Below are 57671 nucleotides of genomic sequence, written 5' to 3' on the forward strand. Positions count from 1 at the left end.
TACATGATAGTTGGTAAGATTGATGGCCTCTTTTGAAAATGCATCAATAGCCCGTGTTTTAATAATCGGATTTCCCGTATGTCCTAAATCCCCATAACCCTGATCATCTGTCATAATTAGGATTACATTGGGTTTACTTACTGATTTTTGTAGACTTTTAGAAGTACAGCCATTAAATAGAAATAATGCTATGGCAGATATAATATAAATTGATTTGAGTATATTCATTTTTATAACTATTGAATTGGTTTTATGACAATCGACTTTAAACTGGAAGTTTCTGAGCTACCTTCTACAAGAGATACTGTGATGGTATGTTTACCTGCTGTTTTAAACTCGATAATGCCCATTGAATAGCATTGGTATACTTCAGTAGCTGCCTGCTGGTTTTGCACAATTACACCTTCATCCGTTTCAGTTTTCCAAACCAAACGATCCTCTCCTTTATAATTCAAATCTAAATAGTAATAACCTGGTTTCTGAACATTAACTGTCCACACCGCTTTACCATTTTCTACCCAATGAGCTACCTGAGTTGTTCTTTTCCATTCACCAAATTTTTCCATCCAACGAATCGATTCTTGCTTCGCCCCGGATACTTTAGAAAATTCGGTTAATAGTTCAGTTTTAATGTTAGGATAGATACCAAATAATGTGTCCGCTTTTGCTTTTTTAGCTTCTGTATCTAATTTTAATTCAATCACTGACACAGGTGAGTCTGTAGGCGCACCAGGAACATCAATTACAACCCAGTCATTGTGTTTACTAAAATTAATAGCCTTTGATTTATCATCTCCATTAAGTAAATGTGCAGAAACAATTTTACTTTTCATTCCAGGCAAATATAGTTTTCCATCTTGTGGCCAGTCAAAAACAGAAAGGAATAGTGAATTTCCTTTGGTGGTTACATCACCCCATGCTTGCGCATGTCCCCATGGAGAACTACCTGCATTGTAAATGACCTGAGGATATCTACTAATCCATTTTCCGGCTTCAATAAGGAACTTTTCGCCGATATCTGGTACTTTTCCTGTTCCATCAGGTCCAATATTGAACAGGTAAGTGCCTCCACGTCCAACCGTTGAAATCAGTCGATGTAATATTTCTTTAGGTCCTTTAAAATTGTTATCATACCAAGCGTACGACCACGAATCATTATTGGTATCACAGCTTTCCCATAAAATATCTAAATTACGCGATGGCACTTCCATGTCACCATGCGTTACATAATCTCCTAATCCAAACCCAATTCGGCTACATAACATGGCTTCGGGTTGAAGCTCCCTTACTAAATCAGCCAATTCAACTACAAGTTCTTTTTTCATGCCACCCGGTGTATCAAACCAAATAAAATCAATTTTGCCATAATTGGAGCATATTTCCTTTACCTGAGGCTTACACTTTCTGTAAAAATAGTCATCGAAAGTAGCTGGTGTTCCATCAGCATTTGTTGTTGGACCGCTGGTTCCTCCAGGAGCTGTCCAATCCTGATTGTGTGAATAATAAAATCCAAAACCTAATCCTATTTCATGGCAGGCATCGGAAAGTTCTTTCATAGGGTCACGTCCAAAAGGACTCGCATCAACGATATTAAAATCGTCGACTTTTGAATCGAACATTGCAAACCCTTCGTGGTGTTTACTGGTAATAATAATGTATTTCATTCCGGCATTTTTAGCCAGCTGAGCGATAGCCTTGGCATTAAATTCCGAAGGATTAAATTCGTCAGCAATCTTTTTGTACTCTTCAGGTGGAATTCCTGCTACTCTTGGACTCATGATCCATTCGCCAATGCCATAATAGGTTTTTCCATTCCACTTGCCTCCTAAATGCGAAAACAAGCCCCAGTGAATAAACATTCCGAAATTACTTTCATCGAACAATTTTCCACGACCCGACTTTAAAGCATCAACAGCAACGGTGGCTTCACCCCACATTTCATCCATACTTTCATTCTTCTCTTTGCCACTACGGTTCTGCGCCTGCAGTATACTTACACAGCAAATCAGTATTATAAATGCAACTATCTTTTTCATTTTAAAATAAGTAAGTTTGTCAATCAATCATTGAAACCCGATACTGTCATCAATAATTGGCTACAATGATGATTCATTGATAATTACCAACCATAATTCATTCAGCTTTGAGAACAAAGGGAAGAAAAAAAGCGCATAAGAAAATCACACGCTTTTAATCTAACTTAATCATCATCTATGTCAGGCATTTTTCAATGCTTACATTTATTTTTTCAGTATTTTATTCCAACATCCATTTAATCAACCCATAAAGGATTTTGAACCAATGCCCCGCCAATAGCTTCACTTTGTAATATTTCGGCAAGTGGTATTGGATATTGTGTGTACCTCCCAGTAGGAGCATTTGTAATAATATCCGCCTCGGCTTGCGCACGAGCTATAGACTCGTTAGTAGCCCCTGCAGCCGTTTCGGCAGCCGGCAACCCAAGGATGGTAGAATCTAATATTCCCCAACGAATAAGATCTCTTTTTCTGCCCCAATAACCTTCTCCAACCAACTCCCAAGCACGTTCATTGCGAATGTCTTCAATTGTTATAGAAGTATATAACGGTAAGCTTGTTCTTAATCTTACTGCGTTGATGGCATCAAGTGCGGCTTGTGAAGATCCATCAATCATAAACTCAGCTTCAGCAAGTAATAAATAGGCATCGGCCAATAAAAATATGCGGGAAGGTTGACTTGAATTATTTTTAGCTTCTTCTTCCTTAAATAAAGGATCACTTACAGGTACTGGTCCAGCCATTAGTTTTGGCACATAGGTCCAAGCGAACTGAGTAGGTACTGTATTTCCTTCTAATGTATAATTATCCCACACATTATAAATTTTTCTTGCATCATTATCATCATAAGTTTTAGCAAAACTCTTTCTTAAGGTAACGGCTGCTGATCCATTGGTGACACCTACTTCTGCAAAAGATTTCTTTGCTTTTGCATCACCAGCAAAATTAGGACGTGCTACAGTATTAATAGTACTTAATATATCTTGCAAGTATTGCTTGCCAAAAATAATCTCTGAATGAACTTCATTGCCTTCTCTGTACTTATCTGCATAATCACTATGTAATTTATGCGGAGAATTAGTAGTCACTTCAATAAGTTCAGTACGAGCTTCAGTCCATTCTTTCAGCCAAATATGAGCATGCGCTTTTAACATACGTGCAGCCCAAACTGTAGGCCTTCCATCATTATCACCCCAAGTATCCGTCGATAAAAATCCAGATTTAATAGCTTGATCTAAATCAGCAATCATGTCTGAAATAATTTCAGTACCATCTGTTGTCCCGTATAAGGAAACTGCTTCAATATTAGTTAACTCTTCTATTATATATGGAACATCTCCATAAGTGGTAGCAAGGTTTATATATTGAAATGCTCTAAAGAAAAGAGCCTGAGCTGTTACCATTCCTTTTACTTCATCAGATAAAGACGACCTTTCAATACTGGCCAAGGCTAAATTAGCATCCCGAATAACTGTATATTGACTATTCCAATTAAGTCGACTATTATTGGTATCGTAATCGTAAGCACCAAACTTGTGTGCGGCCGCTAAACTAATTCTACCTGAAACCCCTAAATCGGTTCCTAAAAAGAAAAGAAACCCTGCACTTTCTACTTCCTCATTTAGCTTATTTAAGGCTAAAATGGCCTCAGACTCATTTTTGAAGAATGTATCGGGGGTTAATAACCCTCTTGCATCTTCATCTAAATAATCATTACAACTGATGAAAATACCCATTAAGGCAATCATCAAAACTTTGGTTATATATTTATTTTTCATTTTTAATGTTTTAAAGTTAAAATTAGGATTAGAATTAGAAGCTAACATCAATTCCAATAAGAATCGACCTACTTTGTGGGTATGCTATGGCATCAAAACCCCGTTGTAATTTGCCAGTAGCACCTGTGTTTGCATCGGGATCAAAACCTACATAATCTTTGGATTTAACTAAGAATAAGTTGTTACCCGTAAAACTAACTCTAATTTTATCAATCCCTTTAATCAAACGATTTGGTAAATTATACCCCAATTGTAAGGTGCTTAATCTTAAATAACTTGCATCCTGTACATATAAACTACTAGAGAGGTCATAATTAGAACTGTTAAATGCAGGGTACTTCGCATTGGTAGTATTATTTACAGAGTACATACCCTCACGGATGGAAGCAATGCTATTAACTGCTATTTCATTTACTCGAAAAAATTCTTCACTATAGTTTTCATTGCCCACACTAAAGGTTAAGAATGCCCCCAAATCGAAATTTTTATATTTAACATTGGTTTGCAGCCCTCCAAAAAAATCAGGATTGGCATTTCCTATAATTTGATCATCGTAATCTCCACTATATACACCATCAGGCACTCCATCTGGACCACTTATGTCTTCAAAAATAGCATCTCCTGTCTCAGGGTCAAAGCCTAAATATTTAGCTCCCCAAAATACTCCAACAGGCTGACCAACAATCAATCTACTACTTTCATCACTAGCTGGAGCAGTTAGATTCTTAACAGAAAGAAAACTGCTCTGTCCTAAATCCAATATTTTATTTTTAAATGTAGAGATATTCAGGGATGCATCCCATTGTAAATCATCTGTTAGAAGTATTATACCTTTTAAGTTAAAATCAATACCCTTGTTCTCAACTTCACCAATATTTGTTAGTATTGTTTCATAACCTGTAAAATCAAGTGAGTTCTCATTCAATAATAAGTCTGATGTTCTTTTATAGTAAACATCAATCTCCCCAGAAAGTCTTCTGTTAAATAAAGAAAATTCAAGACCCGCATCATATTGATCTGTAATTTCCCATCCAAGATCTGGTTTTGCAATCTGTCCTTGAGTTACACCAGGAACTGCTACTCCGTCTACAAGAATTGTATTGTTATCAATGCTATAGTTTGCGATTGTAACAAATGGACTTACTCCAGAATTTCCGGTCCTACCATAATTCACCCTTAATTTAAGGTCACTAATAACATCTACATTTTTCAAAAAAGATTCTTTCTTTATTTTCCATGCAAAAGATGCAGACGGAAAGTTCTCATACTTATGATTAATTCCTAAACTTGACTTACCGTCCCTTCTAAGCGATGCATTGAAGACATATTTGTCTTTATAGATGTAGCCTACTCTACCAAAAACACCAAGCTGATGAGTTTCACTATAACCAGAGGTTATTGCTACACTTTCTGCAGGTGCTAGCTGAATGGCATTTACACCTACACCATCACTTGGTATATCGGCAGCGGATATCTGAACACTTTCGCTATTCTGAGTTTGGAACGAAGCCCCTGCTAAAATATTTATGGAATGGTCGCCAAACGTTTCAGAATAATTAAGGGTGTTTTCGTTTAAGTATTCTTCATTATTAGATCTGTTAATTACAGCCTTAGACAATTGGTTATCATTCATAATATAACTAGGATTTGTCGAAGGTGTAAAACGGTGACGTTTATTGTAAACAAAGTCTCCTCCAAAAGTAGATTTCCAAATTAGCTTATTATTAAAGAGACCTGCTTGAACATACGTATTGACAAAAATTTTATCCAAAACGGTATTATCATCATTTAATAACGCATCTGCTAACGCATGGTCCGTTAGGCTCCCAAGAATAGGATTAGTACCTATATAATAATTTCCATCTTCATCATAAACCGGTTTTGATGGATCTTCTCTAAGCAACTGTGTAAAACCTACAGTATTATTTTCTTTGTCAGTTCTTGAAAGAGATAAATTAACACCCGACTTAAAAATATTTGATAACTTAAAATCAATGTTAGAACGTAAACTGTACCTATTAAAACCAGATCCTTTTACAATACCCTCTTGGGTAAGATAGCCTCCAGAAACATAATATTTTACAGCTTCACTACCTCCAGTGACAGACATCTGATAATCTGATATAACAGCTGGCCTTATCAACTCTTTTTGCCAATTGGTGTTGGTTTCCGGAAGATCATTAAGATCAAAAGGCAAATTGTCTTGGTCTGGAGAAATATCGTTATACCATGATGCTAATTCATAAGTTGATTGAACATCAATCTCATCTGGTAAAGTTTGAATACCTGTAGAAGCCCTAAGGTTTACAACAGGCTTACCTACTTTTCCTTTTTTTGTTGTAATGATGATTACACCATTTGTTCCCCTAGCACCGTATATTGCAGTTGAAGATGCATCTTTTAATACTTGCATGGATTCAATATCATTAGGATTCAATGAAGATATATTATCGGCTCCTACAAACCCATCAATTACATATAAAGGGGAATTACCTCCTGTAATTGAGTTACCTCCGCGTATTATTATTTCTGGCGCACCACCTGGTTCCCCGCTGGAAGAAGTGACTTGAACACCCGCAGCTCTTCCTTGAAGAGCATTTTGTGGGTTAGCCGCTGGTGCTAAAAAGGCCTTTTTAGTATCTACTGTTGATACTGAACCTGTCAAATCTTTTTTACTGACAGTTCCATAACCGATAACCACCACTTCATCCAGCCCAACTAAATCTGAAGTTAAAGTTACATCAATAACTGTTTGTCCATTTACTAGTACTTCGGTGGAGGTATAACCTATAAATGAAAAAACCAATGTGCTTTTGTCAGTTACATTTAATAATTCGTAATTACCATCAACATCACTAATTGTACCTATTGAAGTACCCTTAACAAGTACTGTACCCCCGGGAATAGGCTCGCCCGTAGAGTCGATTATTCTACCGGTAATGTTTCGCTCTTGGGCAGAAACAGCAACGACCATTAATATTAGAATAAAAGTTAAGATTTTTTTCATAAGATTTAATTTTATAGAGAATTAATATTTATAGCACAAGACTACATTTATGATTTTGTATTGCTAATTTAATTGAAAGTATTTTAACGCTATTTCTCAAAAAATAAAATTACTTGCTCTATTCCAACATAGGAATAGAGAAAGGCTTAGTTGTTGAATATCAGCACACATAAGAGTATTATTGCTCAGATCAATCATAATTAATTAAATGTATTTTCTTTATAATATTCGATCGAAACAGTATATATAGACATCTGTTTCATTGATAGAATGGTATTATTTGGACTTCTTATACTATCAATAAGCTACAATCAGATTATATGGTAGAAAATATAAATAGAAGTATTCCAATTATTTTTTCAGATTCAATCAAGGAATATTTAACGACAGAAATTACTTTTTGAGTATCAGTGTATATATTTTAACTCAATTCAATTGGTTAAACCCGTATAATGCGTTAGGGTTTTAGACCAAATTGCAACTTATTTATAAACAGTTTCTAATGTATTGTGTTAAAAACTGTGTAACCAATAAGGTTTAACACAAACTACAGTATTACTCTAATATTCAATGCTTTTTGAAAGTATTCATTTTCTAACGCATAGATTGGGTTAAAAGAGATGCAATAATTAAAGATCTAACTATTTTTTTGGAATTCAGAAGGAGAAACCCCGTGCAATTTCTTGAATGAAGTAGAGAAATATGATGGTGATTCCATTCCAATCTCATACATCACTTCTACAGCGTTTAAACTTTTGTTCGTTTTTAATAATTCGGCAGCCTTTTGTAATCTGAAGTTTCGCAAATAAGAATTCGGCACTTGTCCTGTTAACTGTTTTAATCTTCTGTATAGATGGGCAGAACTCATCCCAGCTGATTTTGCTAATTCTTCAACTCCAAAAGTTGAATCGGACATGTTCTTTTCAATTGAAGTAATAATGCTCTGCAAGAAACGACGATCTCTTTCCGGCATTCCAAGATCTTCTTCAGGTATAACACGACTTTTTGAAAAATATTCAATTATCCGTTGCTTATTTTCAATGAGTCTCTTTACACGAATCTCCAAATGTTTTATTGAAAATGGTTTTCGTATAAAATCATCAGCTCCTAATTCTAGTCCTTCCATCATCTTGGTATCATCATCAAGCGCAGTAAGCAAAATAACTGGGATATGGCAGGTTTCGGGATCTGATTTTAATTTTTCACAAAACTCAAAACCATTTAGTTTTGGCATCATCACGTCAGCAATCACCAATAGTGGTTGACATTCGCTTAGTTTTTTCAATCCGTCTTCTCCATCAACTGCCAAGGTAACTTTATAAGTCTCGCTAAATGCTTCCTGTAAGAATGAACGAACATCTTGTTCATCATCAACTATCAAGACGGAAGGAAGTGAATTATCAACAACTCTTTCTTGAGAATTGCCCAACTCAGATGGCAACCAATCCGTAGCAATTTTCCTTTTGGGGGTTAAATCCTCAATAACATCTGCTTTTACCGCAACATCACATGGCAACTCAATTTTAAAAACAGTTTTCTTGCCAGGGGTACTCTCTACTAAAATATTACCCTTCATAAGTTCAATAAGCGATTTGCACAAAGCCAGACCAATTCCAGTACCGCTCCAACTACCACGATCATCAACACCGCGATAAAAGCGATCAAAAATCTTATCAATTTTTTCTTTCTGAATACCTATACCATTATCGCTCACTTCTAAGTACAGTATTTCCTTCCCATTAACTTCACGAAAACCTGCTTCAATGCTCACTTCTCCATTTTGCTTTGTATATTTAACTGCATTTGAAAACAGATTTAACAATATGCGTTCGGTATTATCAATATCTATTGTAATGAGACGGTTAGGCTCATTTACCTTATAATAAAAGTTAATGTTTGACCGTTTTGAATTTTCCTCAAAAGCCTCCATCAAAGGATAAATAAAACTTCCCAGTGTTGTTTCTGAATACTTTAATTCAAGATGACCTGTTTCTGCTTTCCTGTATGATATTAGCTGATCAATTAGTCGTTGAAGTCTTGAGATATTATTTTGAATTATTGAAAAGTACTTTTGGTTATCCTTGCGTTTGTGTTTTTCTTCAATTTTCTCCAGTGGCCCAATAATTAACGATAATGGTGTTTTGAAATCATGTGTAATATTGGTAAAAAATCGCAATTTAGCCTGATCCATTTCATGTATTCGTTCTTTGTCTAACTGCTCAAAATTCAATTTCTGTTTGAGTTTTTCTAAATTAATCAGATATCTAAACACCACATATATTAGCAACAATATTATTGTACCCCAGATAGCCAAACTCCACCAACGCATATACCAGGGAGCTAGTATTCTGACAAATAGCTCCCCAGATTTCTCGGTCCAAATACCATCACAATTGGCTCCTTTATATAAAAATCGGTAGGTACCAGCATTTAAATTCGTATAGGTTGCAGTCGCTTTTCCTCCATCTACTTCAATCCAATCTTTGTTAACACCTTCCAAAATATACGATATCGTATTTTTCTGTGGAGCCGAATAATGCTGAACAACAATATCTAACGAAATATTTCTATTGTGATGATCTAATATCAATTTTTTGGTATTGGAAATTGAATTATCAAGGAGAATTTTATTGTGATATTTTTTACCCGCAATAATAAGTTGATCATTTATTTTTAACCTTGAAATTAAAACCTTAGGTGATATCTTGTTTTTTGTTATTTGTTCAGGATTAAAAACAGTTAATCCATTTAAGCCTCCCATCAACATCATCCCTTTTTCTGTTTTATAACAAGATGCCTGTCGGAAATTATAATTCAAAATTCCATCGTTAACATCAAAAACCTCAAATTTTTCAACTAGGGGATCAAAACAACATATCCCCATATCGGTGCTCATCCAAAGTTTTCCATCAGCATCTTCTAAAATTCCATAAATCACTTCATCGGGAAGGCCATCTTTCTCATGGTAAGTTTTTATCTTCTCCGGTTCTCCAGCAGGGTTTAACTGAATTTTCATTAAGCCACCACCAAAAGATCCTACCCAAATATTTCTATTGCGGCTTTTATGAATACAAAATATTTGGTTATGACTGAGCTGAAGGTTTTCATTAGCGCTATTGGTATTCAGGTGATCTTTTAAAACAAACTCATTATCTTGTTTTTGAATACGAAAAATACCATTCTGCGATCCAAACCATAAATTGCCCAGTCCATCTTCTTTAAAATCATTCACAGAATTGCCTTTTTCTATGTCAAACAAAGCAGAATTTACAGGGATAGGTTCATTACTAATTATCCATCTCCAGGGATCATCGAGCAAAAAAACCTGACGTCCCCCTATTATAATTTTGTTTGGACTAACATGTGTAATGACCCTGTTACCTATAGGTGAGAATATCTGACCACTAGTTTTTACTAAGACCTGACTAAGCCTTTCCTTTTTATCATCAAAAAAATACAAACCTTCCTGAGTACCAATCCACCAATACCCTTTAAAGTCCTGATATAGCTTTACAACTATTTTGTTTTTTAAAACGTCAAGTTGATGTTCGAGTCTTTTAAATTTTAGTTTATGCCCTCCACTTATATCTTCTTCATTTGTTGTACGGCATATCACATCATCAAAAAACGAAATCCAGATATGCCCCGCTTTATCTTCTACTATATTAGTAATTAAATTGCTTGATAGAGATTGACTATCATATGGATTATGGGAATAATTTTGAAATGATTTTTGATATTTATCTAGTTTATTTAACCCTCCTTGAGCAGTACCAATCCAAATTACTCCAAATTCATCTTCATAAAAACAGTTGATGCGGTTACTGGTTAATCCAAAAATGTGTTTTGAATCAAATTCGTACGAAATAAAATTCTCGCTTTTACTATCATATTTTAGTATTCCATCGTGTTTTGTTCCAATCCACAAATTCTTCTCCTTATCGGAAAATAAAGTCAGAACATCAATTGAATTAACATGTTCTTGAATAGTTGAGTAAAAAAAACGACGTATTGTAGTGAGCCTGGTTTCTTCAAGCAAGGCCTGATATAATCCATTTTCTGTACCTATCCAAACGGTATTATCTCTTTTAATTATTTTGTTTATGCCATTTCCCTCATAATCAAATAAAAGCTTTTGAACAGCATAGGTAAAAGCTTTAGTTCCGCTATAAGTAACTTTATATATGGCTGAAGGTGTATTTAATAACAACACTGAATCTTCGAGAAACTCAATATCTAAAATCTCTCCACCGCCCAATTCTTCCTTAAGATTAATTCTTACATCAGGATTTTGTGTTTCCAATGCTAGGGTTTTTGTATTAAAAACATGTATACTTGAGCCTTTACCTACCCAAATTTTTTTCTGAGCATCTTCCTTTATAAACGCAACATTTTTCACATCGTAATTAATCGGAATAAATTGCTCTTTATCAACAAGGTAAATACAAAGCCCCTGATCTGTTCCAATCCAAAGTTTTCCCTCGGAATCATTCAGTAGATTTTTAATTTTGTTACCTGGGATAGATGCGGAATTACGAGAATCGTGGTAAAAATATTCAAAGGAATAACCATCGTACCGAACCAATCCATTAGGTGTGGCAATCCATAAGTAACCGAGTTTATCGGATACAATTGCAGAGATAGTATTCTGGAAGAAACCCTGTTCGTTTAAAAACTTTTCTATTCGTTTATTTCCTGATATTACATTGTTGGACAAAACACTGTTTATTCCAACATAGAGAAGTATTACAATTAGAAAGCTCTTTTTCTTCATTTTGCCTTTCATAAAGTTGAGAATGTGCAAAAAAGCAATTTTGAGCTTTAGACATATCAACAGACTCAACTTTTGCTTAAATATATCGCTTAAATATAGCACTATTCATTTAATGTATAACAACTGCTTTATAAGGTACATCTTGATCCTATATGATGCTTTAAAATTTACAATACTACCGCTTAGTAATTATACTCCCCATTAGCAGCCAGCGCTCCATATTTGGCTGATTGATGTTGCAGCCAAGCTACACAACATTCAATAGCGCGATAAATACTATATTTTACACCCTTAGCTATTGTTCGGTAAAAACTATTCTTTGATTGATATATGTAGCTTTGTCTCAGACCGTCGGACATTCAAGATAACTCCGTATGTTTCATCAATAAAATAAGCAGCCAATTCTACCCATGCTGTTCTCAAGGAATTTTATTTTATATAACGATGCAAAACAATAATACCTATCCAATAATAATTACTTAGTATTTGATATCCATATAATTAACTATCGTTATCTTTTTGTATGTATATCCAAAAAAATTGTCAAAGAACAGGTTAAACCTCAATAATCTCCATTCATAAAGTTGTAAATCTCTTTGTCAAAAATTTCAGATAAAATTCTTTTATTGGATTTCAGTGAACATATAGGTGACAATACTTCGTTAAACTTTTAAGCGGCAATAGTTCCGTAATGTAATAGTTCCCTTGCCTTCTTTTTATTTTTAGGCAAGTGTGGGTTAATACCGAACTTGTCAAAAAACAAATTCAACTGTAAGGCATTGTGGTTTATTGTTTTGATGTCTGTCATCGAAAATGATTTTCTAAGCTCTTTGGGTATGCTCAACCAGTGGGCGACCTTGGCAAGGTTAATGGCTGTCAGCGAAGCGTTAAAGTGAAAATCCAATTTGTTTCTGCTTCTGGCTTGACAATCATTTAAGCCTGTATGCTGTTTTCCGTCCCGGTAAAGAAACTCGATTTGGAAACGGCTTTGATAAAACTTCAGGATATCGGAAGCAGCCATATTGATATCTGTTGAGAAATAAAGTTAATAAACCTGCTTGCCCTTTTCGTTGCAATAAAAAGCATGCACAACCTTTATGCTGCGTTTTAAGGATATGGAATATACAATGGCACTATGGATTACAGCCCGCTGGTCTTTTGACACAAGCTCAAAGTGTCTCAAGTCGATATTGCTGTTATCGACTTTCCCGTCATATTTTTTGGGTCTTCCACGCTTGCCCGTTGGCTCACCCTGATGCAGGTACCGCAAATGGGCATCGTCCCTTAGCCTGCTAATTAAGTGCATATCGGCATTTGTTACCTGGTCAACAAACGTACGTTTTGCAAACCATGCATCGGCCACCAGGTATGAAGATAGCCCAAGCAGCTGTGTTTTGCGCCTGGTAATAATATCGGCATACCAGTCCGAAAGCGACTGTTCTTTACCGGCCATCGTCTGGACAGCCTCTAAATGAAAGGCCGTATGGTTGTCAATGTCAATTGCGGCCAAACCTCCAATTTCAAGCCCCCATTTGGCACGATTGGCGCACCCGGACCAAAAATAGCCGGCACCAGGTGTGTGTTTGCCTGATTTGCTAATATATGAAGGATCAAAAGCAATGACATACCGGCCGCTTCCGTGAGAAAGCGTTAATTCTTTGTTGAAAGTTAGAAAGTCGAATGGTTTTTCAAATTGTTGTCGGTATCTTTGCTCCTTATGCTTACCAAAGCGCCCCAACTGCAGAAAGTTAAAGCGCCCTTTTATGCATAAAAATAGGATAAGGGTCTCTGTTACAAACTCTTTCCTCCAATTGTTGATATTTGGCATTTTTGATAACACGCTCTCTATGTGTGTTTTATAAATATTATTTCCCTTGATAGTCATCCTTAATGATGTTGTCAGAATTCACCATTAAGATACTGATTATCAAGGGTTTAAACAAGTAAATTAGCTACTTACTTTGCTGATATTCAGCATTTTATACGATACTTTAACGAACTGTTGTAGAGGTAAAGTACTACGTTTCCCACGGCGGCAAAAGCCCTTGTGCTTCCGATAAAGCTATAGCGACACGAGGACGGTGAGCTGCACGGATGGCTACAACTCTATAACTTGAAACCTCTACGCTCTCCTTTAGCCGGAGAGGCTTTTACATTTTTTTCTGCAGCCAAAAAAGTAAACAAAAAAGTCCGCCGACTGCACCACTCGCTTACCCAATAATGTCTCGACGATGGGACAGAAAGAACTTGCTGCGCTCAAACAGCTTTCTGTCCTTTCATCGTTTTCAACAAGTGGATTCCAAGCTGCGTTGCTGATGTCGCAGTCCGTACTTGGAGGATACCGTAAAGATGCTCGCCTGCAAAAAAAATAATTCAAATTATCGTTAACATATTGGCGTTAGTTGCTTTTTAACAGCCTAACTGAACCGAATCAACTTCAATCTCGAATAGTAAATCATCGCGACAAACATCGGCAATAAATATGGCTATCGGAGAGTGATTTATTTTATGACCCTCACAATACTTAATGAAATACGGCACATAGTCACCATGTTTAAAATAAGCGATTCCGCGCTTAACATCTCTCCAATTCATATTGGCGACATTAAGCATTTCAGTAACAACTTCCATCGTCATCTTAATCTGTTTTTCGGCATCATCTAAAAACAATGTTTCTCCGGCCTTATCGATACTCGCTGTCCCAGAAATATACAATGTATTACAACCTGGCAACTTTATTTCAACACCCCGACTAAACGAACTTTTATAGTCCATTGCCGATCCTTGTAACGGTGATTTAGCCCTTTCTATTATAAGTTCATCAGATTTAGGTAATACCGCAATCAGATCTCCAATAATTTCTGCTCCACAATGGTTTGCCGTTCCTATTCCGGTACTTGCAGGAACTAGACCATCGAAAACCTTTTCTCGATGAAAAAAGTGGGTACGCCACACATTAAAATCACCGTACCATTCTAGCAAGTCGTCTAAGTAAAACCAAGTTCTTATCACATGCTGAAAAGTCATTCCTTGCTCTACCAAACAATCTCTCATATTATTAAGTAGTGATAATGTCTGATTCTCGCGATTCTCAGAAAGGTCATCAGGTAACAAACCAACCAAACGAATATACCTGGCATAATCGTCTTCATAGCAATTACCAACAATTTGACCCTTGAAAGATATTGGCTTTAAAGAAATATCCTGAACTGCTGTAAGTTGAGAGAAAATAATCCCCTTTGAATCATTTCTATTCCCAGTTAACCATGTTAAAGGCTGAGCTTGTTTTGAACTTTCTTTAGAAGTAGATGAAGAAGAAGTACCTATTCCTAAAATAAAATGATTGATGGGTGATAGATTGAACTCTTCAATAGTTCTTTTTGTGCCATCATTTAAGGACATAGCAGAATCAGCACTTGCGTTGACATAAAATTCTGTTCTACCTGCTAGTTTAATCTTTGATATATCTATTTTACAATTCGTATCCATTCCATAATAAACTAGTATCCAGATAATATCACCTAGATACAATGTTGCTTTACAATATAATAATCCGGAAAATTCACAAATTTCCTGCTTTCATGCCATTCCAACAAATCCGGCAACAAGGGTCAGCATAGATGATGAAAGCGAAATAAGATATTTAACCCGCAATATGCATTAGAAATTCTATGACACATTGAAATTACTTTAAAACAAGGCACTTCGTTGCATCACTTCAACTCACCAGAACGATGCTCCCGAAAGTAATCAGGACAAGTGATGCCTCGTTTCAGTAATGCCTTGTTTTATGGCACTTGCAATGCTCATGACGAACCTCCAATACATAATCCGGGTTTAACCGGCACTTTAAATCCGAGCTGCTAAATATAAACAAAAAGGTTACAAAGCCTACGGTAACGCCGATGCAGCATGGGGTATCTGTGTAAAATAGGCAGCCGGAAAACCACCTGCTATTACAGGAATAAGTAGCATAATTGGTTCGGATTGATAATGAACCCAACAACCCGAATCAGAAGGAAACCATCTATTTTTCTTTGATGCCGCTTTCCCAAAAATCCCTGCTTGCTGTAAAAGCAACCAATAGTTCAACCATGTCAAATACCATCTCACAGTTTTAAACCGTTAAGAACATCGCCAACTTCCGACAGATAATCAGATAGTTGTTTATAAACAGGCAGGATTTTTTCGTATTTTTTGTTATCCTGTACTTGAGGCACTTCAACACTTTCTGTTTGATGAATTTTATCAATGATAGAAAAATCGCTCCAGATCCCGGTACCTACAGCCGCTAAAGCTGCGGCACCCAACGCTGCTGCCTGTTGGTCGATATTGGTTTTTATAATCTTTGCGTTATAAATATCAGCATATAATTGTCGCCAAAAATCACTTTTACTCCCACCTCCAACTACCGTAATTTCATTATCAATAGAGATTAGGTTGCGTAACTCATCTAACGCCACTCGAAGCCCCATGGCAACTCCTTCCATAACGGCTCTAATAATATCGCTCTTTTTATGCGACTGATCAATACCAACAATAGCACCTTTAATATGGGCACTTTTATCCATCATTGTCCCCCCGGCTAAGCTAGGATTAAAGAGTAATTTATTGGAACCAACAGGCGCACTTTCTGCAAGATCGGTCATCATTTTCCATGACTCACCTTCATGCTTCATAAATTCATCGCATATATTATTCCGCAACCATTTGAAACTGGTGCCGGCTGCAAATATTGCCGTGGCAGAAGCAAACATACCGGGCACTACATGGGCAAAAACATACGGGCGGCATTGTGGATTTAACAGCGGCTTTTGTGAACTTACGGCTAACCATGCTGACGATCCTAATGAATTGTACGTACGTCCTTCTTTAAAACATCGCGCACCCAATGCCATACATGAGTTATCCACACCTCCTGCGACGACTTTTACACCTGCATGTAAACCTAACTCATCAGCGACTTCTTGCGAAAGTTGACCTAAAACATCCGTAGAAGCTACCGGTTTCGGAAAAATAGTTGCGGGTAAACCACTAGCCGCTATTAAACGATTAGAATATTTCCAGTTAATAAGATCAAACACGCCTGATCCTGAGGCATAAGAGTAATCTGTGGAAGCAACACCCGTCATTTTATAATTGATGTAATCTTTTGTTCCAACAACGGTATGTATTTTACTGCAAAGTTCAGGCTGATTATTTTTTAACCACATTAGCTTAAAAACGGTGTACAAAGCCGGAGGGAACCCATTTCCGGTAATCATGTACCACTCTTCTTCAGGTATTTTAGAAAAAAATGCTTCCAGCTCCTTTTCGGTCGGTCGGGAATCCGACCATATAGGGACACTTGAAGCCAGTAATTTTCCTTCTTTATCCAACGGAACAAGTCCCAGGCTATGACCGGAAATACCAATGGCTGAAATGTTGCCTACAGAAACGTTACACTTTGCGAGAATTACTTTTGTTGATTGTACAACAGCACTCCACCAATCCTTGGGTTTTTGCTCGTGCCATCCTTGTTGGGGATAGTGTGTCTCGCATGTTATAAACGAGTCAGCCATACAATTTCCGGAGGCATCGTATAAGGATGCTTTGCACCCACTGGTGCCAAGGTCGTAGGCAATTATGTTTGTTTCCATGCTGAAGTTATAGGCCATCAGTTATTAGTCATACTTGTTTTATCTTCATCCATGTTTTCGAAAATGGATTTTGCAGTTCGAATGCCAATACCAAAACGAGTAGTTCCCAATTTGTTCATGGCAAGTAATGTTTCTATATCTCTAACGCCACCGGCTGCTTTTACTTCACATGCTTCACCCACAGTATCTTTCATTAGTTTAACATTTTCGAGTGTGGCTCCTGTAGGCGCCCATCCTGTTCCGGTTTTCACAAAGGATACCCCTGCTTCAACCGCCAGGTTACATGCTGTAACAATTTCATCCTTGTTTAAATGATGACACTCCAAAATAACCTTAACCGGAGTACCTTTGGCTGCCTCTACAACAGAACGAATATCATTTTTTACTAAACCATACTTCCCACTTTTTAACCAGGCAATATTAATGACCATATCCAACTCATCCACCCCCATCCCTAAAAGCTCTTTGGCTTCCAACACCTTTATTTTTGTAGTAGAACCTCCAGCCGGAAAGCCAACAACACCGCCAACTTTAATATCCGGATAATCAGAAAGTGCATCTATCAACAATGGCGTATGAGCAGGTAATGCAAACGTACAAATGCAATTGTATTTAATAGCAAAGCTTGCTACTTCCTTAATTTCCTCTATAGAGCTGTTTGCTTGAACGCAACTCAGGTCTATCATTTTTGCTAGTGTATGAATATCCATTTTATCCCTTATAATTACAATGCTGTTTCCAGAACCTGCATAACATCTTGCTTACTTAATGGCGGATTACAAGCTAATATCCCATCATTACCAAAGCTAACCTTAACTACGCCATCCAAAATATCTTGTAAATTATCTTTTGTAATATTAGCTTGTCTCAATGAAGTTGGGACATCGATCTTTTTAAGGAATGACTTAAACTCTTTTACTCCCTCTTGTATTATTTGGGATTGAGTTTTTCCATCCACTTTTACTTGCATTACATTCGTTGCAAAGCGGTAATATTGATTTTCCTTTTTAGTGCTCATTACCTCCATCCATGCAGGCATTAAAATAGATAAGGACGCTCCGTGCTGAACTTTAAAAAGTGATGTCAGCACATGCCCTACCTGATGAATCGGTGTCCATGCATCACCGGGAGAAGCCCACCCGTTAATGGCGCAGGTTGCAGCCCATTGCAAATGTGAACGGGCGGATATATTTTGAGGATCATCCAGTACTTTCTCAACATTATCTATCACCGTACGCATCACACCCTCTTGAAAATAATGTTGTACATCACTGTCTTCTTCTCCGTTCAGGTAAATTTCGAGTACATGCGAGATAGTGTCGGCAGCAGCACAAGCCGTTTGATAGGCAGGTAAACTTAATGTTAGTTCCGGATCAATAATGGATACTTGAGGGTAAATACATGGACTCCATATATACGATTTTTCCTTTAGTGCCTTATTGCTAACTACTGCACACTGGTTCATTTCACTGCCTGTTGCAGGAAGCGTTGGAACCATAATTGTAGGAAGCGCACTTTCCGGAGGTACAGCTTTAACATCATCATGACGACTATAAACCAAATTCCACAAATCACCTTCGTAATATGCGCCTGCAGCAATGGCTTTAGCAGCGTCCATAGCACTCCCGCCTCCTACTCCTATAATCAGATCGATATTTCCTGTCTTACATAGGTCTGCTCCTTGTTCAATAATTGAAACTTCTGGGTTCTCTTCTATTTCGAAAAACGATACAATTTCTAATCCTTCTCCAATGAGCATTTCTTCTATTTTTTTAAGAATAGATGATAACAGGCCTAACTTTTTATAGGAAACCAGGCATACTTTATTTCCGATTTTTTTTGCTTCAGCACCAATCTTATTAATCTCTCCAGCTCCAAAAATAACCCGTACAGGATTATAATATTCAAAATTATTCATTCTATAGGATTTTAATATTTTATAATTCTTATTTTATCATGCTCAGTTTGTTATGTTTATTATGCCAATTCCTGAACTAGTGGATTTAAGCACGCTGTATTCCAAAACCTTTCATTCATATAGCACCTGAATATTGGTACAACTATAGGTTTGCTGTGCATTGGTATACTTCCAAAGAATTTCCTTATTCATATTTATCTTAAATACAGGAATTCCTTTTTTGTACGGAGAGTGTCCAAGCCAATTACAAATAATTATTTCATCGTTGGGTAAAACCTGGAAACCCGTTAAGTGATTTACCCCAAGTTCCGGATATTCTCTGGCATCAAATTCCCATACCATCTTTCCTTTTTTATCGTAAATAGAGAGACAATATACATCAGAAATCATCGTACTACCGTTGCTTAACCTTTGGGCAGCATAAACATTAAAGGGGCGTACTATTTCTTTCACTACATCACCATTCTTATTATATTCCCTTACCGTTTTGTCAGCATGGTGACTCACCAAATAATGTCCGTTTTTAATTTTGCGGGCTCCCCTAAAACATCCATGTCCCCCTTTTTTATAGGTTAATGGAATTTCTTTAAGTATCTCACCGGTAGAACTTATTTCTATCAATCGCCCTTTGGAACATTCACCCACTAGCATTTTATTTTTACCTAAAGGTTGGCATGCAAAAATTTCGCTTTTGCTTTTATAATTCCATATGATTTCATCTGCAGGAGTGATAAGCCTTACGCCCCGATGACAAGCATAAAGTATATTACCATTTTTTAACTTCCATGCATCATAGGTATTATTGGCCTCTATTTTTCTTACTATCTCATTCTTATCATTTAACACCAACACCTTATCTAATTCCGAAGCCGTAATTACATAGCCTTTTATATTTTTTATCTTCTCACTTTTGAGCCAGTTGGCTGCAGCAGCATTCGAAAACATAGCTATAGCACAAAGAATTAATATGATTTTCAACTGTTTAAGTCTTTTCATTTCTTAGTTTTTAAATTGAGTTAATTTTAAAAAGAAGTGCACCTTCTCCAATAAAACCATTTCACACCTGGGTTTTCAGTTACCTTCTATTATACCCTTCCCCGATTTAATGACTTAGGCAAAACGCTATCAAATCATCCAGCTCACGGGAAGTTAAATCAGATGTATTTCCGTGTTTTTGGTTTTTGTTGTACTTTGTAAATACCTCTCTTAAATCCTTCGCCTTGCCATTATATAAGTAAGGAGCCGTTCTCCAAATCTCAACAAGTGAAGGCGTATCGAATTTCCTCCCCTCTTCGAGACCGGTTCCTATTCCCACGTCATATTTCTGGAGATTTGTTAAATGTGGACCGGAATGACAAGAATTGCAGTTGGCTTTCTCGTACACAAGCTGACCTCGTTTTGCCGATTCACTGAGTTTACCATCTACCAAATAAGGACTTGGAACAGGAGTTAGTGCCGAAAGATAAGTATCCATAGCGACCGCTATCTCTTCGGGCTGGTTTGTAAAAAATATGTGTGCGATGCCGGCACGAACTGCCATCTCCGCATTTGCTCTAATTCCGGTAATCATTGAAGGAGCAGTAGAATGAGCCAAAAGCATGCTTTTAGTATTCTTGGGATTCCCCAGTCCATCGTTAAGGTTATCCCAGTTTAGTCCGTCTACCCTGGCATTGCCGGGATGGCAACTGGCACAACTCTGCCAATGTTGTTTGCACAGGGTTGCATCATTGAAATATATTTCACCTAACCTTTCTTGTGTTGGAAGTGGTTGTTTTCCTAAACCAATTATCGCCGGAGATGACATATCTGCCAAATTAATTTCCACAACCGTACCCGAATAATACATCGATACATATACCCTGTTATCATGCAATGCTATCCCCTTAGCCCCTTTCCCTTCAAGTGTAATTCTGGTTCTGATATCTTGCAGAAGACTCAAATCATTTTGAATATCCACTAAAGCGCTGGCATATAACGTTGGCGTAGATCCTGTATTAACTTGAGAAATACGCTTGTGTAATGCTTCTCTATCGATAACGCTTAACTCGCTGGTTCCTGAATGTGACACAAATAGTTTGGATCCATCCTGGCTGCATTTTACATCAAAAGGGTTGGCCGCCCCAAGATCTAAATCATCGAGTAAAACCGTGCATAGATAATTGTCATTTTTGAGTTCGATAATACTCAGTGCATTCGTGTTTATCCACCCACGCTCTACCTGATTGGTTGGTACATTGTAACGAGCAAGGATATGTGTAACATATAGGTACTTGTTATCTGGTGAAAAACTAATCTTATTCAGTGCATTTGATCCGTTAGGCAATGAAATCTCCTTGATTACTTTCATACTTTGCGTTTCTACAACTGATACTTTTGAGGAATGATAAGCACTGGTTGCACTTCCACTAGGAAGGTGATTAGCCACATAAAGATTATTACCACGTGCAGGTAAAGCTATAGCTACCGGTTCTCTAACTACGGATGTTTTGTGTGTTACCGTAAACGAATTCAGTGCAATGGAACAAATATTGTTTTCGAAACGATTACACAAAAACAATGTTTGCCCATCTTGAGATAACACAGGAGCCATTGGAGTGTGTCCAACATTTAACGAACGGATAATCTCGTGGCTATTAAGGTTTAATTCGATAAGTTTACCGTCGGCACCACTTAATGTGACATACAGCTTACGCTCATCAGCAGATAACACTAATCCACTGGGCGAAGCTTCCAGGTTTATCTGCTCAATTGTACCAGGTTTTTCTCTGTCAATAATAGTGATATTGTTAGCCGTTTCATCTGCGACAAAAAGCTTTCCCCCTGATTTAGTGATCACCATCGAATTAGGCGACATTACCTCTGAAGCATCATATGTGCATGCATACTGCAGTATGATTAAAAGTATTGGATATATTGTTTTATGTAATATTTTCATCTCATTATAATTAGATTTTCAAATGCATTCGATGGAACTCACCTAGAATGTCCTTCTTGTGAAAGAGGTTTCTCATGGCTCGTTTCTAGTTTAACAATTTGTATTCCCAATATTTATTAAACCAAAGGCATCGGATTTTTTTACATGCTGTTTTTAGCTGATTATCTATTCACTACATTTACCCCTTCATCGTAATGTTTTTTTCCTTCCCTAATTGCTTCTCTACTTTTCTTCTCTTCTTTTTGTCTATAAATATATTTATCCAACCTTATCTGGTCGGTACTAGAAGGAATAAAACCATCCATGTCTAACCTTGGTATATTTTCTAACTCTTCCTTACCCTTTGCAAGGATAGCCAGTGCCTCTTTATATTCTTTGGAATTCTTATTTTTTATATTCGCTAAACAAGGGCTCTTCTCAGGTCGTTCAAAACTTATTTGAGGTCCCAACCCCCGCCGATGTCCCCGAAGAGTATTAAAATCAACTTGGGTAAGTTGCCCCAGACGATTCAAATCATTTTGTGAAATTGGCGATCTCCCCACTGGATTATCTGGATAAGCCGAAATAAAATCAGGGTAGTACACTGCATTAAGATCAATCCAGGTAGTAAGACGCTCCATCTCCTCACGCGATAATTTCACGCCCGCATGTCCATTTTTAATCATTTTTATCATCTTACTTGGATGAGAGCCCCATGAATACGCTTGTTGTATTTCTGACGGACCAGCGCCGACAGGAGCAATCACTTTTTTCATATGCATGTCAATATATGCCGCATTAAAATATGGATTTCGATCAGCGCTCAACAACAATTTCTTACCTGCTTTTTTTCCAAAATCATGACATTTTACACAGTGCCTATCAAATACTGGTTGTACCTCTTTCATAAAACCAAAATTACGTGGATCTCCTAACCACCCATCCAACTTTGCAGGAGGCAATGTTAACGCTTCCGGCACTTGAGCAAAAGAAGAAGGCGGTGCCATACGTCTGTCATCATGGCAACCGATACAGCCCGCTACTTCGCCAGAATGCACCATAGTTCCACTTCGCATGGATTGAACCATCATTTTATTTTCATCGAGTAATTGAAAAAACACATATTTATCGGATGGCACTTCAACATAAGCGGATCCATCTTCGTGTACGGGAACAGTTCCCAATATTTTTTTACATTCGAAACTATGCCAGTTCATGGCCGGACGATGTACCCCTTGACCATTCCATGCAGGTACCGTCCAGCTTCGTTTTTCAACGGATTCAACAACCCTCAAATATTTAACTGTTCCGCGCTTGACACCTTTCATATGCGTGCCCTGATAAACATCCTGCACATAAAATCTCCCTGATTGTGATTTATAGTTGCGCTTTTCTTTAACTTCACGTTCCTTTTTATGCGGACCTATTATAATCGGATCGTAGCATCCCGGCTTTTCTGTGTGTATCAAAACCTCGTTCCCAAAAGTATCGATTAGGAAGATCCCCATTTGTAGCGAAGCATCCAAAGAACGCGAACACAGAAAATAGGTATCATTCAATGGGAAGGGGTCTTCATAATAAGGACGTACTTGTTTAAAAGTGTCCCATCCCCCTTTACCCACAAGGTCAATTGCCGCAGCAGGCCACGTTTTTTCGACCGCTGACTGACCGTCAACCCCTCTCTTTCTGTTAATTATGCCCAATGCGCCCCAAGGCCGATCGTGACAAGACCCCATCACCGAAATCACTTTATCCGTTCCCGGAATTGGGCGCGCATCGATAAATCCTCCCGGTGAATTGGTATTGTTACCGAAATAGATGGCCTGGTTAGTCCCATCCGGATTCATCGTCCATAATCCCTGAGCATCGCCGAAGTTACGATCAACATACTCCCAGCGATCGTATAAGATGCGCCCGTCAGGCATGACTGTGCTATGCCCTTCAAACAGCGTGCTTTTTCCAAGCTGAGTTATATTTGCTCCGTCGGCCTCCATTTTAAAAATGTTGCCCATAATATGAACATTGCACATGCAATATTTGGGTTCACGGGTGGACGTGAAAACGATATCCCCATTGGGAAGATATTGCGGATCGATATCAGCTACACCCTTGGCAGCCGTAAGTTGTTTCATATTATTCCCGTCAATATCCATTTCATAAATATGATAATCTTCGTCAATGCTATTTCGCATAGCGAATATTATCTTTTTCCCATCATAACTTATCTCCGGATCTCGTACTACCCCTTCTGTACTTTTTATAAGTGTCGTTATCTTTCCTCCCCTTTTAAGGTCAATCACCTTCATTGATCCTCCCGGAGCATATTTCTCTGTGTTTATCTCATCGGTATGAAACAGGGTTGCGGAATTATGATGATCGGCTGCATATTGCTCACGTGTCACAAAAACCAAAGAAGCTTCATTTATCAGAGGATTAGAAAGCAATGCTTCTTTTTGTAAGGTCACAAATTTGTTATTAAAGCCTATAATTGTGTCTATAACCTTGTAGCCCGAAGAAGGAAACTTTTCTATTATTTGTTTTTGCTCATCCTTTAAACCTTCTATTCTGGTCTTATATTTTTTGCCATCATACTTGTTCGGAAATCTAGATTCAATATCCAAAATAGCCTTTTCCAGTCCCTCGAAACAAATAGCATTAAATATTTTTAAAGCTTCCTGAAAACGGGCGATCTTCTCTATTAGGACAAGTTTAGATCTTTCATCTTTTTGTTCTATACCTAAAAACTCATCCTCAAAAAAACTGGCCCAGGCTTCCTTTTTATTTAGCATCGATTGCAATACATGGTCTAACATCAAACTATCTCCTTTGCCCGCGAACCATTCATTTAAAGCTTTTTTGTTTATTCTATCTATGATGGCGTGCTCGTGCCATGGATAATCATTGCGTATCTCTTGCCTTATCTTACCCAGATCAATTTCTTTTATCTTTGATTGATGCAAATTTCTTAGTTCAATTAATCGCTCACTCCATGGTTGCAATGGTTCACCTTTCCTTTTATTTGGAGAACATGCTATTAACCAAAGTAATAGTACAATCGAGAATAACCTACAACATTTAACAAATCCTGTCATCTGCTTTATCCTTATATATTATTGTTTAATTGTAACAAAGTACGAATGATTCATTGCCAAAACAAAAGATAAATGATTCAAATTTGGTGAAGCATGTTTCAATCATATGCCAAGTCCGACAAATGTTGCAGAACTGAAGATAAATGTTGCAAGCTTTTAAAAAGCATACCACTAAATATATTTTTATACCGTGTTATTAACCTGAACTTAACTTATTTTTATAAGTTTGCCAAAGAAAGGGAGCTATTACCTCTTGGTGCAAAACAGATCATTAAGACAATAACAATTCCTTGTGTGCAGATATCCACCTTTTCAACCTGACTCAAACATGGCAAAACAAAAAAAATGACCAGTTCAAATTAGTCGGCAGGATAAAAATGATTGGGACATGTTAAACTCTATTATTTCCATCCTATATAGTCTTTGCAAGAAAATTATTTCTTTTTTCATTTGCTTGAAAGGAAATGTTCAAGTTCAAGGCTTGCCCTTTTTGAAAATGAAGGCGTTTACTTTTGCAAAGGCCTATTTTCAGAAAAAGCGTAACGTAGAAATTGGATTTTTGGGGCAAGCATTATATATTACATCGATCAAGAATCGATTAATAGCCATCACGATTGTATTGATGTGCATTTCTTTGAACATCTACCCAAAATCTATTCAGCCCGTTTTTAACCATTATACCATACGAGAAGGGCTTTCTCACAATACGGTTAACAGTATTGTACAAGATTCGCTTTATTATATGTGGTTTGGTACCATGGATGGCCTGAACCGGTTTGACGGGTACAATTTCAAAGTTTTCAAGTCGTTACCCAACGATACTAATAGCTTATGCCATAATCTGGTTAAATCAATATGTATTGATCAGGAAGGAGGAATGTGGATTGGAACAGCCAGAGGACTCTCCCATCTGGATATAACCTCCAATACGTTTACCAACTTCTATGCTCATGATGCTTCGGGTCTCAGCTATAATAATATTGAAATGGTGTTTTGCGACAGCCGTGGAACTGTATGGGTTGCCACCATGGGAGGAGGATTAAATAAACTGGACAAGGAAACAAGGCATTTCACTTGTTTCAATGCTGATATAAATGTTAAGGGCAGCCTGAGTAACGACAATGTACATTGGATTTTTGAAGACCACGAAGGGATTCTTTGGGTAGGAACCGAAGGCGGGGGTCTGAACCGTTTAAATCGGGAAACATCAACGTTTGACTATTTCCAGTTTGAACCCAGAGATGGAAACTATCAGGCATTAAGCTGTGTGCGATCTATCCAGGAAGACAATTTGGGAAACATATGGGTGGGAACCTGGGGAGGAGGAGCTGCCTATATGGATAAAAAAAACGGTCGGTTTAAATATTTCAGGCATGATGAAGCAAGCAAAGATGGAATAAGTGACAACCGTGTAATCAGCATTCTTGCTGCCAGCAACTCCCAAATATGGTTAGGAACCGAAGATGGAGGACTCAACGGCTTTAATTTCAAAAGTCAAAACTTCCAACATATAAAAATGGATCGCATCTCCCCGCAAGGACTAAAAAGCAACAACATAAAAGCTATTTACGAAGACCGAATGCACCGAATTTGGTTAGGGTCTTCCGGTGAAGGTATTTTTTCTTTTCATTCGGTCAAAGCTGATTTTTCAGGGTTCCGGGTTCGGGATGAAAATACGAAAGATATCAATAATCAGGATATTTATGCGATTGCGGGCGATGGTGAAAACTTTGCTGTTGGCACAAATGGTGCGGGACTTTATCATACAAGTTTGAAGAAGAATAAAAGAGACAGTGCATTGGGGTTTGAGGATCTCAAGTTTGAAAAAATTGCTTTAAACAACAATATAGTACATGCACTGTGTTACGACAATTGGGGAAGGCTTTGGGCCGGCACTCTTGGAGGAGGGCTGAAACTGATTGAGTTTACCCCAGGAGAAGAGGGAAAACCTCGGATCACAAATTTCAATACCGAATCCGACTCTCAGCATTCGGTCAGTTATAACGACATACGAACCTTGCACAACGATAAATTCGGAAATGTATGGATTGGAACCGCAGGAGGTGGACTTGATAAATTGGTAATAGCCAAACGGGGGGAATATTATTTTGAACATTACAAACATAATCCGGAAAACATATCATCACTAAGTAATAATGATATACGGGCGATTACCGATGATAAAGATGGAAATATATGGATAGGAACCTCATTTGGTCTGAACAAGATGATGATCCAAAATAATAAAGTCCGGTTTAAAACATTTTATTCCAACCTGGACAGTCCGGGCACCTTGTCGGGAAACTGGATAAATTCGTTATATGTCGATATCAACGGACTGTTATGGATAGGCACAGATGCCGGATTAAACAGTTTGGATACACAAAGCAATAAGATAACAGTTTATACCGAGAAAGACGGATTGGCAAACAATGTAATTAAAGCCATTACAGGGGATCAGCAAGGTAATCTGTGGATAACTACCGTAAATGGACTATCAATGTTTAACCTGGAGGCTAAATCTTTTTATAACTTTTATGAACCGGATGGCTTATTGAGTAATGAGTTTAACACTGGAGCTGTTTATACCGATCGCGATGGTCATATTATTTTAGGCGGAACCAAAGGGTTAAATTATTTTACCCCTAAAGGTGTTTTAAAGCAAAACCAGGTGAATGACCTGCACCTTACCAATTTTAAGATTTTTAACCAGCCAGTAAATGTAGGCCAGTCCATTAACGGAAGGGTTTTTTTAAACAAAGATATTTCAGTCCAGAAATCAATTCGATTAAAGCATAATGAAAATAGTTTTTCATTTGAGTTTTCTGCTCTTGATTATTCAAATGCAGAAAAAATAAAGTATCAATATAAACTTGAAGGCTTTAACAAGAATTGGCAGGAGACAGATGCTATGCACCGTTTTGCGACCTACACCAATCTGGGTGGAGGAAATTACACCTTTAAAGTGAAAGCCTTCACCGGAGTTCCAGGTGATTCTGTTAACGAGTGCCAGATAAACCTGACAATCGATTATCCAATTTGGTTTCGATGGTGGAGTTTTATTATTTATACCATTCTTTTAGTTGGTATTATTTTAATTGTACGCCACTACTTCCGTAACAAGGCTAAATATAGGGACGATTTAAAAATGGCCAATATCCAGCGAGAGAAAGAACAAGAACTAATCAAATTAAAGCAGCAGTTCTTTATGAATATTTCTCATGACCTTAAAACTCCTTTAACACTGATATTAGGTCCCCTGGAACGTATTTTACAAAATAAGGAATTAGCGGATGAACTGAAACCGGCTTTTAGCTTAATGAAACGAAATGCATTGCAACTGTCCCGATTAATTACTCAATTGATGGATTACAGTAAACAAGAGCGTGGTGTATTAAAACTTCAGGTTCGTAGAATTGACATTATCGCTTTTTTGAACGATGTGATGTATTCTTTTCAGGAGCTGGCCAGTCAAATGCACATTCATTTTTCAATGGATGCCGACAACGAGCACCTAATGGCCTGGATAGACGAAGAAAAAATTGAAAAGGTAGTCTTTAACCTCTTGTCAAACGCTTTTAAATATACTCCATCAGGTGGTGCAATTACCATCAGGGTGAGGAACGGTCGTAATGGAGATGAACTGCTATACCTGGACGTAGAAGATACGGGGAAAGGAATTGACCGATCGCACCATGCACGTTTATTTGAGCGCTTTTATCAAGCGGATAAATCAGACACTGAAACCGGAACCGGAATTGGCCTGTCTTTAGTGAAAGAATTTGTGCTCTTACATCATGGTGCCATCAGTGTTAAAAGCGAAGTTGGAATAGGTAGCCGGTTTAGTATTCAGATTCCTCTTTCCGAAGATGTGTATTCCGATGAAATAACTTGCGAAAAACGACATGCGCTGGGGGAGAAAAAATTATTGATTAACGACAGCAATCGCGCAATTATAAAAGAAATTCAGAACGAAGAATCCAAACCGTCTGTTTTGGTTGTTGAGGACAACAATGATATGTGCTCCTATCTTAAAATGATCCTGTCTGACCGATACCGGGTGACCGTGACAAACAACGGACAAGAAGGATTAAAAGTGGGTTTACAAACTATTCCTGACCTAATCATCTCCGATGTTATGATGCCCAAAATGGATGGGATAACATTCTGTAATCAGATAAAAAATAACCTTACCGTATGTCATGTACCAGTATTGTTATTAACTGCCAAATCCGGAAAACAGAACACCTTGTCGGGATTGGGAAGCGGGGCTGATGATTATATTGAAAAACCTTTTGACACAGATATTTTTCTGGCTCGTATACAGACCTTATTAGACAACAGAAACAGGGTTAGACAGCAATTGCAAAAAGACCCGGTTGCGAAATTATCGCAAAAAAAGATTACCCGGTTAGACCGTAAATTCTTGGCAGATATAGAAAAAATTGTACTCGATAACCTAACCTCTGAAAATTTTTCTGTAGAAGAACTAGGCCGACAGATAGGTATGAGCAGAACAACGCTGTACCGAAAAACCAAAGGGCTTATTGGTCAAACACCGATCGAACACATCAGAACAATACGGCTTAAAGAAGCCTTACGTTTAATGCAACATGGTAACGATGACATAGTAAATATTGCTGAAACCGTAGGCTTTAAAGATGTAGTTTATTTTAAGAATTGTTTTAAAAAACAATTTGAAGTTATGCCTGAACAAGTTTAATCAACAATTAGCTCTAAATTTTTAATTATCACCGGTGATATTAAAAACTTATACAATTTAACCCGCAATATGCATTAGAAATTCTATTACACATTGAAATTACTTTAAAACAAGACACTTTGTTGCATCCCTTCAACTCACCAGAACGATGTTATGCCTCGTTTCAGTAATGCCTTGTTTTATTGTACTTGCAATGCTCATGACGAACATCCAATACATAATCCGGGTTAAACTATCCAGACTAATACAGATATCAATATCGAAAGTTTCGGATGCACTTGCGCGATCGTTTACAACGATGATGATCTTCTTATTTTTCTACATATCATGCGAAAATAAATACAATTAAAACCTCTATACTCCTAATAATCTGAATCGTATTAATCCATTTGATTCATTTCGCACCCCCTTAAAGCCGATTTCATAATCACCAGGCCGGCAATCCCCCGATCTCATATGGACAGGCATGCCCGCCTCCAACTGCCAAAGCGAATGAGTAATGTTTGGCTCCCTTTTTCATATCGCAAATTCAACCCTATGGGACATTTGGTATATATCCAATCTCGCCAACCGAAACCATATTCATAAAAGTAATTTTAATGCTTCAGAATAGCTTTCCTGAAAAGCGAATTAACTGACAATATCAGGATTGGAAACGAATTTCGGTAAATGTGAATAATTTTAGCGCCAATAGCTCTCAGAGAATTACAACAGGTATTTATCCAGTATAACTTGTATGCACTATGGTAGTGATAACCGTTTTTGCTTAACATGCTACAGGTATGACCCGGATTGATTACATCAATTTAATGCGAACTGGACTAGCTTGCAAATTATTATCCAGTACTAACAAAACATCCTTGATATTCAAATGAATGCGGATTTAATAGCTCATTGCATTTTAACCATGTATCTAAACGCATAAAAAACAAATATCCCGATGAAATGGAAACAATTTAAAACATGCAAGAACTACCTTCTAATTGTCATTTCGATAGGTGTACATAGGATAACATGTTTCTCTAATCTTTCCGGTTAGTTCAGGATATGCCACATTACACACATTCACCAACCCGACATTATAGTTTTCTCCATCAAAACGGCCTGTAATTGGCTCATCGATATATTGAAACCAATGTGCTCCAATTATGTATTTATTCCGTAAAGCACTCTGTATGTATTCCTGGTACTTTTGCCCTCTGTCTTCCTGATTAGTGGCCCCTTTTACACCAATATGAAACATACCCCTATCCAGAGAACCAAAATGAAATTCTCCAATAATAATAGGTTTATCAACTCCGTCCGGTAAACCTACATTCTCAACAGAATACTCATACTTATTAAAACTAATGATGTCGCAATAGTCAGCTGCTGCACGCAGCGTAATATCATTTTGCGCCCATGCCAACCTACATCCAAAGTAGTTTTGGTGAGGTGCTACTCTTTCCAGTTCGTCGTGAACGGTTTTAAAATATTTACGGGAAATCTTATCATAAAACTGATCGAGATCTTCCTTGGCCAATTCTTCATCAGGCGCTTCCGCACTATGCACCAATGCATCCCACGATTGATGGCTAGTTCCCCAAACCTTATTTAATTTTTCAATCATATTGTATTTGGCTTTCAGATCCTTAACAAACTCTTGTTTTGCCGGCTGGTCGGCAGGACTAACTAACGTAGCTACTGACAAAGAACCTGCAGCACCCCATGACATTTCGTTATCAACAAAGTAACCAATACACCAGGGGTCGTCTGCTCCAAACTTTTGCCTGTCTATCGACGCTCGCACTATGGCAGGAAAATCTTTATCAAAAACATCATGAAACTTGCCCGCATATCCATGAGAGCCTTCAATTTTACGATTACCTCTAATCCATATAGAACCCACATAAGGCGTTTTTTGCTGCTCGGCCAATCCATGGTCCGACATAAAACCGATGGTATTCAGCCCCCAACTTTTAAACCTTTTATGCGTGAGTTCACGATATTTATCAAGGTAATTATCGCCATAAATCCGCTGTAAATTGTAGGCATAATGATTAAATGCCAGCGATGGCTCATTGGTTTCCCTGTTTTTACCCTGATGAAATAATTCTACGTTGAATTCAGGAATACCTTCAAAATAATGTTCGCGCTTACTTATTGGGGTATAAACACTGGAATATTGAACGCAGTTAACACCTGCCGACCAAAACAGGTTTCCGTCAGGATCGATCAACCACCATTTGCCACCAATCTTTTTAGGGTAAAAATACCCGGTAACTTCATGTTTTTCACCTTTTTCCCAGCCACCGTATTTATTGGTTTCCGGATTTCCCGGATGACTTTTCAAATCTATAATCTCGCGTTCTGCAATTTGCATTAACTCATTCTCGCTGTGCACCTTGTCTTTCCAATCATCATGTTTATACTGCCCGTATTGATCAACAAAAGGGAAAAAACCTGTTGTATCTCTAACCTCAGTAGTGCCAGTAGCATATAAACTATTTATGGTGTAATGGTTCTTTTGGGTAGGATAACGAATACTGAACTTTACCTGCTTAATTGCATCACGGGCAGTTTTTTCCCGCCCGGGAACACCTCGCATATTAATTAAATCAAGCTGAGGCGAATGCACCCACTTTAACCAGGTTAAGTCCACCGTAATAGTTTTCGTTTCACCAGGCCGTAAATCCACAAAATTAGAGCTATACCAACGCATTAAAGGGTCCGGGTCGAGCCCAACATACATGGCCACTTGCGTTTGATATTCTCCCTTATTCGTAACTTCAGATTTAATTTGGTGTGCCGTTTTTAAATCCCATGGATTATCGGGAGTTGAATAAACAGTAACTCCTGCTTGATATTGCTTATCGCTTTTTACACTTATTTGGCTACTTCCTTCTTTATTTATAATATCTACAATAGCATTATTGCTTTTAAAAGCATCTTTGCTAAGCTGGTTAAAATCGATAAGTTCTTTGTAATCTTCAATACTTTTTTGCTGTGTACCAGCACATGACCACAGAATGCTCAAAGCTACTGTTGTAACGAACAGATTAATTTTAAAGTACATTTTTTTAAGTTTAATTAATACCCATTAATTACTGAAAAAACGATAGCTCATCCCCTATATAGTTTTAAATTACAGCTCTTAATTGCCTAAGTTACATTTCTGTCAACGGTAATGTCCTTAACTTTTGAAATTCACTTTGTGGATTTTTTGATATTGGGACGTAGTCCCAAACCCAGCTTCATTTTTTCTTTGTGTTTATTGCTTCATTCAGCATCACTCAAGCAAGCTTGATTCTGATCTCACTTACCGCCATAACTGGCATTGCCCAAAAACGGGAGCAAAAAACTCTAGTCCAGGAAAATGCCTACGCTCTTTTCCCAATTGTTTATATTTCTACAGAAGTAAGTATCTTACAAAGACAAGCCCCTTCTGTGGATTTTATAACAATTGGGAATTCACACCCTAAAAGGCTTTCTACTCCTCGACAGACGCCATGAATTACAGCTCCCAAACTTTGATTTAGATTTAAATATCATGATTGATTAAATTATCCATCCTGAGAATTAATAAAGTAACTTTTCTATTTGACAATTACTTTAGAACTGTATTGTGATTCTCCAGAATTAATCCTAAGCATATACATTCCCCGTACAAAAGAATTTACATCTATAGTAAATGATTGTGTACCTTGTTCAATTTCTTTACTCAAAACTACTGATCCTGTCGAATTTATTATAGATATCAGTTGCTCATCGTTAATTATCTTACTAAATACAATATTTAACTGCGTAGTGGCTGGATTAGGATAAACCTTAACTTTTTCATTCAGGTAATTATCTTTAACCGAAACATCAGCCTTTAATGGTATCAATTCCCAGGAGCTATCGTCTTCTGGTGGAAGTTGGTCCGCATTCTCCACCTTTGCATATTCCAACTCCATATATTTACCTACTTGAACATTGCGTGATTTCCGTTCGTTTCCCCCCGGCAGGATTTCATAAAATACAGAACTATTCTCTTCATGTTTTCTTAAATACCAACGAGGTTGCTCTTCTTTCTGGTTGAAAAATCCACTTTGTTCTACAAATATTTGTTCCTGGGTACTATTATTATAATCGCCCATGGTATAACCTCTATACACATTCATGTAATTTTTGGTTCCCCTGTTTTTTATATGGTAGAAATAGGGATAACCAAAGGTGAACTCCCACACATCAGAGCTGTCTGTTTTTTCTTCGGCAGAAAATTCTAATTTGCTTTCCCCTTCAACAGTATGCAAGTATTGTCCTGTCAGTTTATTTTTTATTCTATAATAAGTAGAAAGATTTAAAATAGATTTGGGTGCTTCATTTATCGTTGTTACCTGAATTTTATCAGCAGGATAATCAATATCAATTGTTTCATCATTGGCCATCGCTTTATAGGCGAAAAAGCCATGTTTCCCATTATTTAATCCCGTATTGTTTTTAAATATAATATTAGTAGCCGGCAAATCATATTCTGTAAATTGTATTTCCTCACCATGGTCGTAGGTTAAATCAATGGTTTTATCACTGGTGCTTTTTGCCCACGCCTCGGTAAAATCATTGTTTTCCATTGTTAGATTATAAGGCGAATGTGCCGAGATGATCCATCCATATTCACCTATCCATTTATTATTAGTGATGGTAATATCATGGCATTGCTGAATTTCCCTGTCAATATTAATTCCCCTCGCCGGTTTAATATGCTCAAAGGTATTCCCATCTATCAAAAAGTGATGCCCAAACTCTTCTATATGGATCATATCCACGTAAATGCTATATCCTTTAAAATGACAGTTGGTAACATTTACATGTGAAGTTTTAGAAGAAATACCCAGTCCAGTCCCGTCTAACAAACAATTATCTATGCTTGAGTTGTTTTGATTCCACACCACAGGATATTCCGTATTGCCTGCGTCCAAAGATATACCCCGAACATTAAATATACCATCCGCATCAAAATTTGGTTGAAAGAAGCACTTTGACATATTGAATTGAGGTGCAGAATCAACACTTTCGCTTCTGTTTAAGTAATATCCCCCGCTAGAGAAATTAATAAAGGATACATGGGTAAATTCAATACCAGCACCATTTCTCCCAAAACACTGTACTTTTCCATCTCTAAAAATCACATTTTTAAATACAAGCCCGGTATAATACTGCGTTCCATCTGTATCGTGAGCAACATTCGTAAACACATAAGCTGTAGATGCATCAGCAATCAATTCTAAATTTTCCGTGTAGATATCATTTGACGTTAATTTATATCCTTTCAAATTCTTAAATACTGTTTTCACATCATAAGCCCCTTGCACGTCCGACGTTTCTTCTGTTGGCATCTTACCCATAATCTTAATGGGCTTAGAAACCGTTAATGAACTACCCTCAAAATCATATTCGGCACTTTTAAACAGAATGGTATCCCCTGCTTCCATGGATGACATGGCGGTATTGATATTACTTACCAAAGTGGAACCTGTGGCAACACCATAATCTTCGTCAAAATCGATGCGTGTTTTATGTGGAGGAGGCACATCTGTTACCGTTAAAAAAAGATTGGCAAAAACAGCATTTTCGGTATAAGCTGCTCTTATCTGAACAAACTGAGAATTGTCGGGATTATCGCCCAGCAGATAATCTTCGGGAACTATCAGGCAGGTATCCAATGTACCATTTAGCTCTTCGCTTATAGTATACTCATAGGATACCAGTTTGGTATATGGATTTTTTTGATAAGTCAATAACTTAACACTAATAGATTGAATATCAGTGCCCGTATAACTTCCCTCAATAAAAACAGTATCCGTTCTGGCAATGCTACCCACATTATCGCCATGCTGTGGGTTTTCAACTTCATTTACTTTAGTCAAGGTTAATTCCTGAGCAGTTAGGTTAACACCAACTGTTAACATTAACACAACACCTGTTATATGTTTAATAAAGCCTCTCGTAATAGTATTCATATTCTCACCTGTTATAAATCTTTCAACAGGACAAATATTGGAATAAAACACAAATTTCATAAGGGAGCTTTCTTGAATTCAGAAGTGGTAGATTACAAATACTACAGGGGGTAAATTGAGAGGGTGTCCAAAAACAAAAAAGGAGTTATAGAAACCTTACAATTTGAAAGTTTGTTCCTCTTTTGTACCCTTAAATCCCCTGAAGGAGACTTTAATCCTCCCACTTTAGAGGAGGTTGTAGGGGTAAAATGAGAAGTTTACTTATAAATTGTAAGTTTCAATTTTTAGAAATATCATTTTTGGACACCCTCTTTACTTTTTCTCAATCTCCAACGCATTTATAATCCACTCACCATCAAGCGTTAACTCTAACAACTCATCATCGCCAATTTCAACTTCTACAGTTTCTATTTTTTGCTTTCCAGAATATACTTTTTCGTTTTTCATATAGGTTTTCCCGTTCATGGCAAACGACATATCAAAGGTTGCTCCTTTAAAGTAAATCATCTCTGCCTTGATGCGAGCATCGCCCATATAGTATTTTATGTTGTAGGTACCCTTTTTAAGTCTTACATAAAATTTAGCTTCTTTTTTACCGGTAAGTCCGTCGCGTTGCCAAAAGATAACTCGCTCCGAAGCTTCGTTGTGATGGAACCATATATTGTTAACATCAGATGCCCGCCAGCCAAATTGGTTTTTATTTTCATCATAAACATGACGTTGATTTACAGGTGTAAAACCACAAGCATCAATCATTGAGTACAAGGCGAAGTTTAGTTTTATTTCTGTTAAAGGCTCTGGCTTTGGCAAGCTATTGACCTTTGAAATATCCTGCGTAATTACAGGAACTGCTGCTTTTTTACTTGGAGTGTACTCAGCAATATTATTATAGCTTTCAGGTGCTCCCAACAACGAACGCTTTTGAGTTGATTTAGCTTGCTCATCGACACATAATACCAGGCGGTCAATTCCTATTCCAGTATTCACTTGATACACTTTTATGGTATGATACCCTTGTTTGTCAATTGTGATTTCAAAAGGTAATTTCTCCATGGCTGTCAGGATATTGTTTTCCCAGCTCCATCTTTCTATAGCTCCACTTGGTAAAGTAGCTGATATCCTTTGTCCTTTATGCCTAATTCCAGATAAAACTTGAGGCTCATCATTGTTTAATCCAACAGCTATTTCGCAAGTTTTGCCTTTTCCTTCGTTAAGGGTTGGGATGCGGTATAGCTGTCCGTAAAAAGTACCTGTGCTAGCAAAGTATACCGAATACTCTAACCTCGCTGCATTGGTTTTTATATCATTCTCTATTTTTGAACCACCTTTAATGAACATTGAAGAACCGTAGTATCCAAAATTATCGTACTTTTCCAATTTTGCTTCTTTACCGTTTTGTTTTGAGGTATAGTTCTCTGCTTCAATGGCTACAAAACCATTTCCTTCAATGTACGATTTCTCTTTTAGTTCTAAATCAAATTTGGTTGCTTTTACAGGATATGATTTCGAAAAACCATGCGTGTCCTTAATAGTTATAGTTGCTTTGTTATCACCAACTTTGGCCTTGTTCCAATCAATGTTTACACACAACCGCTCTTCTATTTTTACATTTCCTGATGTTTTAGAGAATTTTACCCAATCGGCATCACTCTCAATCGTCCAATCATTGGCTCCCATTTCTTTGTTAAACACATCAATAAACCTTGTATTATCTTCGAAAGAAGAAAAACGCAATTCCACCTTTTCGTTACCAATGGCCTGACCTTCGCAAACAGAACCTATTCCTTTTATCGCTTCTTCGTTATACACTTCATCATAAACCAAGTTGTTAGGAATATTGGCCACATCAAAAATACGTTCCTTGAAATTGTATAGCGCATAAGGGTCCATGATGCCATTCCACTTACCATCTTTTATCTTTCTGTAGGTCTCCAAGTCAGCCTGAATAGTAGCTTCCGCTTGTTCCGACAAAGCTTTATATGCATTTACACTGGCAAAACGGCCTTGCTTGGCATAAGCAACGTTTTTTCTGTAATACTGTGTTTTTTCAAGCATTAACCTTGTTGAGCGAATTGGATAATAGGCCAGGTGCCAGAAAGGTAATTTGGCAGATTCTTCGAGGTTATCGTAAATGGCTTTTGCTTTTTGCTCCAATTCATTAGCAATTTGTATTCTTTCCTGTATTTCGTCTCCAAAATCGAAAAGACTGTAAAATCTGTACCTACCATTGTTTTCGTATTTCCAATCCCAGAATGGAAATAAATGTTCCGGCTTTTTAGGGCGGCAAAGGTTATGAAAGTCGGTAAGTAGGTTTGCAATTTCTGACGCTTTGCCTTCTTCAACCCCAAATTGTTGCTTGGCGCTTTTTTGCATAAAGTCTTTTGTGGTATTTTTAGGGTACGAATCTATATCGTATGCCAACGACATATAAAACTGAAGCCCCATTTCAGCTGGTTTTATATCGCCCACATTTACAATCCAAAAGTCGCGTACACTTTCATCATAGGCCTTATGTAATTCTTCTTGAATTAAAGGTAACGGTGTAGTGTACAACCAGTCGTATGTGGCACCGCCCTGGTATGCTAAATGGTAATATAGTCCATTACCGCCTGCACGTTTTTTTTCGTGAGGTCTTGGCAACTGACGGGCATATCCAAAGTTATCCTCTGTCCAAACCATGATAACATCTTCGGGTAATTTTAAACCTTCACAATGTTCTTTGCCATCTTTACTTTCGCCGTTATACAATTCACCGGTTTCTTCGTACGGAACAAATATTTGTGTAACTGCATCCTCCGAACCAAAAGTTTCTTTAATCATTTCGCGCTGACGGTCTATCACCTTTTGCAGAAGCTTTACTTTGTTTTCCAACGTTGGGTTTTCGAGATTTGCATATTCAAACGGGGAATCGTGTACCCCGCGAATCCCCAGTGTGTAAATCATATTATAACCTTTCGATTCATCTAAACGCTCTTGCCAATAGGCTTCAATAGTTTTTGGGTTTACAGTATAATCCCAAACCGGAACCCCTTTGGCATCGTACATGTCTTTGTGAGCCTCTGCCCAATCGTGCCACTCGGCATAGTTGTTTCGCGCCATATTTTCGCAATGCGACGAACCTACATAAATGCCGTATTCTTTTGCATTACGAGGATTGATTGACACTCCGTTTCCGTCTTTTGCCTCGAAGAAATAACTACCGGCCTGCATCATTCCGGGCCAGATTGAGTTGGCCTTTAAGCGCAGTAAAAGTTCAAAGATATGCTCGTATGCTTCGGGACTTATGTGAGAATTATATTCATTGGGCAATGTTTTTTCACTCCATTGGATCAAAGCTTCTTCATCGTTAATAAAGATTCCTCGAAAACGTACCGATGGCTCTTTAGGCAATACAAGGCAATCTTCTAATACTACTTTACTTTTCTTTTGAGGCACTACGTCGCACCACCAATATAGGGGAGAAACACCAATACGTTCCGATATTTCGTAAATACCATAAACAGTTCCGTTGGCATCGCTACCTGCTACTACCAAAGCTTTTTCTATTTTGTCCATTGGTTGCTCCACAGACTTTAAGAGGAAGGATTCTCTCATTTTATCAAGACCATCTGCTTCCTGTATCTTTCCTGATTTATAAAGTTTTTGAATTTCAGGACTATTTATAGAGCCAATAATAATAGTGTTATCTCCCACATCTTCTATGGTATGAACTACTGCTGGTTTTACACCAGTAACCATCTCAATATCATTTTGCAGGTCACCAACAGCACGCATAATTTGTGGAGCTTCACTTTCTGATACATATATAATTGGTGCTTTTCCATTTTTAAACAATATAAAACTATCAGTTGGTTGCATTGTACATCCATTGAAAATCAGTATTGTTATTAGTCCAAATAATACTTGAAGCTGCTTTCTCATCTTATTTATATTTCTTTTAAAATTTTGTTTCAACCTTTCTCTAACCATAAACCTTTGGGTTTATTCGAATAGTATAACATCAAAATTATAAGTTGGTATAAATATTAGCGATGTTAATGGAACGATTCACGTTTTTTAACTGTTAAAAACTACCCATTACACACTATTACACAATACATTAAAAACACCTAACAAGAAGTTATTGCTTAATGAGGATTATATAATTTTCTATTACTTCATTATATTTGTGTTTATAATATGCGCAATGAAATTTGAAAATAATCAGATATTAGCTCAACTTGAAACCATTCTTTCGGATAAAACATTTTCACGTTCGAAAACCAATTGTCGTCTCTTGCAATTTTTGGTGGATTCGACCTTGAAAAATGAAGATGTTAAAGAAGCAACAATTGGTAAGGAGTTTTTTGGTACTAATTATGACCCTGTAAAATCGGACAATAATGTTCGTGTTTACATCTATCATCTGCGCAAAAAACTGAATGAATATTATAGTAGTAAAGCCAGTGCCGAAGAAATAGTATTTACTATAGCAAAAGGACAATATAATGTTCAATTTAAAGAATATAAAAAAGTAAGAGAACCTAAAAAAGCTATAAACCACCGATGGGTTTATATAGTTTCCTCCCTAAACATAGGTATCCTTGCTGTATTCATGTTTTTATATTTCTACAAAACGCCAGTAAATAATTTTTGGAAGACATTGATGAAGAACGATTTTCCTACGACGGTTATTTTTGGTGATTACTTTACCATAGAAACCCAAATAAAAACCGGTAGGAAAGGGATTTTACGTGATTATGAAATAAACTCGAAAAAAGAGTTAGAAGAATATTTAAAAGAAAATCCCGAGCACAAGGAGGATATGATTGCCAGTCATCATCATTATTTTAATTGGATGGCACCGCATTGCAGTAGGAATATGGCAGAATTCTGGTTAGAATATGATTACCCATATGATATTGTCCAGATATCTGAATGGAGCGTTTCTCAATTGGAGAATGATAACCTGGTTTATTTTGGTCAATCGAAAGCTATGGGAACTTTAAAAAACATTTTAGAGGAGAAGTTTCCAAATTATTCGTATGGCAGCCAACAGATTATACGTACAGATCCTGAAACATACAAGAAAGTGAAATATTGGGATGTGATAAGAAAGAATGGTAAAAATATAGATTATACAATAGTTGCAAAAATTGGAATGCCTGCAGGCAACGAGATGCGCTTTTTCCTATCGGATCAGGATTGTGGGGCTATTAGCGCATTGCAGTATTTTACAAATAACGATTCGGTGACAGCTTTCTACAAACGCCATAATATTGAAAAAGATGAAGATTTTATTGCTTTGTTTAAAGTTACCGGGTGGCAGCGCAAATCGTATGAAATGGAGTTTATACTGTTGGATAAAAATTAGAAAGGGCTGCACTTACGATATAATTAAGCACAGCCCTTTTAGGAAATTTAGACTATAATATTTTAAAATTCTTAATTTACTGCTTAGTAAAGACCAACCTTTTATGATAGAATTTATCCGTAGATATAAAATACATGCCTTTGGGCAATGTACTCACATCCAACTTTATTTCATTTCCGTTTTCATATTCATTCTTTACCATGACCTTTTTACCGGATATTGCGTACACAGAAACCTGTACATCGCCTGAAACCAATTTCTCTGTTCTTAGGGTTAAGATATCCATAACCGGATTAGGGAATAACGATACATTATCATAGCTTGGTTTATCACCTATTGCGGTATCCAAAGCTTTTACTTCTTTAAACTCACTCATGGCTAAAGTGGCTCCCGCGTTTAAAACCCTGTCACTACCTTCCAATGCTCCACAATCGGGCGTCTCGGAACTGGTTATTCCTTCAAGGGATGTTCCCGCTCCAATGGCGGAGGACCCCGCTTTTAAAGAAAAATCTCCATTAGGGGCATCTACAAAGTTTGCATTGGCTGTGCCAAAATCGTAGAACTGGTTGTTTTCCGGGTTAAAATGATATCCCCAATTGGCGCAATGTGCAACATATGCGTTAAAATCATCTGTGGAAATACTAGATCCCGCCGGACTTTCTGCCCAAGACACTTTTCCTCCTGTGCTAGTTAACACCTGACTGCTATAATTCAATCCAAATCCAGGGCCATTCATAAAAATATTGTTGGCAAAATGACCATCTTCAATCAATCCGGTAGTATCGGGCGGCGTTATTCCCAATTCCTCCCAGTTATCGATACGGATATTCCAGATTCCTATGTTCTCATCTACATTCCAAATGGTATTGTTATAATAATTTACAGGTAGGTGCATGGCATTGTAGCGCGGTCCTAAATAAAGAAACTCACCCACACGCTCAACCTCGTGAGGGCCATCGTACACATCGTGTTTAATGTTATAAACCAGGTTATGGTGTGCTGTATAATTCTGAACATCTTCCATGTAAAAAGCAGTTGCCTTCACCCTGCTATAACCTCCGTCGGAAACAGGCACACCTACCACATCATGTACTTTGTTGTAAGCTATCACACTCCCTCTCAAATCAATGGCACCAATTTTTCCTGTACTGGTGGCCTCAATAGGCCCTGCATCTTCACCCATTTTCATGGAACCATAAAAATCGCAATCCATGATGTTAACTTTGGCATCTCCTCCATCAATACGTATCTGAAACCTACCGGCATCACCAAATGTACAGTTGTTGATATTGGTATTATCGCTTTTGTTAATGTGTATACCCGAGGTAAAAATACCTACCCAACCGAAATCTTCGATCATGCAATTTTCAAAGCTATTGTCTTGCCCGTCTCTTAAGGCAAACATATTACCCCACGATTGTCCTACATACATATCTCTAAAAGTATTGCTGGAACTATTATTCAGATAAACGCCTTTGGGGTCAGAATCACCCTGTCCATATCCTTTGGGAGTCCAAAATGGGTATAAATAGCGCATGCTACATTGTTCCATTGTAGCACCTGTTGTACTTTGCATATCCGCATTACCGGCCATAAACTGAATGCCTTGTATGGTTACACCTGAAGTATTGTTCAACACCAACACCCTTTCTCTCACCTGGATTTCTATGCGGGTATCTTCTATGGGCTCATTGGGCCACGGCTTATAATAGAGTTTATCTCCTTCGGCATACCATTCGCCATAGGTATCAATCAGATTTTTATGCAATACATAACCCCAACTATATTTATGGTAGGTATTTGCTATGGCAGCTTGGTTTTTCCATACTCCATTATTGATGGCATTGAAGGTTACCGTGTTGCCATATGAACCTGTAATTGTTCCATATACGTAATTCCTCATTTTACCGGTCATTCCCCTAAAAACACCTCCTGTTAAACTCACATTAGGCAACGGCGTCCCTTCCAGCGTCGCAGAACCGCTTGCATTGGCTCCTTCATTTTTATATACATTGGTTAAAGGAGCATAACCACCGTTGTCATCCATTACCTCCATCATTTTACCGATTTTGTTGTTGGGGTGGCGTGCCATCATTTGTGAGTTACCGTTGGCAAATAGTTGAGTGTAATCCGTTTCCATATCAAAGCCAGATATATCAGCTTCCATTATGCCACTTGCCATACCAGTTGCTTCTGCCCATCCGGTTACAATTTCAGTTCCCGTAACCAGCACGTAATCATCTTCAAAATTCTTGATGATCAAATTATTTTTATTTACGCTGATTTTCTCGCGATAAATACCTTCGTGAACAACAATCTCATCTCCTTCCGAAGCATTGTCGATTGCTTCACTTATACTGTACACTTTGTCATTTTCTTTTTCTACTTCCTCATTCAACCATGGAATTTCTGTTGAATAAACATGATGGGTAGTTTGCGCATATACCGTCCCTGACATCCATAATAACAATATCAAAAAAAGCGGAGCTTTTAATTTTTTAGATCGATTCATAACCTGCTTGATTTTATTTTCAATACCTACAAACAAATATCCAAACAATTAAAAAATCAGATAAGGGAGTATTTATGATATATGAAGCGGTGAAGTTGTATATAAACGATGCATAGGGGGTAAAATCATTGTAATATGGGTCTTTTTGTGAATTGAATTGAAATGTTATCAGGACTAATTCGAATCATTAACTAAAAAGGTACCTGAAAATCAGGTACCTTTTTAGTTAATGATTCTGGGTATGGAAAGAAATCAATTACTTAATTGAGATTACTAAATGACCACTAACCTTCCAACTCTTTTTATTTCATTTCCTGTTAATGTTACCATGTAAACTCCTTTTTGTAGTCCTCCTACATTAAAAGTCTGTTCCCCCCTTAAATCTATGAATTCAAAAACTCTATTACCTGCCATATTATACATCCTCAAATCGTACTTATTGGCACTATTTTCTACTGATACTGTAAATTCATCTTTAACCGGGTTGGGAAAAATACTTAAGCTCTTGTATTCATTTTTTTTTCCGATTGAAACATCTTCCGGTCTGAAATCGTGACTAAAATTATACACCTGCATAGTTACCGTGCTTATATAACCTCCATAATCGGGGAAAGTAACTACAACCTCATTATCGGTATCTAAATCGGCAAGAGCAACGGGTATTTCCAATACGCCAAAAAAGTTATCTCTGTCGGTTTGCGGTCCTCCTCTAAAATTGGTGGGTACCGAAATTGTTTTACCATTGATAGTAATGGTAGGCTTTAATGTTTTCCCATGATCTCTACCCACACCAACCCTTAACATGGCTTCACCATAGGTTCCTTTATCAACCCCATTAATATTAAAGGTGATAGGATTATTGGAATAAATCTCCTGGAGGTAGGTGTCTGCGTAGTATTTCTTTTCTTCCGATAGTTTGTCAATGGTAATATCCTCATCATAGGTATATATAAAAAGGTATGTTCCTTCAGCGGTTAAGGTTACACCATTTGATAAATCATTTACTTGTTCAATATCCAGTTTTGGAATACCTCCAACACCACCTTGTAAATGTAAATGTCTTGTTTCTATGTTGGTTGGAGTGGCATCAATACCACTAATCTCCAAGTTTAATGTATGCCCTATAAAATCTAAGTTATTCACAAGAACATAAGCCTTGTTTCCTTCTACGTATGCATCGCAAAGAACATCCATATTGTTCGATTTGGAATCAACGCGCGTACCATTTACATCTTTCAACAAGTCGAAAATTTTAATGGCTTCGGTATACACAAAATCGCCTGTATAACTTGTTGGCTCATTTTCTCTGCGCAACATACGGGCACCATGTACCGATGTAGGACCAACACTCGCATTATAGGCCCATTCCGATTTTAGCATAAAGAAAGGCATGGCATAGTTGATGTTATTGGCGCGTTCCATAAACTGCATCATCATTGAAATGGTTGATTTCATTTTTAACCAATCGCGATATGCCGACCAGGCTTGTTTATTGTAATCATGCGTTTGTGCATTATATTCCGATATCATCAATGGTTTCACATGCCCTAGAGTCATATAACTATATTGCTCCATCATATCCATGGTAGCTTCTATGTTGCTACCTTTTCGGTACTTGGCTTTACCTCCAATACAAGGAAAATCGTAAAGGTGTATAGTATAAAAATCCATATCAGCTCCGGCAACATCTATAAAATGCTGATCACGATCGCGCCAACGCTGAAAATTATCCATATCAAAATCGGGGAAGGCTGCACAATAACCTCCTACCTGCATATCAGGATTATATTTGTGTACCTCTTTAGCTACGGTGGAGTGAAAATTAAAAATTTTGGTTAAGTCATGGGGTTCATCGGCCACCGTTACCAAATCCCAAAGTGGTTCGTTGGTTATTTCCACAAAAGAAGGTTTTTTTTGTCCTGTTGTTCCTCCTGTACCATAATACTCCTGGATATAACGGCCCAGAAACTCTCCCGAAGCTGTTCCAAAAGGTTCTGCCTCTGTATCTGTTTGCGAAAAAGCCCAGCCTTTGTTTGTTGTTTTGCCGTCCGGATAAAAAGGAAATATCTGATTACAGAGAATCTGATAATCCAGGTACTCGTAGGTATGTGCCCAGGTTTTGGCAGCATAACTATTGCGGTTATTAAGACCATGGGTGGCAATACTGGCCGGATCGGCAAAACCGGGGCGTGCTGGGTCTTCCGTTACATTATTATTGAGCGCCCATTTTATGGTTCCGGTATTTCGTCCAACATATACATCCCTATCACCTAGCAAATCGCCAATTAAGTCATCAATCTTATTGTCGGTATTCCAGTTGTTCTGCTCTATGGTACCATGGAAGTTCACAAACTTCCGGCGTTCAAAAGTCTCGACATCACCTAATTTGTGCTTTACATCCAGGTTTACTTCTACTTTAACCTGACTATGCACGCGCTGTAAAACAAACCCGCAAAGCAGGCATGCTAATATTCCTAATCCTTTCATTATTTTGTAGATTTATCTTTAAGATGTTTGCAAGAAACACAAAATCGCAGATAAATAAGAGGGGGTATTTTTACGAGTTGAGTAGGGAAAATGTTGTATTTTTTAAAAAAGAGGGAATCTTAAAAAGATTCCCTCTAATTTATTTACTCAGTAAGTATTTGAAATAATAATTATGGACGTTTTCTAAATGAAGATTCTGGGAATAAAACCATATTATCCATATAAAACTTACAAACTCCTCCTGGTCCTTGTAAACGCACAAGAAGCCTTTGTTCTCCGGACGCATTAGCTGGTCTGGCAGAAATTGGTGCATCGCCAATAATAAATCTCCACTCTCCTACAGCAATATCGTCTGTAATAGAACCAATTTTTCTACTGCCGCTCCAATCGTTATTGTTCAACCACCATAGTGTACTAGTCATTGTGTTTTCTATTTCAGTTACATAAGCCCAGTAACCAAAGTAATAGTTTTGAGTTTCGTCAATACCTGTGAATACTTTGTTTTGGTAGAAATCCATTCCTGTATTTCCTGCATTAACACCAATTTCAACATACATTGATTTAGAACCTGCCAATGCAACCTCATCGTTAATTGTACGATTGAAACCACCATGAGCAGCTACCCATCCGGTATTTTTTAAATTAGAATCAGTAAGTGTTTCGAAGCTTGAATCATAAGTACCCGAATTCAATACATTACCTTTAACTAGCATACCATAACCATTTAAACTACGAGCAATATAAGCGGGGTCAGTTGAAACTAAATGACCTGTTTCGTAATTGTAATGTAGTCTAACCGCATCATCATGATAGGTATCCTTATCTAAAGTGATTGTTAAAACATTTCCGTCAGAAGCAATAGATTCAATTCCTGCATTTATAGAAGTTCCAGCTGCTGTAAGAATTTCAACCGAAATATCGTCTTTAGCTACCGAAGGATCTTCCATAACAGGTTGGTCGTAAGTAACCGTAACGGTTCTGTTATCTACCCAAGCTTCTTCAACCTCCATGTATTTCTGAATAACCCTAACCATCTTAATAACCTCACTTGTACTTCCATCTGATGATCTGGTAGCAGTCAGTTTAACTTCAAACAAACCGTCTTTATTAAACATTACTTCTTGATGATTTTCATCAGATGTTATAGGAGTTCCATTTTCAAACTCCCAGGCGTACTGATCAGCAACTCCTTTAGATTTGTTTAGGAATATTACGGAAATTCCTCTACCAACCGCAAAATCGCCAGCTCCTTCATCATCATTTCCAGCACTTGCTGTAAAATCAGCCGTAACATCAACGTGGTTAACCAGGATATAATCTTCAACAATCAACTCATCCGTTTGGCCATCGGAAGTTCTTTCGACAGCTAACTTAACATCATAAGTCATATTTCCCACAGGGAAATAAAAAGTCTGCACTTTGGCATCATCCATGGTTAGGTTTACGCTACCATCGGCACTGGTAACCGTCCAAACCCTTTTATCCGGGCGACCGGCACTGATATCTGACAGGTTCAATGTTTCACCCATATCAACTTCAGTAATCAATTCTCCGGTTATTAGCCTGGCTTCAAATAGAGCATCTACGTCACCATAGTCTACTACTTTTTCCTCTTCTTCTTCCTTTACGGGATCATCGTCATCGCAAGAAACCCATAACAGCGACATGGCGAAGAACATATAAAGTATATAATTTAACTTTTTCATTTTTCTATTTTTTAAGTAAAATGCAATTACTGCCACATTTCAAGATCCAACGGAGTATCAATGTATATCAATGTATCTTTTACGCTATGTTTGATTACATTATCATTTTCATCCAAATCATAATAATCATAGTCTAAATACATCTTTCTGTCGAGTACATCGTAGTAACCACTACCAATTAATTCGGTAATCGGAGATTCTTCATCAGGTGTAATAGTTACTAAACCATCATCCTTACGAATGGTTAAGTTCATAGCATATGGAGCTATCTGGTTCATACCTGTATACTCTGCTTTAATGGTATTTTCACCATTGGTAGTTAGCATTAGCTGCTTATACCCTTGGATTACTGCATCGTCATTGGTATAAATAAACTGACTCTCTACATTTTCACCTAAAAAGTCGTAAGTTTCGTCAGCACCATTTAACCAATACAAACCATGAAACTCGTTATAGTAACGCACTACAATAATAGAGTAATCTTTGTCATAAGTTACCGAATCTGTAGATTGATCAACTATCCTTAATGGTAGAGCATATACCTTGTTAACTGCATCCTCCTGGCTTAAAAACCATTCTTTATCAAGGGTCACGGTTTCTCTACCAACTTGCTCTCCTGAATGGATTGAAATTTTGCCTTCTACCCCAGATATACTATAACGGTCGGCAGGCAATAACTTTAAATCAGGGTATTCATCCAAAAGGGAAGCATCTATCGAATAAGTAACCTCTTCTTCTGTACCATTACTCCGTTTTCCACCCAGCACTACGCCAATATCAAAGGTTAAATCCTCTTCATCCTCAACAACAAGGGTACGCAAAGGATACTGGTATGAAAAATATGTTGAAGTATATTCATAGTCAAACTTGTAATCATCGTAACAAGATGTTAACATGAACATAAGACCAACTACTGCTATAAATAATTTTTTCATTTTGTTCATCTTTAAAAATTTAAGATTATTCCCACCCTTCATTTTGAGTAATCAATGTTGTTCTATTCATCTCATTTTGATGGATCGGTAAGTAGAACTTATTTGGGTCATACGCCAAATTATACATTGCATTTCTGGAATAAACACTTCCGTTAATTTCTATCTTATAAATGGTTGGGTTCAATGTTTCTTTCCATCTACGTACATCATAAAAACGGTGTCCCTCAAAACAAAGTTCAATCCTACGTTCGTTTCTTATTAACGTTCTTAAAGCTGCAGGGTCTCCGGCAATGCTATTTAAATAAGAATCATCAGTTAAATTAAGTGCTCTGTCCCTTACCTTTGCGATTTCGCTTACAGCAGTAGCACCTTCTACATCAGTTTGTCCACCCAAAGCGACCACTTCGTTCATGGCTTCTGCAAAGTTCAGGTACATTTCAGCTTTACGGAAATATACAGCATAGTGGTAATCGTTCTCTTGCTGACCGCTTGTTAAATCCACCTGAGTACTCATCCACTTACGTAAGTAATACCCCGTTCTGGTAGTGTTTGTCACAAGACCTAATGGGCCATCAGGGGTATCTTTCCCTCCAACAGCAGTTTCTACAGTACTGTTTTTTGAAGTTCCATAAGTAACCGTTGCTCCGTTGTACAATACCGTAGCATAAAAACGTGGGTCTCTGTTTTGATACATGGAAAAGTTATCATCGTATGCATAGGTTGGCGACATGCCAGCCGGATATCCATCGCTCATTGGGAAAGCATCAACCAAATTTTGGGTAGGGTTGCATCTTCCATTTCCAAACAAAGAAGGGATAAAGTGGGTTTGCTCCCTTGTTCTATTGGTTGCGGTTCCCTCCATGCGTGTAAGAATTAACTCAGGATTTAACGCATTGTTATAATACTCTCCCAGGTCACTGTTGTAAATATCATCTAGTTCGCCTACAAAATCAATGGCATCTTTGGCAGCTTTAGCTGCATCTAACCAGCGTTGTCTTTTTACATCGTCGGACAAACCTACTGTAAAAGCAGGACTTGCTGCATATAACAACACTCTCGATTTTAAAGCCAAAGCTGCTGCTTGTGTTGGCCTGCCAAAATTTTCAGAAGTGTTGGTATATTTATATTCACCACCTGCAATCCACCTTTCAGGTAAATATTGTAGCGCATTATCTATTGCTTCTAATGTATACTCCAAACACTTGTCGTATGACTCTCTTGGAAGTTCCTCAACATTATCAACATTAACTTCCCCTTCGGGAATTGGCACTCCTTTTAACTCGCCATTTACATCTACCCCACCAAACCTACGTAACAATTCAGCCATATTCCATGCTTTTACAAAATAGGCTTCACCATACAGGTTGTTGGTAAATACTGTATTGTCGTTTTCATTCGACTTTTTAAATACAATATCGTTTTCGGTAACAATCTCAAAGAACTCATCAATAGTCCTTAAGTTTTCGAAATAACTATTCCAGGTACCTAAAAAAGTAGTATTAGGTGTAAGATATCCAGGTGTTGCCGAGATTTTATAAATACTCGAAGTTTCCTGGTTGATCACGGCATTGTCAGTTCCACAGTCTAAAAAACCTCCACCCATATTATCGAGTGTTTGCGGAAAACTACTGGTATATGCATAAGTTACCAGTCCTTCAATCCTATCGGGTTGTGTTAACATCTGCTCGTAGGTCATTTTTGTAGAAAGCTTTGGATCTAAAAACTCTTCGCTACAAGATGACAGCAACAATGTTACAATTATTAATAATGAATAATATTTCATAAGAATAAATTTTTAATTAAAATGTCACTTTTAACCCTAATGAGTATGTTGTAAACATTGGGTATCTGGTTACACCGGCATTTGTATCTTCAGGATCAAGATCCTCAATATTTGAAAGGGCGAACAAGTCTGTTCCTTTCACATAAAAGCGAACCTTATCGGCTGATATTTTATTTGCCAAACCTTCTGGTAACATATAACTTAATTCTAACACTCTTAATTTAAAGTAAGAACCATCTTCCATCCAGTAGGCTGAGTTCATAAAACTATGACCACTGTTTTTTGAAGTAAGTGTTGGATAACCTTCTTGAAGTACCCTGTCAGAATACTTACGGCTACCATAAGGCATATAATAAGAATTGGTTAACATTTTATCCAAGCCTGCAACACCTTGTCCTAAAGCATATAATTCAAAACCTTTATACTCTAAATCCAGGTTAAGTGCATAATTAATACGAGGGAAACTGTTGCCAATAATATCTTTATCGTTTCCGTCGATAGAACCATCAGCCACGACATCTTTATAAATAAGATCGCCTTCAATAAGTCCACGGTCTCCGGTATAGGTTGAAGTAACGGTATTGCCAAAAAGATTATCGGCCGTATAAGCACCTTCGTATACCCATCCCCAGATAGCATCTGTTTCGGTACCTGTACTTAACAAATGGTCGTATTGGCTAATTTCATCCAATTGTTCCCATTTAGATTCTGAGTACATGAAGTTACCGCCAATGCTGTAATGTAAATCTCCAATGGTATTTTTGTACTCAAGTTGAAAGTCAACTCCTTTGTTGGACAGTTCTTCATAGTTACCTTTAGGGGATATGCTTACATAATAACCCGGAACCACGCTGCTCAGGTAAGTTGGCATATCATAACGGAATTCATCAAAATAATTGAACTCCAATGAAACATGATCAAAAAGAGTAGCTTCAACACCAATGTTTAATTCCCTGGCTTTTTCAAAGGTATAATCAGGGTTTCCTACCGATGTTAACCTTACACCATATTTGGTAGCTGATGCCGAGAAGTTTTCTCCATATCTCACACTACCAGCTGTTTGGTACTCGTCAATATATCGGTAATATTCAAAACTGTTACTGCTGTTATTATCGCTGTCCCACTGATATCGGTCATAGCCCATAACACCGTAACTACCTTTTACTTTTAAATAGTTGATAAAAGAAAGGTTAGCCGCAAAATCCTCGTTTGAAACAATCCATCCTGCCCCTGCACTACCAAACAAACCATATCTTTCTCCTGGAGCAAACTTATCTGAGCCCATTAACGAAGAGGTAGCTTCAACAACATATTTATTATCAAATGCGTAGTTAGCTCTTAAACCCAGGTTAATATTCTTGTCATCCTGACGAACTCCCCCCTGATACGAAGATGTTACCTTTTGTGCCAAGGTGCGCACCGAATAAACCAGGTTTGAAGTAATGGCATGTTTACCTGAAACCTTGTCGAAGTTTAAATAAGCTGTTCCTACAATATTTCTATTGAAGTCGTCACTATATCTTCCTTCGTTACCACTAGGTACATTATCACCAATTTCTTCAAGCGTGTTTTCATCTACCACGTTATATCTTGAATATTGTAGGTTTTTACCTTTTGTAATAGAACGATAAGCATCAAAACCAACAGAAACACCTCCAGACAGACCGTCTACATATTTATCAAGGTCGAATTGTAAACCAAAGGTAGTTTGACCCTGAAATTCGCGATTGTCTCTATATCCCCATCTGGTTAAATCTCCATAGATGTTATTATAACTTGAGTGATATCCTAAAGAATCAGGATGTTCGGAACCATCTGCAGTAACAAACATTGGGTAATCATTAGGTCGTTGAGAAGATAAATCTGTAAACATATCATTTGCACCTAATCGGGCATAGTTTCTAATTCCAATGCGGCTTGCCACATCCAAACTAACACTGATAACATCGTTTACTTCATAATCTAGTTTGGTCATTAGGTTTATAATATTATACGTATTGTTTTCACCTACTTTTTCCAAACCCGATTCTCTCACATACTCCATGTTCAGGAAGTACTTGGTTTTTTCATCCCCTCCTTCTAATACAGAGTTTACACGTTGGTAATCGGTAAAATCTTTCAGGAACATATCGTAATGGTCTATATCCGGATAAGTTCTAGGATATTCACCACTTCTATAATTGTCATACTCGTCAGGTGTATGTAATGGTGTTTCGCCGTCGTTTACCAAGGCATTATCAAATACTTCGGCATAAGTAGCTGCATCCAAATATTCGGGAAGAGCCGTTGGTGACTTAATACCACCTTCTGCCGAGAAAGATAATTTACGCTCTGATACATAACCTCTTTTTGTGGTTACCAAAATAACACCATTTGCAGCATTGCTACCATATAACATTTTAGCTGTGATGTCTTTTAAAATCTGAATTGTTTCTATAGATTCCATTGGAATATTATCCAAATCCCTGTTAGGGATACCATCTACAACAACCATTGGGGAATCACTTCTTCCCCCTCTGGAGCGACCACGGATACTCAATGTAGCCCAATTGGCACCAGGTTGCCCGGCACCTTTTAATACGTACATTCCCGAAGCAAGTCCGGCTAAGGCATTGTTCGCACGGTACTCGCCCGAACGTCTAATATCGTCGCCTTGTATTACATCAACTGCTCCAACTACTCTCTCCTTTTCGATTTCGGCATACGGCAGTTGCACCGTTTCCTTAGGTTTAACCGTTGTGGAGTCGTTTTGTGCATCTGCCAACAAATTGGAGAGCAATAAAACTGATATTATTAATAAATACTTTTTCATATGTTTTAATTATTTTCAGGGGTAATTAATGAAACTGTAAATAAACCCTCATCAATAATGATTTTTGCGTTTACTCTCTTAGTTTCTATGATATTACATCCGTAAACCATTACCATCCCGGATTTTGTTCAAAGTTTTTGAAAAGGTTCATGTCATTAGAATGAAATGGATACCAATAATTTCTGTTTTCAAATACTCTTTCATATCCAGATAGCTTTTTACTATAAGAATAGCTACCACCTGTTTCAGCAATATCTGCTACCCAAATACCTTTAGATAATTCAGTATGAGCAGTTCTCCAACGTTTTAAATCCCACCAACGGTGTTGTTCGTAGAATAACTCTCTGGCGCGTTCTTTTCTAATATACTCTCTAAAAACCTCGGTACTGGCTAAGTACTTGCCTTGTACTGAAGGCATACCAACTCTTGCTCGTACGTAGTTAATAGCACTCTGTGCACTGGTTACACCTGAAGCTACACTTATACCTGGAACCGCACCTGTTGGACCATATAACTCATTTGCCATTTCTGCGAAATCAAGATATAACTGAGCCATCCTGATAAATGGGAATATACGCACATAACCACTTGTGTTATTAGCTCTGTTAGCTCCTGGGTGACGGTATTTTCCTGCATGGTAAAATCCGGTATGATTCCAACCTTTTTGGGTTTCGTAAACATAGTGTGCTCCATTAGGGTTGTCTACCAAACAAACTGGAGGTAAACCTTTGCGTTGATTATTGTTTGCCGTATTATCAATGGCCTTATCTCCAATATACATATTGTCGCCATGGGTAAATACAAAGGTTTTTAACCTTGGGTCTCTATTTGCATAAGGATCATCTTTAGACCAAACAGTAGAATTATCTTCCGCATCACCAGAACCCAGATGCCAGTTATCACCCAATTCCCAACCGTCAGCAGTTTCGTACCAATCTACAGCATTCTGCGTAGGTACACTAAAGTTGGCCCAGTCCTGCGAAGCATCCCAGCTTGGCAAGTACATTCCGGCTCCATTTATATTACCTCCAGTAACACGTCTGATAGCGGGCTGGAATATTGCCTCATCACTTAAACCTTTACCATCCGCATTTTGCTGACGGAAATTTAAAGTGTATTCCGACTGTGAATACATTCTATAACGAGGATGACTTTCGGCGCTTGTAATAGCATCAACACAAGCAGCCAAACCTTGAGTAGCTATATCACTGTTGTATTTTGACATTGGATCGCCAGAGAAACCTAAACTTTCGGCCCTGGTAATATTGTAGTTAGGACTGGCAGCATACATCAACGCCATTGACTTGATAGCACGGGCTGTTGTTTTTGTGGCTCTACCTACCTCACTTGGAGAATCCAACCAATCTTCCGGTAAATAATGGATAGCACTATCTAAATCCTGAATCAACCACTCGTGAGACTCTAGATACTCTGGACGTATAACATCAAAATCTTCATCTGTTGAATATGACGCTCTCATATCAGGCATTCCTCCATAGTCGCGGATAATCATAAAATAGAACCACCCTCTCAATAAAAAGCATTGTCCTTTTAATTGCGCTCTTAACTCCTCGGGTGTGTATTTCGATCCTTCGGGGAAGCTCTGCAATAAATGCATATTCTCAAGAGCTAAGTTTACCGATCTAATACCAACAACCGCTTCGGCCTGAACCTCACGCCAATGCCAACGATAAGCCCACTCATCAGAAGATGATGTACTGGAATATTCACCAATTCCCATGTCCCATTTCATACCTGAACCACTAAAATCAGTCCAGTTACCAGCATTTACAGTTGTTTCAATACTATTTGATTTCACTATCTGACACTCATCAGAAAAAACGCCCACCTCACTACCATAATCATAAGGATCGTATACATAGTTATGTAATAAACCAACAGCTCTATCTACCGTGCCTTCAAAGGTAACATAGTCTGAGTATACCTCTTCTGCCGTCAGTCCCATATCAGGACTTTTTTCAAGGTAATCCTCACACGAAGCAAAAAACAACATTGAAAGACAGATGATTGTATAATATTTAAAATATTTTATCTTCATTTTATCTCTTTTTTTGATTATTAAAATGACGCCCTTAAACCAACATTATATCGTTTTGCAATAGGATATACCGCCAAACTTCTTGCTTCAGGATCAAACTCATCAGGTAATTTTTGCCATGTAATCAAATTGTTTCCATTAGCAAATATCTCCAGACTTTTTATTAACCCTACATTAGCCAAGGTATTCTTGTTGAAAGTATATTTCAACTCTAAGTTTTTAAGACGAATAAAATCACTACTTCTTCGAGAATAAGTGCTCGCTTGCGAATTGTGATTATTGTCCGTAGTTCGTAATGCAGGACGGGAAGCATCTAAATTATCGTAAGACCAATAATCCAACATCTCAGTGTTTAGTATTCTGAAAGCTAAATCACCACCTGATGTTTCGTATTCCCACAGATAATTATCTATTAAATTTTTAGATATACTAAACACACCATTAAACACTGCAGATATACTCCATTGCTTATATGTAAACCCTGCATTAAAAGCAAATGAGTTGGAAGCATACGAAGGTTCTCCGATAGGAACCCTGTCTAAGTTAGATACGGTTCCATCGCCATTGTAGTCCACAAACTGGAAATCCCCTGGACGCAAGCCGCTTGTGTAGTCAGAAGGCGCTCCAATATATACATCATCCCAACTATTGTACGTACCATCTGTTAGCAAGCCCGATTGCCAACCAATTGGTTTTCCGGCCTGCTTTTGGTATTCAGGTTCAAACGCCGCATCATCTCTTTCAATAATACGGTTTTCGCTCATTGAAATGTTTGCAGATAAACGGTAACGCATGTTATCTCCAATTCTGTCATTCCATGTTAATTCCAAATCAAAACCGTGGTTTTTGGTTTCTCCAATGTTTGCCCATGGTGTTTTACCACCATACCACGTTGGAAGGGATGTACGTTGCATCAAAATGTCAACCCTTTTTTCATCGAACAAATCAAGATTTGCTTTCAATTTGTTATTTAATACAGTTATATCAATACCTAGGTTTTGCTTGGTAGCTGTTTCCCATTTAGCATCCAGGTTGGCTGGAGTATCTTCATAATATAAAGTACCCAGGTACTGTTCACTGTCCGTTCCACCATAACCACCAGGGTGGCCTTGATAACTCCAGTGTTGAGCCGGATTATTTGCAGAGTGAGAATCATACGCTGAAAAGTAAAGGTAACGGTTAGCATCCCCTAACTGATCGTTACCCACAATACCATAGGAATATCTTACTTTTAAGAAATTGATAAAAGGTACATTATCTTTAAAGAAAGCTTCCTCAGAAACTACCCAACCTGTAGAAAGCGATGGGAAGAAACCGAATTTGTAACCTGAATCAAACTGCTCACTACCATTGTAAGCTCCGTTAAATTCTAATAAATATTTATCCTTAAACCCATAGGTTAATCTACCTACCCAGCTTTCTTCATATCTTGGGAAATTGATTCCGTTTTGCGCTTTACGCCTGTTAAATAATGCCAATGCACTTACATCGTGGCTTCCAAGATTTTTTACATAATTTAAAGATGCCTCATAATAAACAGAGTTACCATAAGAACTTAGTGATTCATTATTTACATTAGGTAAACCTTCTACTTCATCCACATCGTCACTAAATTGCCATATTTCACCAGAGCGGTAATCTGTCCTATAATACAAAGGATCTAATGTGATGGAACCACTATACGATTCCCTGTAATCGTAAGCTACTTTTGCTTTAAAAGTAAAGTTTTGAAGAAACTCCTGCGTAAACTGAACATCCACGTTAGAACGGGTTGAGCGTAATGTGTTTTCACTCTCTCTTTCCATCATACCTAAATAGTTATGGCTACGCCAGTCCTGTGCTTTGTTACCAACGCCCAGTTCTCCGGTACTTAAAACCGGGGGAGTACCTACCTGCACCTGGCTATACAGTGACGACATCCAATTACCATTTTGGTCAAATCCTAATGGCGTATCTGCAGAAATCCTGTTACCGTGCCAGTCTTTGAAGTCTCCTGATACATTTACACTTAACTTAGTTGTTTTAGTAAACTGAAAGTCGAGGTTACTACGCCAGTTGTATCTCTTTTGGTAAGTTCGGGGATCGATATATGGTTGTTCTTCAAGATCAAACATATCACCATCGTAGTTATACCCTAACGAGGTAAAATACTTTACAAAATC

General features: G+C 37.6%; 28 protein-coding genes and 1 pseudogene (2 of these 29 cut by a window edge). 3 read left to right on the top strand and 26 right to left on the bottom strand.

Annotated elements, in window-relative coordinates; translation table 11 throughout:
* From ACRD64_RS00710 to ACRD64_RS00745, 8 genes and pseudogenes are all read right to left on the bottom strand, one after another.
* Positions 1–228: the start of an arylsulfatase gene (locus ACRD64_RS00710; RefSeq protein WP_430931225.1), read on the bottom strand. The gene continues 1581 nt to the left of window position 1, outside the view; 228 of the gene's 1809 nt are visible here — the first part of the coding sequence; the start codon lies at positions 226–228; its stop codon lies beyond the left edge, outside the window.
* Between the two features lie 8 nt (positions 229–236).
* Positions 237–2036 carry an alpha-L-fucosidase gene (locus ACRD64_RS00715; protein WP_430931226.1) on the bottom strand — a complete coding sequence of 600 codons (1800 nt, stop codon included), beginning with the start codon at positions 2034–2036 and terminating at the stop codon, positions 237–239.
* A 236-nt stretch (positions 2037–2272) separates the two neighbouring features.
* Positions 2273–3814, bottom strand: coding sequence for a RagB/SusD family nutrient uptake outer membrane protein (locus ACRD64_RS00720; RefSeq protein ID WP_430931227.1), 1542 nt, complete (start codon positions 3812–3814; stop codon positions 2273–2275).
* Between the two features lie 34 nt (positions 3815–3848).
* Positions 3849–6821, bottom strand: a complete 2973-nt coding sequence (locus ACRD64_RS00725) for a SusC/RagA family TonB-linked outer membrane protein (RefSeq protein ID WP_430931228.1) — start codon at positions 6819–6821, stop codon at positions 3849–3851.
* Positions 6822–7458: 637 nt separating this feature from the next.
* Entirely contained in the window at positions 7459–11220 is a 3762-nt protein-coding gene (locus ACRD64_RS00730; protein ID WP_430931254.1) for a two-component regulator propeller domain-containing protein, read from the bottom strand.
* Positions 11221–11283: 63 nt separating this feature from the next.
* Positions 11284–11607, bottom strand: a pseudogene (locus tag ACRD64_RS00735) (two-component regulator propeller domain-containing protein); the annotation flags it as partial.
* Between the two features lie 658 nt (positions 11608–12265).
* Positions 12266–12616, bottom strand: coding sequence for a hypothetical protein (locus tag ACRD64_RS00740; protein WP_430931229.1), 351 nt, complete (start codon positions 12614–12616; stop codon positions 12266–12268).
* 24 nt (positions 12617–12640) lie between these two features.
* The gene (locus tag ACRD64_RS00745; protein ID WP_430931230.1) at positions 12641–13480 is read right to left on the bottom strand and encodes a hypothetical protein; all 840 of its coding nucleotides are present in this window, start codon (positions 13478–13480) and stop codon (positions 12641–12643) included.
* A 346-nt stretch (positions 13481–13826) separates the two neighbouring features.
* Here ACRD64_RS00745 and ACRD64_RS00750 point away from each other — a divergent pair, with 346 nt between their 5' ends.
* Entirely contained in the window at positions 13827–13967 is a 141-nt protein-coding gene (locus ACRD64_RS00750) for a hypothetical protein (protein ID WP_430931231.1), read from the top strand.
* Positions 13968–14004: 37 nt separating this feature from the next.
* Here ACRD64_RS00750 and ACRD64_RS00755 read toward each other — a convergent pair whose 3' ends face one another.
* The 7 genes from ACRD64_RS00755 to ACRD64_RS00785 form a co-directional block, all read right to left on the bottom strand.
* A complete protein-coding gene (locus tag ACRD64_RS00755) occupies positions 14005–15084 on the bottom strand; it encodes a hypothetical protein (protein ID WP_430931232.1) in 1080 nt (359 codons plus the stop codon).
* Positions 15085–15704: 620 nt separating this feature from the next.
* Positions 15705–17234: a xylulokinase gene (locus ACRD64_RS00760; RefSeq protein WP_430931233.1), complete on the bottom strand. Its 1530-nt coding sequence runs from the start codon at positions 17232–17234 to the stop codon at positions 15705–15707.
* 17 nt (positions 17235–17251) lie between these two features.
* A complete protein-coding gene (gene deoC / locus ACRD64_RS00765) occupies positions 17252–17944 on the bottom strand; it encodes a deoxyribose-phosphate aldolase (protein ID WP_430931234.1) in 693 nt (230 codons plus the stop codon).
* A 14-nt stretch (positions 17945–17958) separates the two neighbouring features.
* A complete protein-coding gene (locus tag ACRD64_RS00770; protein WP_430931235.1) occupies positions 17959–19152 on the bottom strand; it encodes an iron-containing alcohol dehydrogenase in 1194 nt (397 codons plus the stop codon).
* A 111-nt stretch (positions 19153–19263) separates the two neighbouring features.
* Entirely contained in the window at positions 19264–20148 is an 885-nt protein-coding gene (locus tag ACRD64_RS00775; protein WP_430931236.1) for a hypothetical protein, read from the bottom strand.
* 106 nt (positions 20149–20254) lie between these two features.
* A complete protein-coding gene (locus ACRD64_RS00780) occupies positions 20255–22087 on the bottom strand; it encodes a hypothetical protein (protein ID WP_430931237.1) in 1833 nt (610 codons plus the stop codon).
* A 161-nt stretch (positions 22088–22248) separates the two neighbouring features.
* Positions 22249–25158: a hypothetical protein gene (locus ACRD64_RS00785; protein ID WP_430931238.1), complete on the bottom strand. Its 2910-nt coding sequence runs from the start codon at positions 25156–25158 to the stop codon at positions 22249–22251.
* Positions 25159–25654: 496 nt separating this feature from the next.
* Between ACRD64_RS00785 and ACRD64_RS00790 the strand changes: the two genes are divergently transcribed.
* Entirely contained in the window at positions 25655–29881 is a 4227-nt protein-coding gene (locus ACRD64_RS00790; RefSeq protein WP_430931239.1) for a hybrid sensor histidine kinase/response regulator transcription factor, read from the top strand.
* A 979-nt stretch (positions 29882–30860) separates the two neighbouring features.
* Here ACRD64_RS00790 and ACRD64_RS00795 read toward each other — a convergent pair.
* The 3 genes from ACRD64_RS00795 to ACRD64_RS00805 all read right to left on the bottom strand — a co-directional run bounded on the left by ACRD64_RS00795 (position 30861) and on the right by ACRD64_RS00805 (position 39720).
* Complete coding sequence (locus ACRD64_RS00795; protein WP_430931240.1) at positions 30861–32936, bottom strand: glycoside hydrolase family 2 protein; 2076 nt, start codon at positions 32934–32936, stop codon at positions 30861–30863.
* Positions 32937–33456: 520 nt separating this feature from the next.
* Positions 33457–35862 carry a T9SS type A sorting domain-containing protein gene (locus ACRD64_RS00800; protein WP_430931241.1) on the bottom strand — a complete coding sequence of 802 codons (2406 nt, stop codon included), beginning with the start codon at positions 35860–35862 and terminating at the stop codon, positions 33457–33459.
* A gap of 312 nt (positions 35863–36174) precedes the next feature.
* Entirely contained in the window at positions 36175–39720 is a 3546-nt protein-coding gene (locus ACRD64_RS00805) for a glycosyl hydrolase 115 family protein (RefSeq protein WP_430931242.1), read from the bottom strand.
* Positions 39721–40048: 328 nt separating this feature from the next.
* Between ACRD64_RS00805 and ACRD64_RS00810 the strand changes: the two genes are divergently transcribed.
* Positions 40049–41215, top strand: a complete 1167-nt coding sequence (locus ACRD64_RS00810) for a hypothetical protein (RefSeq protein ID WP_430931243.1) — start codon at positions 40049–40051, stop codon at positions 41213–41215.
* A 76-nt stretch (positions 41216–41291) separates the two neighbouring features.
* Here the strand turns inward: ACRD64_RS00810 and ACRD64_RS00815 are convergent, their stop codons facing one another.
* The 8 genes from ACRD64_RS00815 to ACRD64_RS00850 form a co-directional block, all read right to left on the bottom strand.
* Positions 41292–43727 carry a T9SS type A sorting domain-containing protein gene (locus tag ACRD64_RS00815; RefSeq protein ID WP_430931244.1) on the bottom strand — a complete coding sequence of 812 codons (2436 nt, stop codon included), beginning with the start codon at positions 43725–43727 and terminating at the stop codon, positions 41292–41294.
* 273 nt (positions 43728–44000) lie between these two features.
* A complete protein-coding gene (locus tag ACRD64_RS00820) occupies positions 44001–46214 on the bottom strand; it encodes a T9SS type A sorting domain-containing protein (protein WP_430931245.1) in 2214 nt (737 codons plus the stop codon).
* Between the two features lie 170 nt (positions 46215–46384).
* A complete protein-coding gene (locus tag ACRD64_RS00825) occupies positions 46385–47920 on the bottom strand; it encodes a PKD domain-containing protein (protein WP_430931246.1) in 1536 nt (511 codons plus the stop codon).
* 26 nt (positions 47921–47946) lie between these two features.
* Positions 47947–48855 carry a DUF1735 domain-containing protein gene (locus tag ACRD64_RS00830; protein ID WP_430931247.1) on the bottom strand — a complete coding sequence of 303 codons (909 nt, stop codon included), beginning with the start codon at positions 48853–48855 and terminating at the stop codon, positions 47947–47949.
* Positions 48856–48880: 25 nt separating this feature from the next.
* Positions 48881–50638, bottom strand: a complete 1758-nt coding sequence (locus ACRD64_RS00835) for a RagB/SusD family nutrient uptake outer membrane protein (protein WP_430931248.1) — start codon at positions 50636–50638, stop codon at positions 48881–48883.
* 16 nt (positions 50639–50654) lie between these two features.
* Entirely contained in the window at positions 50655–53450 is a 2796-nt protein-coding gene (locus ACRD64_RS00840; protein ID WP_430931249.1) for a SusC/RagA family TonB-linked outer membrane protein, read from the bottom strand.
* 109 nt (positions 53451–53559) lie between these two features.
* Positions 53560–55509: a RagB/SusD family nutrient uptake outer membrane protein gene (locus tag ACRD64_RS00845; protein ID WP_430931250.1), complete on the bottom strand. Its 1950-nt coding sequence runs from the start codon at positions 55507–55509 to the stop codon at positions 53560–53562.
* A gap of 20 nt (positions 55510–55529) precedes the next feature.
* Positions 55530–57671, bottom strand: partial view of a SusC/RagA family TonB-linked outer membrane protein gene (locus tag ACRD64_RS00850; RefSeq protein WP_430931251.1) — the 3' portion only. The gene runs 957 nt beyond the window's last position; only the last 2142 of its 3099 coding nucleotides appear in the window; the start codon falls outside the window, past its right edge — the gene reads right to left on this strand; the stop codon is at positions 55530–55532.

This window comes from Saccharicrinis sp. 156 (assembly GCF_050589685.1).
GTDB lineage: Bacteria > Bacteroidota > Bacteroidia > Bacteroidales > Marinilabiliaceae > Saccharicrinis.

Coding starts and splice junctions, on each gene's coding strand:
- ACRD64_RS00715 (WP_430931226.1), bottom strand. CDS start 2,036: ATGAAAAAGATAGTTGCATTTATAATACTGATTTGCTGTGTAAGTATA.
- ACRD64_RS00720 (WP_430931227.1), bottom strand. CDS start 3,814: ATGAAAAATAAATATATAACCAAAGTTTTGATGATTGCCTTAATGGGT.
- ACRD64_RS00725 (WP_430931228.1), bottom strand. CDS start 6,821: ATGAAAAAAATCTTAACTTTTATTCTAATATTAATGGTCGTTGCTGTT.
- ACRD64_RS00740 (WP_430931229.1), bottom strand. CDS start 12,616: ATGGCTGCTTCCGATATCCTGAAGTTTTATCAAAGCCGTTTCCAAATC.
- ACRD64_RS00745 (WP_430931230.1), bottom strand. CDS start 13,480: ATGACTATCAAGGGAAATAATATTTATAAAACACACATAGAGAGCGTG.
- ACRD64_RS00750 (WP_430931231.1), top strand. CDS start 13,827: ATGGGACAGAAAGAACTTGCTGCGCTCAAACAGCTTTCTGTCCTTTCA.
- ACRD64_RS00755 (WP_430931232.1), bottom strand. CDS start 15,084: ATGGATACGAATTGTAAAATAGATATATCAAAGATTAAACTAGCAGGT.
- ACRD64_RS00760 (WP_430931233.1), bottom strand. CDS start 17,234: ATGGAAACAAACATAATTGCCTACGACCTTGGCACCAGTGGGTGCAAA.
- deoC (WP_430931234.1), bottom strand. CDS start 17,944: ATGGATATTCATACACTAGCAAAAATGATAGACCTGAGTTGCGTTCAA.
- ACRD64_RS00770 (WP_430931235.1), bottom strand. CDS start 19,152: ATGAATAATTTTGAATATTATAATCCTGTACGGGTTATTTTTGGAGCT.
- ACRD64_RS00775 (WP_430931236.1), bottom strand. CDS start 20,148: ATGAAAAGACTTAAACAGTTGAAAATCATATTAATTCTTTGTGCTATA.
- ACRD64_RS00780 (WP_430931237.1), bottom strand. CDS start 22,087: ATGAAAATATTACATAAAACAATATATCCAATACTTTTAATCATACTG.
- ACRD64_RS00785 (WP_430931238.1), bottom strand. CDS start 25,158: ATGACAGGATTTGTTAAATGTTGTAGGTTATTCTCGATTGTACTATTA.
- ACRD64_RS00790 (WP_430931239.1), top strand. CDS start 25,655: ATGAAGGCGTTTACTTTTGCAAAGGCCTATTTTCAGAAAAAGCGTAAC.
- ACRD64_RS00795 (WP_430931240.1), bottom strand. CDS start 32,936: ATGTACTTTAAAATTAATCTGTTCGTTACAACAGTAGCTTTGAGCATT.
- ACRD64_RS00800 (WP_430931241.1), bottom strand. CDS start 35,862: ATGAATACTATTACGAGAGGCTTTATTAAACATATAACAGGTGTTGTG.
- ACRD64_RS00805 (WP_430931242.1), bottom strand. CDS start 39,720: ATGCAACCAACTGATAGTTTTATATTGTTTAAAAATGGAAAAGCACCA.
- ACRD64_RS00810 (WP_430931243.1), top strand. CDS start 40,049: ATGAAATTTGAAAATAATCAGATATTAGCTCAACTTGAAACCATTCTT.
- ACRD64_RS00815 (WP_430931244.1), bottom strand. CDS start 43,727: ATGAATCGATCTAAAAAATTAAAAGCTCCGCTTTTTTTGATATTGTTA.
- ACRD64_RS00820 (WP_430931245.1), bottom strand. CDS start 46,214: ATGAAAGGATTAGGAATATTAGCATGCCTGCTTTGCGGGTTTGTTTTA.
- ACRD64_RS00825 (WP_430931246.1), bottom strand. CDS start 47,920: ATGAAAAAGTTAAATTATATACTTTATATGTTCTTCGCCATGTCGCTG.
- ACRD64_RS00830 (WP_430931247.1), bottom strand. CDS start 48,855: ATGAAAAAATTATTTATAGCAGTAGTTGGTCTTATGTTCATGTTAACA.
- ACRD64_RS00835 (WP_430931248.1), bottom strand. CDS start 50,638: ATGAAATATTATTCATTATTAATAATTGTAACATTGTTGCTGTCATCT.
- ACRD64_RS00840 (WP_430931249.1), bottom strand. CDS start 53,450: ATGAAAAAGTATTTATTAATAATATCAGTTTTATTGCTCTCCAATTTG.
- ACRD64_RS00845 (WP_430931250.1), bottom strand. CDS start 55,509: ATGAAGATAAAATATTTTAAATATTATACAATCATCTGTCTTTCAATG.